The sequence below is a fragment of the Pseudomonas neuropathica genome (assembly GCF_051174785.1).
Taxonomy (GTDB): domain Bacteria; phylum Pseudomonadota; class Gammaproteobacteria; order Pseudomonadales; family Pseudomonadaceae; genus Aquipseudomonas; species Aquipseudomonas neuropathica_A.
The window spans coordinates 4,074,217-4,131,887 of sequence record NZ_CP195111.1 but is presented as its reverse complement, the minus strand read 5'-3'; the positions used below and the strand labels follow the sequence as shown (position 1 = coordinate 4,131,887).

Genomic DNA, 57,671 nt, shown 5'->3' with positions numbered 1-57,671 from the left:
CCGGTGGGTTTGTAGGCTTGAACCTGAACCCCGCTCAACGTGCCTTTGAGGCTGTTGACCACTCCTTGCGTACCGAAGCTCCAGGTCTGCGGCGTTTGTTTGATTTCCGGCGGCTGGTTGTAGGTATGGATGTTCTGAGTGCTGGCCACCGTGGTGTCGACCCTCACGCCGAGACCGCCGCCGTAGAACGGTTTGCGCGAGTTCGGGTCGCAGGTGGCCGAACCCAGGCCCAGCAGGGGAATGGTGCAGGTGATCACGCCGACATCAATCAATGCCAACGGCTCCACGGTGACATCCGCCGCGGATGAAAACGCGTTGATCGCGTCGATCTTGCCGACCTTGAGTTTGACCAGCGAGGAGTTGGTCTGGGTGGTCAGGCTTTTGCTCGCATCGCTGACGCAGTTGAAATCGATGACATGGCTGTCGGCGGCAGCGGCCTCCAGCAAAATGTCGATGGAGGACGTGGGCAGAATTTGCAGGTTGGTGCGCTCACAAGTGCCACCCAACGTGCAGAACAACGAGTTCAGCGTGCCGGCAATGTTCAGGTGCAAAAGGTTGTTGAGGGTGTCCGTCAGCCCGCCCACCAAGGGCGTACTGGTAATCGCGCTGGCCAGCCCGGCCACGCCGGACAGCACGGGCAGATTCAGCGAGATCAACGTGCGCACCTGCGCGGTTTTCACGTAGATCCGATTGGCCCCCATGGGGTCGGCCTTGGCCAGCACCGGGTTGCCCACGGCCGACAACTGCGGTGGCTGGATGACTTTGACTTTGACCGCGCCGTTGACCAGCCCGGGAATACTGATCGGCACCGATGCTGTAAGCGCGTTCTGACTGTTGGCCACTTGCACGACGGCTTCGAGCAGCTGGAACAATTGCAGATTGGCATTGAGCGCAGCCGACGTGGCACCGGCCTGCAGTTGCAGCAATTTGCCGAGTGCCACTTCGGTGCTGCCGGCCACCGCTTTCAGCCCGACCAGGCCGTCGACCGCGATGCTGGTCGTGGTACCGCCCTTGGTCAGCACGGTGATGGCGCTGTCGATAAGTTGGCCAACCCTGATGTTCTTGGCCAGCAACTGGGTGTAGTTGCCGGCGTCGACGTTAACGTCGAGGGCCAATTGATTGAGATAGCTAAGCAGGTTGATCTGGCTTTGCACCAGCCCCTGCCATCCGGCGACGCTGAGGTTGAGGCTGCCACCGAGCATTCCCCCCCATATCGAGTTGAGGAGCGCAGACTTGCTGGCATCCACGGTGGCCAGCGTGGTGCCGATGGTCAATTGCGCCTGGGGCGGCAGAATCGCCGCGGCGCCAACGGCTGTGGCGCCGAGGCGAGTGGTCGGCGTGACGCCGCCAGGCGCAACCAGCGCGTACAGCGCGGCGGCCACACTGGTGGGCACGACGCGGGTAGCGACCACGCTGATGGCTTCTTTCTTGGTGGCGTCGGCGGAGAAGCCACGCAGGTTGTTCGCACCGGTTTGCACGCTGCCGCAGGTCACGACCAGGGTGGTGACACCCTGCGCCACGGTGAAATGGTTGCGTGCCGCACTGGCTGCCGCGTATTGCGCTGCGCTGGCACCAGACAAGCAATCGCCTCCGCGGGAAACGGCCTCCAGCGCGGCGACATCGACCACCCGCTGCAGGCGACGTTGCTCCATGTACAAACGACCGCTGTCGACCACCAGCACCATGCACACCAGCGCCAGCCCGAGAGTCAGCACCGCCATCAGACCGATCGCTCCACGCTGACGGGCCGGGCCATTGAATCGGGAACGAGGCGACATGGCGCACTCCTTTGCCGTTACCTCCATTGATGCAAGTGAGTGTAGACGCGCCTAATGGCAACGCGCCATTTCGAACAGACAGACATCCCTGTGGGAGCGAGCCTGCTCGCGAAGGCGTCGTGTCAGATAAATAACAGTTGAATGACATCCTGCTTTCGCGAGCAGGCTCGCTCCCACATTGGAATTTATGGGTGGAACAAAAAAATGGGAGTTCAACAGCTCCCACTTTTTAACGGATTCAGCGCGGTGGATAGTTGGTAAGGATGCGGGCGACGGTCTCACGAATAGCGTTGCTGCGATCTTCCGGATTCGGCTTGCCGGAGAGCATCTGCTCATCGCTGCCGCGCCACACCAGTTTACCGTCCTTGCCGTCGAGCAGGTCGATCTGGATGGTTGCGACCTTGTAGGTGATGTTGCGCGTTTCGTTGTACATCGGTGCGCCCCAGTAGCCGTTCCACGGACCACCCCAACCGCCGCCGTAATTGGTCGTCACTTGCTGCTGGCGATTCTCGACGATCAGGTACGTCTGCACATTCAAGTCGCCCTTGGCGCCTGCGGTGGCCGGGCGCAAACCGCGCTGGTCGAGCTGATCGGCCACGGCCTGGCGGATGCGTTGTTCGGTCAGGTCGCTCTTGATCCGTGGATCATCGGGACGATATTGCAGGGCGGGGTCTTTCCAGCTCCAGCTGCGATAGGCGGCAAAATCACGGCTGGCATCGAAGTCATGATTGACCTGGTTGGCGGCGCAGGCGCTGAGCAGCGCGGCCATGGCCAGTAGAGCGAGACGGCGGAACATGGTTTTTCTCCGGTTGAAGACATGAACCTGCGGTAGTTTCGAATGGGCACGAAGCTAACTGGGAGGATACGCCGACATGGCCTTTTCCACAGCCTCGCGGATCGAATCGGTGCGATCGATTTCGCTGCCCTTGTTCGCGGTTTCGGCACTGGCACTCCACACCGGTTGACCGCTGCCGGCGTCGAACAGATTGACCTGCACCACCACGACCTGCTCCGAATACGTGCGCACGATCGGCACCGTGTTGTACATACCGTAACCGCGACCATATCGATCATAGCCGCCGTATCCGCCGCCGTAGTAACCGTAGTCGTCCTGGACCTGACGCAAACGGGTTTCCAGACGCAGATCGGCACTGACCAACAGGTCGGCCGGGCGATTGTCATGTAACGGGCGCAAACCGCGCTGATCCAGCGCATTGCTCACCGCTTCCGCCACTTGCGCCGAATCCGCCCACGCCGTGCCCGGCGGCAGTTGCCCGTTGAGCCAGGCCCAACTGCGATAGCGCCCATAATCACGCGGCGGCGCCGGGTACGCGCTGCGGTCGAAGGTGGTGGCGGCTTGCGCTGGCGCCGGCGGCAAGAGCCGCGATTGCGCCACGTAAGGGTTGCTGCTTTGGCAAGCAGCCAACCCCAGACACATCAGCAGTAACCCGGATTGAGCTTTCATGTCGCGCTCCGATCAGATCGGCCGGCAGATCCAGTGCAAGTAACGCCCAAGCCCGGCGAAGCTTGGGTGACGGCGGTGAGCGAGCTCCATCTCAAGCAAATCCACGAGTTCGGCGCGGGCCTGGAACTCCACCGGCATGTAGTCGTGAAAAACCCGGATCCCGCTCTGGGTTTCGACCTGCCACAGGCCGTCGAGTTGCGTTGCCAGTTCCCGTGGGTCGAGAGGCTGCTGCGGGGTCAGGCTCTGCTTTTCGCCGGCCATGACGTTCTTGCGCATTTTCTTGAAATGGCCTTTGAGCAGATTGCGATAAATCAGCGCATCGCGGTTGTAGAACGCCAGCGACAACCAGCCACCGGGCTTGGTCAGTTGATGCAGCACCGGCAGGATAGCGTGAGGTTCGGCCAACCATTCCAGCACGGCGTGGCAGATCACCAGATCGTACGGTTCGGTGAGTTGGCCGAGCAGTTCCTGCCACGATGCCTGAATGAACGTCGCGGTTTGCCCGGCGTCGGCAAAACGCTGGCGCGCACCTTCGAGCATCGGCGCGGCCGGCTCGGTGAAGATCACATCGTGGCCGCGCTCGGCCAGCCACAGCGACATGTGGCCAAGGCCGCCACCGACGTCCAGGACGCGCAACGGACGATCCGGCAGCGCTTCGGCCAGGTCAGCCTGCAACACCGCGAGACGGATCGCACCTTTGGCGCCACCGTAGATTTTTTCAGCGAAGCGCGTCGCCAACTGATCGAAATGCCGGTCGCTCATCAGCTGAACCGCCGTTCGCTGTCGGCGAGCTTGGCACGCACCACTTCATTCATGTCCAACCCCAACTCGCTGCACAGCAGCAACAGATACAGGACGATATCGCCGACTTCCTGCCCGGCGTGGGCGAGCTTGTCCGCCGGCAACTGGCGCGATTGGTCTTCCGTCAGCCACTGGAAGATTTCCACCAGTTCGGACATCTCGACGCTGGCCGCCATGGCGAGGTTTTTCGGGCTATGAAATTGCCGCCAGTCATTGCGGTCGCGAATGGCGTGCAGGCGTTCGGTCAGTTCAACAAGGTTCATCGGGCTCTCCTGAAGGCGTATAGCTTCGGGGGGATACCCACCAAAGGCAAGCGGCGCAGGTGATCTGATGTGGGAGCGAGCCTGCTCGCGAAAGCGCTGTGTCATTCAACCCATCAGTTATCTGATCCCCCCGATTCGCGAGCAGGCTCGCTCCCACACAGAATGGGTGCAAACCTTCTATCATGCAGGGAACTCGGCCACCTGCGTTGTGGCCCAAGGCTCAGCTCTTTGATCAGGATGAACACATGCAGGTAGAAAGCTTTTTCGAATGGCTCGGGCAAGCGCTCGGTTCGGTCATCCGGTTTATCGTCGATGGCCTCAGCGGCTTGTTCAACATTCTGAGCAATGCCGGTGGCAATTTTGTCGACGGGCTGGCCAAGACACTGGGGATGGACACCTCGATCATCAGCATCATCGCGCTGATCGTCGGGCTGATGCTGTTGTGGTCAGCGATTCGCGCATTCATGAATGCCTCGATCATTGCCGGGATCATCTGGTTGTTGCTGGGGTTGTGGCTGCTTAGCTGGATTATTCATTGACTCTGTAAAAGCCCCCTCACATCAGGGGGCTGAATCAAAGGCAGGACCAATCAAATGAATGCTGGCAGCACTTGGCTCGCGGATTCTCGCTTAACGAAATACCCGCTAGTTTTTGGTCGTTGAAAAACACTCAACCGCTAACCGCCGCGCTCTTTTTTTCAATCGCGTACGAAATTTCAATACTCGCGTGTGCATGAATAACAATGGGCTGTCTGCTCGAATAATCGAACGTGTTGCCCGTGAGCACTAATGGCACCGTTTCTTCATGGGTGACCGGGCATCCCTTTCTTGTCGACAGGGTGATCGGCAAATCAAGTCGGAAATATCCCAGCGGCTCTTTGTGAAGTTTGCCGGGCAGCGTAGTCGTGACGTTGCAGTCAATGCTTCTTGTTATCTCGGCCTTGATGACGACCTCAAGGGACGCTTCATCGCTGCGTTTTTTTCAGCCAGATAATATGCTTGCGATAGGGAGCGTTGACCATCGCGTTCTCCGCGCTTTCGAAATAGCCGGTGGAGCGAAGCGCCGTCACAAAGGCGTTGATGACGCCAGAGATGATGCTTTCAGAGTGATCCATATTTGCGCCTTCCAGTAACGTGTTTGAATGCTTGAAAGCAATTGAACCCCGTGTGCAAATCTGGCGTGCGGTACATATTTATGTACCTATGCGCGGCGTTTTTTTGAGCAGCGCGCATAACTGAATCTGTCGCCGGTGAGCGCCATCGCAGCCCGGCCCAGACCCGAGTGCGGTAAATCCTTGGTGAATCGCTACAATGCCCGCGTCCTCAAGGAGCCCGCATGTCCACTCTGATCGCCGACTGGCGCGACCGCCCAACCCACCGCAAGGTCTGGGCACTCGCCGCGCCCATGATTCTTTCCAATATATCCGTACCGCTGGTGGCACTGGTCGACAGCACCGTCATCGGCCATTTGCCCCACGCTCATCAGTTGGGCGCGGTGGCGGTCGGCGCCAGCCTTTACACCTTTCTCGCCTGGGCCATGGGTTTTCTGCGCATGGGCACCACCGGATTTGCCGCACAGGCCGCCGGGCGCAGCGACGGTGCGGCGTTGCGGCAGATTCTGTTGCAGGGCTTGCTGTTGGCGATGGGGCTGGCGCTGGTGCTTGGCACTTTGGGTGTGCCGCTGAGCGGAGTTGCACTGCACTTCATGCAACCGTCAGCGGAGCTGGATCAACTCACCCGGGATTTCTTCCACACGCGGCTGTTCGGCCTGCCGGCGGCGCTGGCCAGTTATGCGCTGGTCGGCTGGTTTCTCGGCACGCAAAATGCCCGGGCGCCGCTGGCGATTCTTCTGACTACCAACCTGATCAACATCTTCCTCAATCTGTGGTTCGTGATCGGTCTGGACTGGGGCGTTGTCGGTTCGGCGCGGGCCTCGGTCATCGCCGAATGGAGCGGTGCCCTGCTCGGCCTGCTACTGACTCGCAAGGCGTTGCGGGCGTATCCGGGGCACATCGTCTGGGCAGCGTTGAAGGTCTGGCAGAGCTGGCGCCCGCTGCTGGCGGTCAACCGCGATATCTTCATTCGCAGCCTGGCGTTGCAATCGGTGTTTTTCCTGATCACCGTGCAAGGCGCGCGGCTGGGCGATTCGACGGTGGCGGCCAACGCGCTGCTGCTCAATGGCTTGCTGCTGACCGCACATGCGCTGGACGGTCTGGCCCATGCCGTCGAAGCCTTGTGCGGACACGCCATCGGCGCCCGTGATCGTCTGGCCCTGCGTCGTTCGCTGGTAGTGGCCGGCGGCTGGTCCCTGATCGCCAGTCTGGGCTTTGCCACGTTGTTTCTGCTGGCCGGGCACCTGTTCATCGAGATGCAGACCGACATCCAGAGCGTGCGCGACACGGCCTTTGTCTACCTGCCCTACCTCGCCGTGCTGCCGCTGATTGCGGTCTGGAGCTACTTGCTCGACGGTTTGTTCATCGGCGCCACCCGCGCGCGGGAAATGCGCAACGGCATGCTGATCACCGTGGTTCTGCTATTGCCGTTCGCCTTGGCGCTGCAAGGTTTCGGCAATCACGGACTGTGGATAACTTTTCTGCTGTTCATGGTGTTGCGCAGCCTGACCCTTGGCGCGCAAGCCTGGTGGCTCAAGCGTAACGATGGCTGGTTCAGTGGCGGCGTTCACTGAGCCGGCGTGTGTGCAATAAACCCGACGACCTGATCGAGCACTGGCGCAAGTTGCCGCAACGGTCGTGACAAGGTTGCCAGCAACGTAATGTGATTGGGCCGCGAATAATACAAGTCCTGCACCGGCACCCCGGCCTCGCGCAGCTTGCTCGCAAGTCCGCCGGTATTACGCTTCGGATTGACCAGATCATCCTCGGTCGCGGCGATCAGCAGCGCTGGCGGTGCGCCGCGACTGACATGGTTGACCGGCTGCGATTGCGGCGGCGAGTCCGGCCAGAAGAACACCGGACGCACCTCGGGATTTTCGATCGGCAGAAAGTCATACGGCCCGGCCAGACCGATCCAGCCCTGCAAATCCCCGGGCGACATGCCCACTGCGGCGAGCCATTCATCATCCAGCGCGAGCATCGCCGCGTTGTAACCGCCGGAGCTGTGGCCCATCAAATACAAGCGCTGCGGGTTGCCGGAAAACTCGCTGATATGCGCTTTGGTCCACGCCACCGCCCGCGCGCCGTCCCGCAGAAACAGTGGATAGCGCACCTGCGGATACAAGCGGTAATCCGCCACCACCGTGACTATCCCCCGCGACGCCAGCGCTTCGCCGACAAAGCGGTAGTCAACGCGCGAACCGCTGTTCCAGCTGCCGCCATAGAAAAACACCACCACCGGCGCGCCGGGCATCGGTCGATGCGGTACATACACGTCGAGCTTCTGCCGCGGGTCGTCGCCATACGCGATGCCCACGGTTTTGTCGTACGTGCTGTCCGGGGTCAGCGCATTGAGCAACTGCACCGGCGAACAACCGCTCAGCACCAGCAGCAACACAATGCCCAACCCCTGCCGGAATAAACCTGCCATACGCGCCGAACCTCACCTCAGGACTGATCGCCGTGCCACTGGCGTCGTACATGGTCAAGCCGCTGTTGCTGGGTCAAACCCACCGGAGGTGGCACCAGCACGGCACGCGGATGCAGCAAGCGTAGCCATAACCAGCCATCGAGCACGGTGCGATCGCTGAATCCCAGCGCCAGGCCTTGTTGAACATGGGAGGACATCGTCGCGTAATCGGTTCCCAGCGATTGGCACCAGCGCCAGATGTGCTGCTCCAGAAGACAGGTTTGCAGGCGTTCGCGCTGGCGACGGGTCAGGCTTTGTTCGATGCTCAGCGGCTCGACGGCGAGCCCCGGATTGCGCAACTGCTGCCAGCCCTGACTGCCAATCGCACGGTCGGCCCAGGTGCCGCCGAACCAGCGCAACTGGCGGATCGGGCCGAGCCAGCGGCTCAACTCCGTGGCGTCACAGGCATCGAAAAAATAGCTCGCGGTCTGCCGGTTGTAATAACTGAGCAAGGCCCGATGACTTAATCCGAACGACACCGTGAGCATGCGTTGCAAGTGGCTCAGCAACCGTTGCGCGCAGACCTCACTGCCCAGCAACAGCCCGCGCCAGGTATTCGGGTCGCTGTGACACAACGCGGCCAATGCCGGGCAATTGCGCAAATCGATCAATACCGGGCCGTGCTCGCTGACCGGTTCGAACTCGGTGCCAGAGAACAGACTGAAGCACTGCACGTCGGCAAACGCCCGGCGCAAGATCAGCCGGGCCTGCGGTGCATCCAGGCCATCGAGCAACAACCACTGCGCCATGGACTCCAGTGCCGCGCCACTCATGTTGCGCCGCTCTGTTCAAGCGCGGTGACCAGTCGACAGCTGCACACCGACTGTGAGCAATGGTTGAAACTGCCACCGCCGGGGATCAGGCACAACAGCAGCAAAGGGTCACCAGACATCAACAGTCGCTGCAGGCCGTCACTGACCAGCCTGTCGGGCAGTGGCAACTGCGGCACCTCGTCGCAATCGCTGTCGGCGGCGATGGGCGGCTGCAGCACACCGCTGATCATCGGCTGATCCGGATCGCCCTCGAAAAAGCTCACCACCACCTCGACGCCATCGCTCAGCGCGGCCATCGGTGCCTGTGCCAGAGACGGCGCGAGCGGCAGCCAACAGTGACTCGGCGCCGCCCCTTCGCCTTGATACAGCCAGTCGAATTGCACCGCCACCGGGCGCAAACGGTCGGGTTGTGGTTCATCGACCGCCACCACCCAGGCGCGTTGCAGGCTGTGCATGCGCAGGCGCGATGGTGCTGTGGCCGAGGCACACGGCACCTGCACCGTGCCGAACAGTCGGTTGGCGTAGGGCGGTTCGTGAGATGGATCGGCGCGATGCTCAATGCGTGTCAGCAACCATGGGCGATTGCATTCGGCGAAGGGATGCCCGGCCAACCGCAGCCAATGACCGCTGCGCAACGCCGCCAGATCACTCTGACCTTCAGCGCGTTGCACGCCTGATGCATTGGCCGCAATTGCACTTTGCAACTGCCATTGGTGCAAGGCCGGAGAACCGTCACCGTCGTCTTCACACCGATAACGCGCGGTACCTGCCAATGGCAACTGCGCCGGATCATCGGCAAAAACCAGGCAATGCCGGTCGCGGTCATGCTCAAAGTAATAGTGAATCCGCGCCTGCGCGCACAAGCGCTGGAGCAGTTGCAGATCGGACTCGCGGTATTGCGTGCAGAACGTCCGGGCCGGGTAGTTGCCATGCAATTCGAAACGGCGCTGAGCACCGACTATCCCGTGCTCCCTGAGCACTTGCTCGATGATCTGCGGCACGGAACGACCACTGAAGATGCGCTGACTGAAACGCAGCGCGAGGCAACCCAGCTTCGGCCCCAGACGAATCCGGCTCAACTGCAAGCCTTGTCCGTGTTCATGCTGGACAAGGCTCTGCAGTTGCCCGTGCACGCCCTCCCCCGACGGCCCGAAACAGAGGAATGCCGAACGGTAAAGCAGGCCGGCGAGGTCCAGGTGCGGATCGTCGATCAATACATCGATCTCGAACGCAAAGGATTCGCTGAGGGCTTCGCTACCGGTAAAGGCCAGGACTTCGAAGGGGTCGGACAGGCCCGCTACATCGAGACGAAACGACGACTCGTTGACTGGATCGAACATGGGCGGATCTCTACAGGAGGGGCGGCCGGGGATTCTCGCCGAGAGCCATGGCCGAGTAGAGAGCTGAAGTACAACTTAGGAAATGACCTACGCGAAAAGCAGACCGGATGACTTTTCTGGCCGCGAAGGCCAAGACTTTCGCGAAGATTTTGGGAGATATCCCACCGGATCATCCGAATTTTCCGCCACCTTCAGGAAAAATTCAGACAACCCGGCGAGATCGCCACCTGACCTCAGGAAGACAGGTAGGAAGAACGGGTCAGGCCCAGACGCAAGGCATCGAGGAATTGCGTGCGCTCGCTGGCACTGATGCGGGCACTGGCGCACTTGTCGCGGTAGTGCGTCATCAGTTCTTCCGGCGACAAGTGCACGTAACGCAGCATGTCTTCGATGGTGTCGTGGGTCTCGATGCCGGCGTGGTACACGCTGCCATCGGCGTTCTGGTAGATGTTCACCGAGTCGGTGTCACCGAACAGGTTGTGCATGTCGCCGAGGATTTCCTGATAGGCGCCAACGAGGAACACGCCCAGCAGGTAGTCTTCGCCTTCATTCAAACCGTGCACAGGCAGGCTGGTTTCGATGCTCTGCTCGTCGACGTACTGGTTGATCTTGCCGTCGGAGTCGCAGGTCAGATCCTGCAGCACCGCGCGGCGCAGCGGCTCTTCGTCGAGACGGTGCAGCGGGATGATCGGCAGCACCTGATCGATCGCCCAGGTGTCCGGCAGGCTCTGGAACACCGAGAAGTTGCAGATGTACTTGTCGGCCAGCTTGTCGTTGAGCTCATCGAGCACCTGGCGGTGCGAACGCTGACGAGCCTTCAGCGAGTTGTGCAGGCGACGGCACACAGCGAAGTAGCACTGCTCGGCCAAGGCTTTTTCGGCCAGGGTCAGTTTGCCGTCGGCATACTGCGCGGCCACGTCGCTCATGTAGTGGGTGGCGCGCCAGTAGGTTTCGGTGACCATTTCAATGTCGGTCGGGCCGAGCAGATCAACCAGCCACTGCACGGTTTCCGGCAGCGACTCCTTGTTTTCGATCTGCGGGATTTCGTCGTTGTGCTTCTCGACGTCGGTCACCTGCACCACCAGCATCGCGTGGTGCGCGGTCAGCGAACGGCCGCTTTCGGAGAAAATGTGCGGATGCGGCAGGCTCTGCGCATCGCAGAATTCCTTGAGCATGCCGACCACGACACCGGCGTAATCGTCCATGTCGTAGTTGATCGAACTGGCGTTGCGCGAGTGCGTGCCGTCGTAGTCGACACCCAGGCCGCCACCGACGTCGATGTGATCGACCGGCAGACCGAGGTTGCGCAGCTCGCCGTAGTAACGGATCGCTTCTTTGAAGCCGTGTTGATAGTCAGCCAGGTTGGCAATCTGCGAACCCATGTGGAAGTGCAGCAAGCGAATGCCTTGATCGAGACCGGCAGCGCGGAAGCGCTCGACCACCGACAGCAGTTGCGCGGCCGACAGACCGAATTTGGATTTCTCGCCACCGGTGTCCGCCCACTTCGACGAAGCCAGCGACGACAGACGCACGCGCAGACCGACCTGTGGCTTGACCTTCAGCGAGGCGGCTTCTTCGATCACCAGACCGACTTCGGATTCTTTCTCGATCACAATGAAAACATTGTGGCCGAGCTTCTGGCCCATCAGCGCCAGACGAATGAACTCGCGGTCCTTGTAACCGTTGCAAACGATGGTGCCACCCTTCGGCGCCAGCGCCAGGACGGCCAGCAGCTCAGGCTTGGAGCCGGCTTCCAGACCGATGGAAACGTCCTGGGTAGCGATGATGTTCTCGATCACCGCTTCTTGCTGGTTAACCTTGATCGGGTACAGCGCGGTGTATTTGCTTTGGTATTCCAGGCGCTCGATGTTCGAATCGAAGGCGCCGGTCAACTGGCGTACACGGTCTTGCAAAATGTCGGGGAAACGAACCAGCAACGGCAAGGACAAACCGCTTTTGCGCAGTTGGTCGACTTGCTCGAACAGGTCGATAGGCGAGCTGCTCGGGCCGTTCGGACGAACTTCGACGCGACCGGCGTCATTGATCGCGAAATACCCGGCCCCCCAATGGCGAATCCCGTAAACACTGCGGCTGTCCGCAACTGTCCATTGGCTGCCATCGTCTTTGCGTGTGCGTCGTACGGACATCGAAGTCCCCTATAAAGAAGTCATAGTGCGTCGCCTAATCTCAGGCCGGCGCAGTCTAAAGAATGAAAATGACGGTTCGTCAGCGCGGCGGTAGACCGCACTGACTGCGTGGAGTTTAGAAACCGGTCATGAACAGGCTCTGTGAAAACCATGGAGACGACGCCGGATCTGAAGTGTTTCAGCGCCGGATCAAGCCGCAGATGGATTTCACAGAGGCTGCTAGCCGCCGGACTTCTTCGCTTTGAAACCGTGCTTGATCAGCTCAGCCAAGAGTAGCTCGACATGATCGCCCTGGATTTCGATGATGCCGTCTTTCAACGCCCCGCCAGTGCCGCAACGTTTCTTCAACGTTGTCGCCAACTCTTTGAGCGCGTCTTCGGCCAGGGGCACGCCGGTGATGGTGGTCACCGTCTTGCCGCCACGGCCCTTGCTCTCGCGTCGCACGCGGGCAATGCCGTCGCCGGCCGGGATCACGGTTTGTTTGCAGATACAGGCGTCTACCGGCTTGCTGCATTCCGGGCAATGACGACCTGCGTCGGTGGAAAATACCAGGCCACCAAGGGCGGCGAAGGATGCGGCTTTTTTGGCCACCGGCAATCCTCTTGGGAGGACAAAGACTGATCGCGACCTTGGGCAAGGTCATCGACCGCGAAGCCCCACTCAGGCAGGGGCAGCGCTACTGCGCCGGAATTTGGCGACGAGACTGCTGACCTGTAGGAGCTGCCTAAGACTGCGATCTTTTGATCCTGCTCTTGAAAAACAAGATCAAAAGATCGCAGCCTTCGGCAGCTCCTACAGTGGGTCAGCAGGCCAACCTCAAACTATTCGGTGCAGCTTGAAAAGGTCGCGCAGTGTAACGGCAAAAATGCGACTTGCTAAGTGCCAATCGGCGCCAATTTATGTGTTCTTTGCGACGTCGCTTTGCTGCGCCTTCAGATAGCGCTTCAAGGCGGCCAGAGAGTCCGGGCAATAAGGCTTTTGCTGGATTTCCTGCATGACCTGCCCGATCGGAATAAAGCGTGCTTCGAGCACCTCCTCCGGTTGAAGTTTCAACGGCCCGTCCCACACGGCGGAAAACGCCGAACACCACAGGCGATTGCCAGTGTCTTCGAAGTAGAAATGGTCATGGGCAGTCAGCTCGACACCGCTGACGCCCAACTCCTCTTCCAGCTCGCGGGCTGCCGACTCGGCGTAGGTTTCGTCGGCCTGCACCATGCCGCCCGCCGCGACGTCCCAGTAACCGGGGTAAATCGCCTTGCTCAATGTCCGCCGGTGCACGCAAAGGTCGCCGGCGGAATTGAACAACATGATATAGGTGCCGCGACCGATCAGCCCACGCTCGCGCAGATCGGCACGCACCAGAGCGCCGAGCAGGTTGTCCTGCTCGTCGACCCAGGCGATCTGTTCGGCATCCGAGGCGGCGCGATGGGCCGCCTCTCTGGCGTTCTGACTCATGAATCAGCCCTGATTGAGCAGTTGACGCAAATCGATCACTGCAGCATTGGCCCGGGAAATATAGTTGGCCATGACCAGCGAGTGGTTGGCCAGCACGCCGAAGCCGCTTCCGTTAAGAATCATAGGACTCCAGACCGGTTCCTGCGAGGCTTCCAGCTCACGAATGATCTGACGCACGCTGACGGTGGCGTTCTTCTTCGCCAATACATCGGCGAAGTCGACTTCGATGGCGCGCAACAGATGCGACAGCGCCCAGGCCTGACCGCGTGCTTCGTAGAACACGTTGTCGATCTGCATCCACGGAGTCTCGACGACTTCTTCGTCAACCTGCGGCACTTCGCCGATCGCCGGCACTTCGGTTTTCAGCGCGGTATTGAGCTTGACCCGGCCGACGCTGGCCGACAGGCGTTGCGACAGCGAACCGAGACGGGTGCCGACATCGCCGAGCCAGTTGTTCAGGTTGTCGGCGCGGGCATAGAACAGCGCGTTTTTCTGAGTAGGATCGGACAGACGCGCCTGATAACGGCTCAGAGAATTGATGCCCTCCTGATACTCCGACTCACTGGACGGCAGGATCCAGCTCTTGTTGTCGAAGTTGAAGCGCGGCTCGGCCTTGGCCAGATCGGCATCTTCCGCCGACTGCGATTGCGAGCGGGCGAAGTCTTTGCGCAGGGCGCGGGTCAGGTCACGCACCTGAACCAGCACGCCGTATTCCCAGCTTGGCGTGTTGTCCATCCACAGGCCTGGCGGAAAACGGTCATTGGAAATATAGCCGCCGGGCTTGTTGAGCAAGGTGCCGGCAACGGTCTTCAGGGTTTCGACGGTGGTGTAGCCGATCACCATCTGCTTGCCTTCTTTCTCGGCCGCCACTTGCGCATTTTGTGCGACCGGAAACAGCGCCGGCTCCTGGCTCCAGTACCAGCCCAGGCCAATGGTCACCAGCAGATAGAGGCCGATCAGCGTGGCCAAAGCTCGGCTGAACAGCACCCCACCGACATAGCTGCGGGTGGCCGACTTGGGTTCAGCGGCACGTTCAGGCGCGCTGCCCGCGCGGTTTTTCCAGTCCAGCATGGCGATATCCTTTCAATCACTTGGGTTCAACGGTTCGACCACAACCATACAACAACGTGCCAAGGCCGGGCACCCGCGCGTAACGATAAGCCGCAAATCATGTGGACGAATGACGCTTCGACGCTTACTAAGGGAATCCCTGATGCCCGCCCCTCAGCCAATCGAATTGCAGGGTATTGAAAACCATCGCAAAGCTTGTTCACGCTGCGGGTAAGATCGTGACCGATAACTCATCCCGATCACCCCACCGACTCAGGGAGTGCCCGGTTCGCGGGGGTTCTGCCGACGTCAGGGTCAAAAACAAAACCACCCGGTCAGAAACTGAATGGTGACGCATTGCAGATTATTGACGTACGACACTCGTGTAAGGGAAAAGAGGTGCTAGCATAGAGCCACCAGTCGATCTCAGCATGCAGCCTAACTAGTAGTCAGGATATGACCGAGCCAGAAGACCCCAGCCGTGAGCGTCTCAAGCACCACTTTGCCCAGCGGGTAATTCATCAGGCACGTCAGATTCTTGAGATATGGCAGCGCCTGCAACGCAGTGAGTGGTCCACTGTCGACCTCGCCGAACTGAGCGAGGCCAACTTGCGCCTGCTGCGTTTCGCCGAGCGTTTCGAGCAGCCGGAACACACTCAACTCGCGCGCCACATCAGCCAGTCGCTGGAGGCGGTGGACGCCAATCGCGGCCGCCTCAGCAGTGGCCTGATCACTGACCTCAATCGTTTGATGCAGCGCTTGTCGCGCACCGGCCTGCGCCATGGTGATCAACTCGACCAGACCTTTCTGCCGCCACTGCGCAAACCGATCTACGTGATGCTGCAGGACCACGACCGCGCCGAACGACTGGCCAAACAACTGGAATTTTTTGGTCTCAGCGCGCAGGCGCTGGACAGTGTCTCGGCGTTTCGCTCATCGATGGTCGAACGCCTGCCGGCGGCGATCGTCATGGACGTCGATTTCAGCGGCGCCGGCATCGGCCTGAAACTCGCCGCCGAGGCCCAGGTTGGCCTTGAAGAACCGCTGCCGCTGCTGTTCTTCAGTCTGCACGAAACCGACACGCCGACACGCCTCGCCGCCGTGCGCGCCGGTGGCCAGGAATTCCTCACCGGCACCCTCGAAGCGTCGAGCCTGCTGGAGAAGATCGAAGTCCTCACCTGCGTCGCCCAGTACGAACCTTATAAAGTGTTGATCATCGACGATTCACGCGCGCAGGCCTTGCACACCGAGCGCCTGCTCAACAGCGCGGGGATCGTCACCCGCACCCTGATCGAACCGATTCAGGCGATGGCCGAACTGGCGGATTTCCAGCCGGATCTGATCATCCTCGACATGTACATGCCGGCCTGCACCGGCACCGAACTGGCCAAGGTGATTCGCCACAACGACCGTTATGTCAGCGTGCCGATCATCTATCTGTCGGCCGAGGACGATCTGGACAAGCAGCTCGACGCCATGAGCGAGGGCGGCGATGACTTCCTGACCAAACCGATCAAGCCGCGCCATCTGATCACCACCGTGCGCAACCGCGCCGCCCGCGCGCGCAATCTGAAAGCGCGAATGGTCCGCGACAGCCTCACCGGCCTGTACAACCACACGCACATTTTGCAATTGCTCGAAGACTGCTCGTTCCGCGCCCGTCGCGAAAACAAACCGCTGAGTTTTGCCATGCTCGACATCGACCACTTCAAACGGGTCAACGACAGCCACGGCCACCCGATGGGCGACCGGGTGATCAAGAGTCTGGCGCTGTTTCTCAAGCAGCGTTTGCGCAAGACTGACTTCATCGGCCGTTACGGCGGCGAAGAGTTCGCCATCGTCATGCCCGACACTGATATAGAAGCCGCGCACAAAGTCCTCGACGAGATCCGCCAGCGCTTCGCCGAAATCCACTACCCGGCGCAACCGCAGGATTTGTGGTGCACCTTCAGCGCCGGCGTGGTGGAAATGCACGACGACTGCGACAGCTTGATGATGGCCAGTCAGGCCGACGAAGCGCTGTACCGGGCCAAGGGTGCCGGACGCAATCGCGTGCAGACCGCGCGAGAATCAAAGCAAAGTGCCACTTTTTCATCGGATTCCACTGATTCGGTCATAACCCTGTAACAGAACCGCAATAAATTCAGGCGCTTACCATTTCTGCCGTTGGTAGCCGTCATGCGCCTGAAGTTGCTCACCAATCTCAATACGCTGCTGCTGGTCGCCGTGTGCCTCGCACTCGGCGTCACGCTGTGGTGGTCGCAAAAAGCCCTCGAACGTCCGTATCTGTTGATGGAGCGGTATCTGGGACTGTCGCAGCAGTTTCAGAACGAGGTGGCGCGCAACGTCGAGGACTACCTCGGCAGCGGTGATGCCCTGCGCTTGAGCAGCGCAAGCCAGGCCATCACCGGCCTGCAGACGGAACTGAATGAGTTACCGCCAGCGCTGGCCGACACCCTGCGTCCGAGCCTGACTGGCCTGGAAGAGTTCAGCAAAACCGACCTGCTCGCTGCCGGCAAACTGGCCGGTGACCCGCAAGCCTTGTTGTTGCAGGCCGAGCGCGAATTGAGCGCCAGCCTTGATCAGCTCAGCACTTACGCCAACGGAAACTCGGCTTATCTGGCGCCGTTGCTCATCGCCTCTCAGCACTTGGGCAAACTGTCGCTGGCGCGGGACAAACTGGTCAGCAGCGGGCGCAGTGAACTGGCCGTCGATGTTGAGCGCGAGGTCACCAACATCCGCTCGCAGGCTCAGGTGATTGATGCCCTGCCCTTGCTCGGCGTTGTGGCCAAAAGCGAATCAGGCAGCGACGATTTCGCGGCGATAATGGGCATCGAGAACACCGAAAAAGCCGTCGCTGAAGATGCCGGCGTCGGTCTCAAGCGAGAGCTCGGCAGCTTGCTCGGCCGTTATCCGGCAGAGCTTGAGCGCACCCGCGATCAGATTCAGAAACGCGCGGATCTGAGCACTGCGACACATGAGAAAATCGCCGCTGTGCAACAAGCCATCGCCGGCCTGGAACCCGCAGTACGCGCCCAACACGGGCAAATTCAGGGCGAGGTGCGCCTGATGCAAGGCGTGATGATCGGCCTGATTCTGCTGATCGCTTTACTGATCGACACTCTGCAACGACGCCTGGCACGCACGTTGACCAGTCTCGCGCCGGCGCTTTCAACCTGGGCTGAGGGCGACTTCAGTCGTGACATTCATCTGGGTAAAACCAACCGTGAACTGCGTGACATCGAAGCCTCGCTCAATCGCTTGCGTGCGTATCTGGTGGATCTGGTCGGGACCATTCGCGGCAATGCCGAACAAGTCGCGGGCAGCAGTCGCACACTCGCTGAACTGAGTAACGACTTGCACAGTGGTGCCGAACATCAGGCCGGCGATACCGCGCTGATCCGCGATTCTCTCGGAGAACTGGAAGCAACCATTCAACAGGTGGCCGGCGATGCGCAGCAGGCAGCGGATGCCAGCCGTCATGCCGGGCTGGCCGTCGAGCATGGTCAAACCGTTATCGGCCAGAGCCTGACCGGGCTGCACGCGCTGGTTGGTGAGGTTCAGGGCAACGCGCAAATGATCGAGCATCTGGCCGAAGAGTCGGCGACCATCGGCGGCGTGTTGACGGTGATCCGCTCGATTGCCGACCAGACCAACCTGCTGGCGCTGAACGCGGCGATTGAAGCGGCGCGCGCCGGGGAAATGGGGCGTGGTTTTGCCGTGGTGGCCGAAGAAGTTCGCTCGCTGGCACAACGCACCGCAGGCGCGACAGCCGAGATTCAGACGCTGATCGCTGGCCTGCAAACGGCGGCGCGGCAATCGGTCGAAGGCATGCGCGCGCAAGTCGAACATGCCGAAGCCACCGCCAATCAGGCGCAAGCAGCGGATGGTGCGCTGGATAAAATCGTTGGCGCGATTCAGACCATTTCCGCCACGGCAATCCGCATTGCCGATGTCACCGCGCAGCAAAGCGGTGCGGTCAGCGAGATCCGCGATCACAGCGAGCGGATTCATCAGTTGGGTGGGGATAATCTGGTGCGCATCGGCCGGGGTCGTGAGCAGGGTGAAAATTTGTTGGTGCTGGGTGGGCAATTGCATACGGCCGTACAGGCCTTTCGCGTCTGAGAGATCGCCTTCGCGAGCAGGCTCGCTCCCACAGGGGCATGCATTCCAATGTGGGAGCGAGCCTGCTCGCGAAGAGGCCCGCATCATCACCGCAAGTGACCGGATCAAATCACTTGGTCACATATTTCGCGCAAACATCGGCCATCGTGCTGGCTATTGCATAGAACTGGACAGTCACAAAGTCTTTGCGGCATAGTCGCCGGGTTCTGACGATTGCTCACCCATAACAAGGACTACGCAGATGGCAACCCTCCTGGTGCTGCACGGCCCCAACCTGAACCTGCTCGGCACCCGCGAACCCGGCACCTACGGTTCAACGACCCTGGCGCAGATCAATCAGGATCTGGAGCGTCGCGCCCGTGAAGCCGGTCATCATCTGCTGTATTTGCAAAGCAATGCCGAGTACGAATTGATCGACCGCATCCACGCCGCACGCGGCGAAGGCGTCGATTTCATTCTGATCAATCCAGCAGCTTTTACGCACACAAGTGTCGCATTACGTGACGCGTTGCTGGGAGTGAGCATCCCATTCATCGAAGTGCATTTGTCCAACGTGCACAAACGCGAACCTTTCCGCCATCACTCTTACTTCTCCGACGTAGCGGTGGGAGTGATCTGCGGCCTTGGCGCCAGCGGTTACCGACTGGCCCTGGAGGCTGCACTAGAACAGCTTGAAACACAGGCAACGACTTGAACTACAAGCGTTAAGCGCCCCTGACCGACCCTTGGGAGTTGATGATTCATGGATATCCGTAAAGTTAAGAAACTGATCGAATTGCTGGAAGAGTCCGGCATCGACGAGCTCGAGATCAAGGAAGGCGAAGAGTCCGTACGCATCAGCCGTCACAGCAAGACCCCGGCTCAGCAGTACTACGCACCGGCGCCAATGCAAGCGCCGGCCGCCGCACCTGTTGCAGCTGCTCCAGTTGCTGCAGCCCCGGCTGCCGCTGCTGCTCCAGCGCTGAACGGCACTGTTGCCCGTTCGCCGATGGTCGGCACCTTCTACCGTAAATCTTCGCCAACCTCGCCGTCCTTCGTTGAAGTCGGCCAGACCGTGAAGAAAGGCGACACTCTGTGCATCGTCGAAGCCATGAAGATGATGAACCACATCGAAGCTGAAACCAGCGGTGTGATCGAGTCCATCCTCGTCGAAGACGGCCAGCCGGTTGAGTACGACCAACCGCTGTTCACCATCGTTTGAACTGCGGAGAGCCTTTGATGACTGCGAAGTTGGAAAAAGTTCTGATCGCGAACCGCGGTGAGATCGCCCTGCGGATTCTGCGTGCCTGCAAAGAGATGGGCATCAAGACCGTCGCCGTTTACTCCAAGGCCGACAAAGAGCTGATGCATCTGGGTCTGGCAGACGAGTCCGTCTGCATCGGCCCGGCTTCTGCCGCTCAGTCCTACCTGCACATCCCGGCCATCATCGCTGCCGCTGAAGTGACCGGCGCTACCGCCATTCACCCAGGCTACGGTTTCCTCGCGGAAAACGCCGATTTTGCCGAGCAGGTCGAGAACTCCGGCTTCGCTTTCATCGGCCCGAAAGCCGAAACCATCCGCCTGATGGGCGACAAGGTTTCGGCCAAGCACGCGATGATCGAAGCAGGCGTGCCAACCGTTCCAGGTTCCGACGGCCCACTGCCGGAAGACGAAGAAACGGCGCTGCGCATTGGTCGTGAAGTCGGCTACCCGGTGATCATCAAAGCCGCTGGCGGCGGCGGTGGTCGCGGCATGCGCGTAGTGCACAAGGAAGAAGACCTGATCGCCTTCGCCAAACTGACCCGCACCGAAGCAGGTGCGGCGTTCGGCAACCCGATGGTGTATCTGGAAAAATTCCTGACCAACCCGCGTCACGTCGAAGTCCAGGTGCTGTCCGACGGCCAGGGTCACGCCATCCACTTGGGCGACCGCGATTGCTCGCTGCAACGTCGTCACCAGAAAGTTCTCGAAGAAGCGCCGGCACCGGGCATCGACGAGAAGGCGCGCGAAGAAGTACTGGCTCGCTGCGTCAAGGCGTGCATCGACATCGGTTACCGCGGTGCGGGTACTTTCGAGTTCCTGTACGAGAACGGTCGTTTCTACTTCATCGAAATGAACACCCGTGTTCAGGTGGAGCACCCGGTTTCGGAAATGGTCACCGGTATCGACATCGTCAAGGAGATGCTCAGCATCGCCGCTGGCAACAAGCTGTCGTTCACTCAGGATGACGTGGTTATCCGCGGTCACTCGCTGGAATGCCGGATCAACGCTGAAGACCCGAAAACCTTCATGCCGAGCCCGGGCACGGTCAAGCATTTCCACGCCCCAGGCGGCAACGGCGTTCGCGTCGATTCGCACCTGTACAGCGGTTATGCGGTTCCGCCGAACTACGACTCGCTGATCGGCAAGCTGATCACTTACGGCGCTACCCGCGACGAAGCCATGGCCCGCATGCGCAATGCCCTGGACGAAATCGTGGTTGACGGGATCAAGACCAACATCCCGCTGCACCGTGATCTGGTTCGTGACGAAGGCTTCTGCAAGGGCGGTGTGAACATTCACTACCTCGAGCACAAGCTGGCTAAACAGCCGTAACGCTTCAAGCGGCGCAATCAAAAACCCCGGTCCATCTGAACCGGGGTTTTTTTATGAGTCCTGTATAACGACAAGCAGCGGCTCAGCTCAACAACACCACTGTAAAAGCCTGCTCTTCGACCATTCGCGGGGTTGCCACAAGGTTTTGCTCATCCACGACAGTACCCGCGGCGTTCTCTTTCAGCGGCTTTGCGCGGAATCGCTCCCTGAAGACATTGAAACGTCTTGATACGCTGTCGGTTCCATCACGAGCACGCTTCCAGATGGGCAAATACATCCGCTCAAACTGAGCCCTGGATATTTTGTATACCGTGGTGACGCCATTGCTCAGGTTCAACGTCACGCCATAGTTATTGCCCAGACAAGAAGAGTAAGACCAATAGTCCCAGTCAGGTCGCAACCCTTGCTCTTTCATCACTTGCCTGACCGAGCCGCCGATGTCTGCCCCTGTCAGCCAGTCGCCTCCCACGAGGGTGCTGCGAATGTCCTGCGCAGTCCCTCCCAGACGCCCAATCACATCCTTCACAGTGCGATCGATCAGCGAACGAATATTATGATCAAAATGAATGACGGCCCCGGCCTTTGTAGCCGGATTGTAAAGGGAGGCGATCACACAGGTCTGCGCATTCAGTGAAAAGAGATAATTGTCCCTCGAGCTGTTGCTGAACCTCGCCACCACGACCTCGCCCTGCATGGCTCCTCTGTTTACTATCGGCTCGGCCCGCCCCGGAAACGAACTGCGCAGATTGTCGACGCGGCCAAGATAGCGGACGCCTTCACCCCCTCTCGCTCCGACCCTCGTATGCACCCACTTTCCACCCGCCGAAAGGAATATGGGCCGGGCAGATCTCGTCGAGGAAAGACGGGGGTCGATCAGAATCAATCCATAGAACGTCGGGTGCTCCTTTACCTGGTAATACTTGCCCTTGCGGCGAATGTAGTAACTGGATTCAGACCCGACGCTGGAGGGGCTGTGATAAGTACCGAAAAAGGTGCCCTCTGTGGAAACCAGCTGCAAATTCTCTGGCGTTTTTCTGACGGCCTGCCCGGGTTTGAAATGTACAGCTTCATCCATCGACAACGTTTGCTTCACCCTGACCGCTGGAGGATTTCTCAGGCGATCAGCCACCAATGATATCGACCTTGTCGCCTGCTTCAGGCTCCTGGCCGCTTGCCCAAGCAGCTTGATCGCACTGGCGGCGCCCACCATGGCGAACAGCGCTCCCCAGGACGCTTCCAGCCAATGAATGAGCGCACCATCCGTATCGCCTTCCAGGTGCGCTTCGATAGCCTGTTTGGCGCTGACTGCGACGAACACGATATCCAGTAGCAGGGCAAACGGTGGAAACAACAGACAAAAGGGAGCAGAGGCGAACATCAGCCCTTTGACTACCTGTTTTTCGATCATCTCTGCGCGACTTGTGGTGACGTCTTCCACGTCAGTGACCGAGCGCTCGATATAAGCATTGAACTCGCTTCTGGCATCGCTCACCCGCTGCGATTCGTACAACATATCCACATTCATGTTTTTCGCCGCCATGGCACGCAGTAAGCGCGAGACGGTTTTACGTGCGGAGACGGCCACACGTGCCATGACATAGTCACTCAGCTTGCCAGCGGTTTCCCCGAAGAGACTCTGATAGGGGCGAAAGGTCATGCCGTCGGGTGCATCCGGCATGTAGAGCCAATAGGACGCGTCGGGGTCGAAACAGGCAAAAACATAGACCCCGAGCACCACGTTGCCACGGACGGTAAACCTGAACATCCCTTCGCGCTCTGCAATGCTTGTCACAGAAACACGGGGCCCTGCAGATCGTGCCTGGCTCAAGAGCGAAACTTGCCGGACGAGCGTCAGATACACTTTATCGTCCAGCTGACCGGTACTTCTGGCGACGCGCAAGTCACGATCCATTTTGGACAACAGCACGTTCCGATAGGCGCTTCGGCGCATTGCGAATACGGGATCGCTCGCATCAAGAAACTTTCCCCGAATCTCGCGGGCATACTTGTCGCCCAGATAGGCCGTGCGCAGGTACAGCGCCAGATCAGCACTGCGAAGCTGACTCAAATCCTGGCCGACCGACGAACGCACGCCTTGTCGGGGATGATCGATGCCCGAATTGTCATCGTACCCATAGATGGCCAGCTCCAGCAGACTGGCCACGTGCAGCCTGTCATTGGTGAGGTTGGGTCGGTAGTCAATCAGAACCGTCGAGGGGTCGACCGGCTCCAGCACATTCTTGCTGCGCATGTAAGGCGCAAGCTCTTGGGCGACCGTGCGCTTGGCGAAATCGACAAAGACTTCATATCGGCCAAGTAAATCTTTGAAAACCTTTTGATGAACCACAAGCTCCTGATTCAGGCTGCTGATACGTCGACGGGCTTCTAGCGCAAGGGCCGTGTACCAGCGCGGTGAGTTCTCCTGCTCGACCTGATCCAGGGTCCTCGCGAGCCCCAGCCTGGAGGCGTCCTCTACACAATCCATGAACCCCATTGCTGTTCGCCTGATGTCACTGCGCATTCCCCATAAGCTCGGCCTGGCCGATACGTCGAACAAGTATTCCCGCGCCGTGCGCGCCGCGACAGTCGATACCTGTTGCAACAGGTACTCTCGGCCCGTTTCGGTCTGGGTCCATTCCCAAACCTCTTCGCTCAAAGCTGCAAGTGAAGTCAGCCGGATCCATTCCTGTCCGTCGGGCTTGTTGGGCGCATACAACAACAGGTCACGAACATCCCCTGCGGTCTCTTCGCGGTAAAACACCAGCAACTCGGTACATTTCATGCCATTGGGAAGTGTCAGACCGGCAACACGCAGGCTTGTCGCTGAGACATTGCTGCTGTCCCACGCCTGCTCAAGACGCTCATGGTCATCCACCGTGATATGACCCGCACAACGTGCAACAAATGCGCTTTGCTGCAATCGCAGCGTGAACCAGTCGATCAAGGCCTTTTTCACGTCGGCACGTTCGTATTGCTGACTGAGGGCTTGCAGGTATTGAGCCGGAAAATCCTGCTGTGACAGCATGTGGCCGATGAATGCAGGTTCCAGAGGCTGGTTACGCAGTGAAGAACCACTGCTCACCTCAAGCACCGAGGCGAAATCCTCGCTGATCGGCCCGGCCGCCAGCAGTTCGCTAAGACTTCGGTCTTGTACCGGCTGACCGACGGCCGAACGCCACATCAACCGCACCTGAATAATGTCCGGCTCGACCTCCATGTCCAGCTTGAGCTGGATATGGTCGATGGCCTGCTGCCGGGCGTAGGCGCGCAACGTGCCGTATCCCTCAAGCAAACCATCGAGCAATGTCTGGGCTTGTGAGGTCTGGTCTTGATACTCATGCAACAACACTCGGTCCGATTCATTCAAGACCCGCAACCAATGCGGCAACTGTGCGAATGAAAGCGCCTCGAGGATCTGGCGTTCCCGGGCATTCGCCAGCCTGGTCAATTGATATCTTGCGAAACTGCGCTTCTGGATCCTTTCAATTTTTTGTCGCAGCCGATCAGGTACCAGCCCTGCGAGGCTATCGCGATGGAATGCTTTATCGATGTCATCGATAAAGCGCTGCAGCTTGCGCTTGACCATAAGATCAAACGAAGCCTCTTGTTCTGTTGGAGCCCAGTGTTCTCGCAGGTATGTCTTGTACTGATCGAGAAAATACGAAGCGACTGCTTCCACTGTCTGGATGACAACCTCGCGACGCCCCGAAGGCAATCCCGGATCCTTGCCGCCCGGCCAGCGATACGGTGAATCCTGTACCGCTCGAAAAACCACAGGCTGGCTGTCAATGAGCCTTTGAAGTACCGCGTCGAGCAGAGAAATGACAAAGCCAGGCACGATATTGCCTTGCGGGTAATGAACGCGCAGTTCGATCAATGCGAAATGTTCCATCGCTTCGAGTAATGTCATTTGACTGCCCAAGCGCTCGTCGACCATTACCTTCCAGCGTCTTAATCGCAAAAGAAGCGCCTGAGCCGTACTCGCGGGAGCAGCTATACGCCGTTGACCCTCTACACTCCCTTGTTTATCTGTCATGTCGCCCAATCCATTCTTGTTGTGGAATGAGCTTCACTGTATTTGCCGGAAAACAGGTTCAGACCATACATATGTATATCTAGTGTCTGGTTTTGTAACAGTGAACCGGTTTATCCACTTTGCTGACGACCTAGCGTAAACTGCGCCCCTTTGCAGCTTCGGGCTGTCCCACAGATATATTTAAAGGTGCCCGCCATGCCTTGGCTGCAAGTACGTCTCGCCATCAGCCCGGAACAAGCCGAAACCTACGAAGACGCCTTCCTTGAAGTGGGCGCCGTTTCGGTGACCTTCATGGACGCCGAGGATCAGCCGATCTTCGAGCCGGAACTCAACACCACCCCGCTGTGGGCGCACACCCACCTGCTCGCGCTGTTCGAGGGTGGCACCGAACCGGGGCCGGTACTGGCTCATCTGGAACTGCTGACCGGTAGCCCGCTGCCCGAACATCACAGCGAAGTCATTGAAGATCAGGACTGGGAACGCAGCTGGATGGATGGCTTCCAGCCGATGCGCTTCGGCCAGCGCCTGTGGATCGTGCCGAGCTGGCACGCCGCGCCTGAGCCTGACGCCGTCAATCTGCTGCTGGACCCGGGCCTGGCGTTCGGCACCGGCACTCACCCGACCACCGCGCTGTGCCTGGAATGGCTCGACGGTCAGGACCTGAAAGACTGCAACGTGCTCGACTTCGGTTGTGGCTCGGGGATCCTGGCGATTGCGGCCCTGCTGCTCGGCGCCAAGGAAGCCGTTGGCACCGACATTGACGTGCAGGCGCTGGAAGCCTCGCGCGACAACGCCGGGCGTAACAACATTGCCGACGAACTGTTCCCGCTGTACCTGCCGGAAGATCTGCCGCAGGTCAAAGCCGACGTACTGGTCGCCAATATTCTCGCCGGCCCGCTGGTTTCGCTGGCGCCGCAGCTGTCCGGGCTGGTCAAGTCCGGTGGGCGTCTGGCGCTGTCGGGCATCCTCGCCGAACAAGGTGATGAAGTCGCTGCCGCTTATGCGCAGGACTTTGATCTGGACCCGATCGCCAATCGCGATGGCTGGGTGCGCATCACCGGCCGTCGGCGCTAATATGACCGCCTGCATAATCCGGATCGCCGCATGACCGACAGTTTCGTCACCCAGTGCCCGCATTGCCAAACCAGTTTCCGTGTCAGCCATGCTCAATTGAGCGTGGCCCGCGGGGTGGTTCGCTGCGGCTCCTGCCTGCAAGTGTTCAACGCTGCCAAACAGCTGCTGGAACAACACGCTGGCAAGGACGCGGTGACGCCGGTGGCGCCGTCAATTGTCGAGCAGACGCCGATTGTCGAGATCGCGCCTGTTATCGAACCACCGCCCATCGTCGAGCAGCCAGCACCGCGCGCCATCAGCCAAAAGCAGTGGAGCGCCTCGGAGCTTGATCTCGACAGCCTAGATCTGGACGAAGAACTCGCCCGTCTCGAACAACGGGAAATCCAGCCGACCACCGAATTCGGTCGTCAGCGCGAAGATTCACTGAGCGCTCGCCGCGACGCACCTGAGCCGGATGAAGCGCTCTGGCGCGACAGCCTGTTCAGCGAACGCGCCGACGAGCACACTGCTGAACCCGAAGAAGACGAGCCAGAACCCATCGACATCGAGCCGGTAAAAGCCGCGCGCACCGAGCCTTCGCTGTCACTGGAACCGGTAGATCTGGATGACGAACCGGCGATCCCGCAGTTGCGCCTGCACGATCCGATCGATCCGAACGCTCGTCGTGAACGTTTCTCGGCCAGCGACGATGACGGCGACGACGATTTGCCATCGATCGAACCTTTGCGCAAAAAACGTGAACGCGCAGAACCGGGCGTGCGCGCAGAAGTCTTGCAGGACCTGACCGACGATCCATTGCAACTGGACTGGCAAAAGCGCCGCTCCCCTTGGGGCCGCCGCTTGCTTTGGCTGGTACTGGTCCTGCTGGCGGCAGGCGGACTGGCTGCGCAGTACATCTCCTATCATTTCGATGAACTGGCCCGCCAGGATCAATACCGCCCCTGGTTCCAGCAAATCTGCCCGCAGATCGGCTGCACGGTGCCATCCAAGGTCGACATCGCGCGGATCAAGAGCAGCAATCTGGTGGTGCGCAGCCACCCGGAGTTCAACGGTGCACTGGTGGTCGACGCGATCATTTATAACCGCGCGACGTTTTCTCAGCCCTTTCCATTACTGGAACTGCGCTTCGCCGACCTCAACGGTCACCTGATCGCCAGTCGTCGCTTCAAACCCGGCGAATATCTTAAAGGCGATCTCGAAGGTCTGGCGGAAATGCCGCCGCAGACGCCGATCCACATTGCGCTGGATATTCTCGATCCAGGCCCCAAAGCGGTGAATTACAGCCTGAGTTTCCACTCGCCCGAGTGAAGTGCTTCATCGCTTTCGAATTGACGGCGGATTTCTGACTTTGTCACGCACAACCAAACCTGTGGCGATAACAGAATAACTGTTCAGATTTTGTTCAATTCAGCCTTTATCCAGTCATCGAGAGCGGGTATCATGCCAACCCTTTTTCGAACTCTCATGATCCGGCCCCACTTCAGGGAAGTCCTATGTCGGCGGTACGCATCGGCCCATACACATTGCAGAACGGCTTGATTCTCGCCCCGATGGCGGGGGTCACCGATCAGCCCTTTCGTCAGCTGTGCAAGCGTTTGGGCGCAGGGCTTGTTGTCTCGGAAATGGTCACCAGCGACATGAGCTTGTGGAACACCCGCAAGTCGCGCATGCGCATGATCCACGAAGGCGATCCCGAGCCACGCTCGGTACAGATTGCCGGTGGCGATGCGCAGATGCTGGCGGACGCGGCCCGGGCCAATGTCGAGTTGGGCGCACAGATTATTGATATCAACATGGGTTGCCCGGCAAAAAAGGTCTGCAACAAGGCGGCCGGTTCCGCGTTATTGAAGGACGAAGCACTGGTGACCGAGATCCTGCAGGCTGTAGTGGCTGCGGTTGATGTGCCGGTCACCCTGAAGATCCGCACCGGTTGGGATCGCGACAACAAGAACGGCCTGACGGTGGCGAAAATCGCCGAGCAGGCCGGGATCACCGCGCTGGCAGTGCATGGCCGCACTCGCGCCGATCTGTACAAAGGCGAAGCCGAGTACGACACGATTGCCGCGATCAAGCAGGCCGTGTCGATCCCGGTGTTCGCCAATGGCGATATCGATTCGCCGGAAAAGGCCCGTTACGTGCTCGACGCGACCGGTGCCGATGGCCTGTTGGTAGGCCGCGCCGCCCAAGGGCGGCCATGGATTTTTCGCGAGATCGAACACTTCCTGCGTACCGGCGAGAAATTGCCGGCACCGGAGCTGATCGAGGTGGAACACATACTGCTAGAGCATCTGGCCGCACTTCACGCTTTCTATGGGGATGTGATGGGCGTGCGCATTGCGCGCAAGCATGTGGGCTGGTATCTCGCAACCTTGCCGGGCGCCAGGGAGTTTCGCGCCCACTTCAATCGTTTGGATGGTACGGAAACACAATGCGCCAACGTTCGGGAGTTCTTCGCCGAGCGTTACAAGAGCCTGACAGGGGACGAAGAAGGGGTGGCCGCATGACGATGATGACCGAGACTTTAGTGAGTGGAACAGCACCCGTGAGCGACAACGTGAATTTGAAACAGCACCTCAATACCCCGAGCGAAGAAGGTCAGACCCTTCGCGGGAGTGTCGAGAAGGCGCTGCACAATTATTTCGCCCACCTTGAGGGCGCGTCCGTCACGGATGTGTACAACCTGGTGCTCTCCGAAGTCGAGGCTCCCCTGCTCGAAAGCGTGATGAACTACGTCAAGGGCAACCAGACCAAGGCCAGTGAGCTGCTGGGACTTAACCGCGGCACGCTGCGCAAGAAACTCAAGCAGTACGATCTGCTGTAAGCATTCAATCAAACCAGAAAGGCGCCCGCGTAAAAAACGGTCGCCTTTTTTGCTGACTTCCTTTGCTTTTGATGGAAATTGAGATGACCGACCAGACTACCCGCCTGCCGATCCGCCGCGCCTTGATCAGCGTTTCCGACAAGACCGGGATCCTCGAATTCGCCAAGGAGCTCGAAGCTCTGGGCGTCGAGATCCTCTCCACCGGCGGGACGTTCAAGCTGCTGCGCGACAACGGTGTTGCCGCAGTGGAAGTCGCGGATTACACCGGTTTCGCCGAGATGATGGACGGTCGGGTGAAAACCCTGCACCCGAAAATCCACGGCGGCATCCTCGGTCGTCGCGGTATCGACGACGCGATCATGAGCGAGCACGGCATCAAGCCGATCGATCTGGTTGCCGTTAACCTCTATCCGTTCGAAGCCACCATCAACAAGCCAGGCTGCGACCTGCCGACCGCCATCGAGAACATCGACATCGGCGGCCCGACCATGGTCCGTTCGGCAGCGAAAAACCATAAAGACGTAGCAATCGTGGTGAATGCCAGCGATTACGCCAGTGTGCTCGAAGGCCTGAAAGCCGGCGGCCTGACCTACGCTCAGCGTTTCGACCTGATGCTCAAGGCGTTCGAACACACCGCAGCCTACGACGGCATGATCGCCAACTACATGGGCACCGTGAATCAGACCGCTGAAACCCTCAGCACTGAAGGCCGCAGCGAATTCCCGCGCACCTTCAACAGCCAGTTCATCAAGGCCCAGGAAATGCGCTACGGCGAGAACCCGCACCAGAGCGCGGCGTTCTACGTGGAAGCCAAACCTGCCGAAGTCGGCATCGCCACCGCGACCCAACTGCAAGGCAAGGAACTGTCGTACAACAACGTGGCCGACACCGACGCCGCGCTGGAATGCGTGAAGAGCTTCGTCAAGCCAGCCTGCGTCATCGTCAAACATGCCAATCCATGCGGCGTTGCAGTCAGCCCGGACGCTGAAGGCGGCATCCGTCAGGCCTACGAACTGGCTTACGCCACCGACACCGAGTCAGCGTTCGGCGGCATCATTGCCTTCAACCGTGAACTGGACGCCGAGACCGCCAAAGCGATCGTCGAGCGTCAGTTCGTTGAAGTGATCATCGCCCCGAGCGTCAGCGAAGAAGCCCGCGCGATTGTTGCGGCGAAAGCCAACGTGCGCCTGCTGGCCTGCGGCGAGTGGTCGGCTGACCGCGCTGCTGCGTGGGATTACAAGCGCGTCAACGGCGGCCTGCTGGTACAGAGCCGTGACATCGGCATGATCAGCGCCGATGACCTGAAAGTCGTGACCAAGCGCGCCCCGACCGAACAGGAAATCCACGACCTGATCTTCGCCTGGAAAGTCGCCAAGTACGTTAAGTCCAACGCCATTGTCTACGCCAAGAACCGTCAGACCATCGGTGTCGGCGCTGGCCAGATGAGCCGCGTAAACTCGGCGCGTATCGCTGCGATCAAGGCTGAGCACGCCGGCCTGCAAGTCGCCGGTTCGGTGATGGCATCGGACGCGTTCTTCCCGTTCCGCGACGGTCTGGATAACGCAGCCAAGGTGGGTATCACTGCGGTGATCCAGCCAGGCGGCTCGATGCGCGACGCTGAAGTGATTGCGGCCGCTGACGAGGCCGGTATCGCGATGGTCTTCACCGGCATGCGCCACTTCCGTCACTAACCAGTCGACGGCCGCACTGAAGCCGGCATCTGCTGCGTTGGAGCCGACCTCGATGATGCTCATTGCCAAAAGGCAACTCCGCTCATCGAGGTCGACTCCGCCTTGCATCTACCGACTTCATTGCGACCTCCTACAGCGTGAAGCGCTTTAGGTTCTAAAAACAGAATTAGCGTCATCCGAGGTTTTTGAAATGAATGTTTTGATCATTGGCAGCGGTGGCCGCGAACACGCTCTGGCCTGGAAAGTGGCTCAGGATCCGCGCGTGCAGAAGGTTTTTGTCGCGCCGGGCAACGCTGGCACCGCCATTGAAGCCAAGTGCGAAAACGTCGCCATCGACGTGCTGGCCCTTGAGCAACTGGCCGACTTCGCCGAGAAAAACGTTTCCCTGACCATCGTCGGCCCGGAAGTACCACTGGTGGCTGGCGTTGTTGACCTGTTCCGCTCGCGTGGTCTGGACTGCTTCGGTCCGACCGCCGGCGCTGCGCAACTGGAAGGCTCGAAAGCCTTCACCAAGGATTTCCTCGCGCGCCACAAGATTCCGACCGCCGACTACCAGAACTTCACCGAGATCGAGCCGGCTCTGGCTTATCTGCGTGAGAAAGGCGCTCCAATCGTGATCAAGGCCGATGGCCTGGCCGCCGGCAAAGGCGTGATCGTCGCCATGACTTTGGCTGAAGCCGAAGACGCCGTACGCGACATGCTCGCTGGCAACGCTTTCGGTGACGCTGGCTCGCGCGTAGTGATCGAGGAATTCCTCGACGGCGAAGAAGCCTCCTTCATCGTCATGGTCGACGGCAAGAATGTGCTGCCGATGGCCACCAGCCAGGACCACAAACGTGTTGGCGACGGCGACAGCGGCCCGAACACTGGCGGCATGGGTGCTTACTCCCCTGCCCCGGTGGTCACCGCCGACGTGCACAAGCGCGTGATGGATCTGGTGATCTGGCCGACCGTGCGCGGCATGGCTGAAGAAGGCAACGTCTACACCGGTTTCCTCTATGCCGGTCTGATGATCGACAAGGCCGGCAACCCGAAAGTCATCGAGTTCAACTGCCGCTTCGGCGATCCGGAAACCCAACCGGTGATGCTGCGTCTGCAGTCGAGCCTGGTGCTGCTGGTCGAAGCCGCTCTGGCGCAAGCGCTGGACAAGGTTGAAGCGCAGTGGGATCCACGTCCGAGCGTCGGCATCGTGCTGGCCGCTGGCGGTTACCCGGGCGACTACGCCAAAGGCGCCGCGATCAACGGTCTGGATGCCGCTGCCAGCCTGGAAGGCAAAGTCTTCCACGCCGGTACTGCGTTGAAGGACGGTCAGGTCGTTACCGCTGGTGGTCGCGTACTCTGTGCCACTGCAATGGGCGCCAGCGTCGGTGAAGCTCAGCAGCAAGCCTACAAGCTGGCAGCAGCCATCGCCTGGGAAGGCTGCTTCTACCGCAAGGACATTGGCTACCGCGCCATTGCCCGTGAACGTGGCGAAACCCAGGAATAAGCTGTCGATCAAGCCCGGCGAAGGATACCGTTCCTCGCCGGGCTGTTCCGCCGCCGCGCATCGTTATATTCTGGCATCAACCTACGAAGGGATTTCGCCGTGCGCTGGCTCAGGATTGCCATAAGCTTCACCGTCACGATGCTGACCTTGCTCTGCATGCTCCCGGCCCAGGCCGCGCAAGGCAGTGGCTGGTCGGTATTGCTCGACGATCAGGGCAATCTGCAACTGAGCGATATCCGCTCCGCTCGCTACACCAATCAATTCAGCCCCATCGAGCTTGACCGCCTCACCGCGTCCGAGCCCGATGGCGCGTTGTGGCTGCGCTTCAAACTGGCACCGGGCAAACACGAGCAACTGCTGCGCATCTTTGCCCCTGACCTGTCACAGCTCAGTCTTTACGTGCTCGACGGTGACAAGCTGATCGAGCAACGCAATACCGGCACCGATCAGCCACAGGCCGAACGACCGTTGCCGAGCAGCGACTTCATGCTGCCACTGCCACAGAGCGACAAACCCCTCGAGGTCTACCTGCGACTGGTCTCCGACCATCAGTTGCGCCCGCACGTCACCCTGCAATCGGCAGTGATGAGCGCGGCCAACCACAATCAGACGCTGGTCTTCGGTTTGCTGTTCGGCTGTCTCGCCATGCTGCTGTTGCACAATCTTGTGCGCTACGCCTACTCGCGCTCGCGCAGTAGCCTGTGGCTGGCGGTCTGCGAAGGGCTGTTGGGCCTAAGTCTGTTGCTGCTGCTCAACCTCGCCGGCCCCTGGCTGCCGAACTGGCACGCGGTGCAGACGCCGGGCGCCTATCTGGCACTGTTGCTGACCGCCCCAGCCGGGTTGATGTTCGCCTATCGCTTTTTCGCCCCGCTCGGCCCGCACCCGCTGAACAAACTGTTGCTGGGTGACATTCTGTTTATCGTGACCTGCAGCCTGTTGTTGCTGTTCGTCAACACCCTGCCGCTGAACATCATCACTTATGCACTGGTGGCACTGGCCGGCCTGAGCATGCTGTTTGTCGCGTTCTTTCACTGGCAGAAGGGTTATCGTCCGGCGCGTCTGTTCGTCGCGGCGATGGTGGTGTTCAACATCGGCACGTTGATCATTCTTCCTGCCTTGCTGGGGCTGACACTGGTCTCGCCGCAAGGCTTGATCATGACCCTGATGGCGTTTATCTGCATCAGCGGCCTGCTGATGAGCATCGCCCTCGGCGAGCGTCAGCGCAGCATCACCGAAAGCCGTTTCAGCGTCAGCCGCGATCTCGCCGCAAGCAATGCCGAGATCAACGCCAAAGCCGAGTTCCTCGCCAAGATCAGCCACGAAATCCGCACGCCGATGAACGGCGTACTGGGCATGACCGAATTGCTGCTGGGCACGCCGTTGTCGGTCAAGCAACGCGACTATGTGCAAACCATCCACAGCGCCGGCAACGAACTGCTGACGCTGATCAACGAGATCCTCGACATCTCCAAGCTCGAATCCGGGCAGATCGAACTGGACGACGTGCAGTTCGACCTCAATGCCTTGATCGATGACTGCCTGAGCATCTACCGCGCCAAGGCCGAACAACAGAACGTCGAGCTGATCAGCTTTATCCAGCCGCAAGTGCCGCGAGTAATCAGTGGCGACCCGACCCGCCTGCGCCAGACCCTGCTGAGCCTGCTGGAAAATGCCCTGAAGAAAACCGCTGAAGGTGAAGTGCTGATCGTCGTCGCGCTCGACGAACGCAGCAGCAAACCACGCCTGCGCATCGCCGTGCAGGACAGTGGTGCGCCAATGGAGCAGGAGGAACGCGACGCGCTGATGCATGCCGAACTGCACAGCAAACACTTTCTCTCGGCGAATCGCCTGGGCGGCAATCTCGGGCTGGTCATCGCGCGACAACTGATTCGTTTGATGCAGGGCGAATTCGGCATCAAGAGCGGCGCCAATCAGGGCAGCACGCTGTGGCTGACCCTGCCGCTGGACCCGGATCGCCTCGAACATCCGACCTCCGATCTCGACAGCCCGCTACAAGGCGCACGGGTGCTGGTGGTCGACGACAACGACACCTGCCGCAAAGTCCTGGTGCAGCAATGCAGCGCCTGGGGCCTGAATGTCAGCGCCGTGCCTTCAGGCAAGGAAGCCTTGGCCCTGCTGCGGACCAAGGCGCACCTGCGCGATTACTTTGATGTGGTGTTGCTCGATCAGAACATGCCGGGCATGACCGGCATGCAACTCGCGGCCAAGATCAAGGAAGACCCGAGCCTGAACCACGACATCCTGCTGATCATGCTCACTGGCATCAGCAATGCGCCGAGCAAGATCATCGCGCGCAACTCGGGGATCAAACGCATTCTCGCCAAACCGGTGGCCGGCTACACCCTCAAGACCACCCTCGCCGACGAACTCAATCAGCGCAACAAAGGCCAAGTGGTGTTCCAGCCGCAAGTGGTCACCCCGGCCACGGCTGCCAAAGTGCCGAGTGACTTCCGCATCCTCGTCGCCGAAGACAACACGATTTCGACCAAAGTGATTCGCGGCATGCTCGGCAAGCTCAACCTGCAACCGGACACCGCGGCCAATGGCGAAGAAGCCCTGCAAGCGATGAAAGCGCAGCGTTACGACCTGGTGTTGATGGACTGCGAAATGCCGATCCTCGATGGCTTCTCAGCGACCCAGCAATTGCGTGCCTGGGAAGTCAGCAATCAACGCATTCGCACGCCAATCGTGGCGTTGACGGCGCACATTCTCGCCGAGCACAAGGAGCGCGCGCGTCAGGCCGGGATGGATGGGCACATGTCCAAGCCCGTCGAGTTGTCGCAATTGCGCGAGCTGATCGAGCACTGGGTTGCCCAGCGTGATCAGCAGAATCGCACGGCTTCGACCTTCTAAGCGGGTTCGCCGCAGACTGCTCAGATGTCCAGGTCTTCCAGGTATTTCAAGGACTGCGACAGCACGGACTGTTTCACCTTTTCTCGAAAATCAGCGTAATGCAGTGTGTTGAACGTAATGCACGCCATTTGCTCGATGCTTTCATACTCAAGCGATTCATTTTCGATAAACAGGAACCGCGACACATTTCGCTGGATTTTGAACTGCCGGTGATAGATCCCCATGTCGACCTTGTGCGCGCCGTTCATCACACAGGGAATCATCTGAAAGTAACCGACATTGGCGCTAAGGCTTGCGGACTCGAATAACTCGAGCGCCCGTACGTTACGCTCCAGTTCTGCCAAAGCACGATTCATGGGCAAGGTGAATGCATCGCCAAGCGACGCCGAGATACGCTGCACAGCCTTTTGACCCATGGGAGCAGTGCCTGCGGGCGAGAACGTTTGCGGCTTTGGCACATCCCATCCGAGATACTTCAATTGCTTGCAGTAATAGTCAAACCAGTCTGCCGACAACCCGTCTGCGAGGGCCAAGCGGGTAGCTCTTTGCGCAAAAGCGCTACTCATGTAGATGTCTTCTCGGTGTGACGCCGGCAGACCCGAGGCGAAAGAAACAACACTGCCGCCCACCACGGCTGCCGGAGGTGCAAATAGATCTTTCATGGCTGAATCTCCCGGGAAGGATCAACAGCGCAAAGCTCATCGCCCACCGTCAACAGAGCGACATTCGCCGCGATCCGGTCTTTGACCTTCAGGGCGACGCCTTCACGCGCGAGGCGATAAAGATCTTCCGAGAGGTTCGCCTGGGCACAACGCAGAGTAATGACACCCCGCAGATCCGCCCCCCGACCGAGTGTCGCCAATGAATGGCGATCCAGTGCCTGTCGGGTTTGAATGCGGATATACACGCTGCTGAGCAAATCAGGCGTTCGCGCGACGATTACGAGCACGTGCGCACCTTCCGCCGCTTCGGTCGTGCGTTCTACGGATGCATCGCCTGCCTTATACATATGCCGGCGCAACACATCGATTGCGGGATGCGATTCGGGGGCTTTAGCCAATCGAGATATGGCCTCGGCAGTCAGGCGTCCGAGGTCGTCTTCCATTTTGGCCATCGCGGCAACAATCAATGTCGCTGCCGACACCGCACTCTCTGGCCCCAGGTGATTGTCTTCGCGTGTTTTTACAAACCTTAACCAGAAGTTATCGAGAACTTGTGAATAAGCATCATACCAATCGACGCTTGAGTCTTTTGCCACCTGTTTATCTGCCACCAACTGCGCAAATAAAATGCTGTTTATTACATCATCATAATCACCAGGCTTTACTGAACCAGGCACTAACAGGATCGCCCCACCGACGATCAGAACTGAACAATCAGACTCCATATCAATCCCTCCAGAAAAGAGCAGTCGAAACACGACTGCCCTCCCCGACATCGATTAGATGTCGTAGTCGATTTTCTTGGCAATGTGATTCACCAACTTCTGCGAAATAAAATCGCGAGTAGCAGCCGCGAGAGTTTCATTTTTCTCAAATACAGTTTCGCCGCGATACAGATCGACATTACGAATATCGACATCGACGAACAGAACCTTGGTAGATGTATTCCTGCGGGTAAACCGTACTGCACCAATGGCAAATACTGTCGCACCGTTTACTTCAGTACATGCACCAGCCGTTACACCGCCAACACCATTTTGCAGCACGTTGCGTTCGTATACAGTCAGCGCGGTATCGCGTTTTTGCAGGGCGGCAATGGCGTCACCGGCCACTTTCAGCATCAGCGCGGTGGCAGGCCCCGGCACAGCGATGCCGGCAATCACCGAACCGAGAATTTCCAGCACCAGCTTGTCCATGCGAACACTGGTGCCGCTGACTTGCAGGTCGCTGTAGAACTTGCTGATTGGCGCCCAGCCAGAATTGGTCATGACTTCACGAAAGAGCATGTACCATTCTTTGCCCTGGTGCTCCAGTGGATAACTTTTGTTTGCTACCAGCGAAGCGTAAAGAAACGCGTTCTGTGCATCTGTTCGATTAACACCGGAAAGACCGCCACTGAAAGAAATAATGCCTTCACCGACCACGGAACCTTTGGTAGGCGCCTCGATTTCATCGCCAGGCATCACCAGATTACGCGGACGAATAACCAGTTCATCGCCCAGATCATACTCTTGAATACTTTTAACACAGGCGTCAATGTAACGCTGACTAACAACTTGATTATTCATTATTGATTCCTTGATAAGCATAAAACAAGTTCCTCATGAACTTGCTGAAAGAACAATACTCAAGCCACTCAACACTGACAAACTTAAACATGTAACACCATATCCAATACACAAAAAAGAATACCAAGCAAAACAACTCAACCAACCATAAACTTCACAAACACCAAACATTGCATCACGACGCACACAGGCAATAGAGCAACTGATAGACTCCGCCCCATCTACTCTGGATGCGAGCCGAAACCATGCTCCACGTGTTGTTCAGCGTTTACCTGAAGATGCTGGTGCTCTACAGCCCGTTCTTCGTGCTGTCCTGTTTTATCAGTCTGACCCGCGGTTACTCGCGCAAAGAGCAACGGCGTCTGGCCTGGAAAGTAGCGGTGGCCACGCTGGTCTCCAGCGTCTTGCTGTATCTGTTCGGGCGAGTGATTTTCGATGTGTTCGGCATCACCGTAGATGCATTTCGCATCGGCGCCGGCAGTGTGCTGTTCATTTCGGCGCTGGGCATGGCACAGGGCAAACCGGCGGTGCAGGCCGACAACGTGCAGCAGGACGTCACCATTGTGCCGCTGACCATTCCGCTGACCGTTGGCCCGGGCACTATCGGCGCCTTGCTGGTGATGGGCGTCAGCCAGCCGCACTGGGACGACAAGCTCACCGCAATCATGAGTATTGCACTGGCCAGTTTTACCGTGGGTGTGGTGCTGTATCTGTCGAATCGTATCGAGCGGATTCTGGGGGATCAGGGGTTGCAGATCGTCAGTCGTTTGATGGGATTGTTTGTCTGCGCACTGGCCGCGCAGATCATTTTTACCGGGGTTAAAGGCTATCTGGTGCCCTGACGCCAGCCCGGACGCGCCCACCGAAATAAAACGCCGCGAACGACAATGTTCGCGGCGTTTTATTTTTCAGACCAATTTACCGGTCAGGGCAAATGTTCAGCCACCACCGCCAGACTGGCAATTACCTCATTGCCCTGCACGCTCGCGAAGGCCTTCAACCATTGTTCGAGTGCGCACACGTACTCACGGCCAGCGATTTTGACAGCCAGTTCGCATGCCCCCTGCTCCTCGATCCCGCGAACGATCAGACTGTGACCATTGTCCGGATCGGCGAGTACCAGATGGCTATCGACCCGTGACATCAGCCAGTGCCCACACTCGGGCATATCCAGCACCAACAAGCCCGGTTCCGTCACCTGGTCCCCGGACGGGCGCCGCCCATCGACTACGATGCAATCCAGTCGCTGCCAGGTTGCGGTCGATATTCGATAACCCTCTGTGCGCGAACCGAAGCTCAGAATCAGCCTTTCGACATTGTCAGGAAGCAATGGCTGCACCTCGGCGAGGTCATCACTCACCTCCAGCACCATGACCTCCTCGTCACGGAAGGCGTAGCTGTCCGGCAACCAGACGCCATCGGTCGGTCCGGCGCTGAAGATCAATGGGTCGATAGGGTCGAACAGCAGCGGATTGGCCCCGTCGCGCGTACCGAGGAACGTCGCCCATTTTCCGTCGTCCCGTGCGGACACATCGAATAGTCGATCAAGCTTCGGAACATAGTATTGGTAACGATTGCCGGTGTTTTCGACGGGGATAAACGCGGCATGGGCTTGCCCCTTCAGCCGCTGCTTCAAACGCTCCCGCAACTGCGCAGGTGTCTGGCCAGGGACGTATGACCAACGGTTTTCCATGCCGACAATTCGCGCCGGTTGGTGATCTTGCAGGTGCAGCGTCACACCTTCGCGGGTACGCGCCAGCAGCCCGTCACCATGCGGCAGCACTTCACAAAACGCCCACGATGACCAGACTCGCTCGGCCTGCGGCAACGCTTGGCGATGCAGTAAGACGCTGCCGTTGCCGAACGCCGTGCGCATCTGCTCGAGGGAGACCAGTGTCTGCCGCCACAGCTGCCCGGAAGAACCATCAAGCAGCCAAACCGCCTGCCGGTCGGGCGTCAGCCCCAGCAACACAAGCTCGTGATTACCCATTGCGTCCATCAGCACAAGTTTTTCGTCAATACACCATACGGGCAGAAGCGTCTGACCCACTTGCGCACGCAGGCCGATGATCGCAAACGCGGCGCGGCTGTACTCCTTGGCAAGCGCCGGTAATGCCGTCAGCCAATCGGGGTTTTGTTGCAGCCAACGCTGACCGAGGCCGACAAACTTCAGAACATCTCTATCAAGCTCGGACAGCCAGTTGTCATCCTTGGCGCCGAGGTCGAGTTCGAACAGTCGCCCGTCACTCTGAGTGGCCAGGAAGCTTTCGCCAACCCGCGTAACGTCAATCACATTTTTCGCAAGCGCCTTGTGCCATGGCACGTCGTCACGCAGCTCGATGCCATGGCTGAGCATTTGACTTTGCCGGCTGTAAAACAGCAGCGCAGCGGCGGGATCAGAGGATCGAGGCATCAGCATCACCGTGTCCGCATCACTGTCGGCGCCAGCCCGGAAATACCTGTCGTGATGCGCGGCAATCCATGCCCGCTCAAGCAATTGATCGAAGGACCAGGCACGGGCGTGAATGTACGGCGCGTAGGTCCAGGTGCTGATGGACGAAGCCATGCCGGGTGTCTCGTCTGCGTAGGGACGAGGCTGTTTCTGGCGATGGCGGAAAAACGCGACTCTCGTGCCCTCCTCGGGCTTGAGGAAAGAGTTTTCCAGACCGGGCGACCACATATGGATGTCTGTCAGCGTCACTTCGCGGTCGGTCAGATGAAACTCCAACGTCGTGCGCACATTCATGGACTTTTGTTCTACCAACTGCTGCGAAACTCGCAGAGTGCCATCCGCCAGTTGCGCGAAAGCGCTGATTTTCGTACCGGGTTCCACACTCAGTAACCGATAACGATGCACGACCAGGCCGGTGATCACATCGACGCGCCAGACCGTGGCATGGTTGGGATGATAAAACCACGCATGGGCAGCGTTGGCGGCACCCAGCATCAGGCCGTCGTTGACCTCGCGCGGCAGATTGCGCGCGTACAACAAGCGTTTTTGAGCGACATCGTAAAAGGCTGTTGTGCGCACAGCGTCACTGGCCGGGGTGAACGGAACCTTGAACCGGTGAACCGTGACGTAACCAGTGCCCAGGCGCCCCTCATGGTCTCGCTGGCGCAGGTGGGCGAGGACATCACGCGGACTGCTTTTAACTTCGTCGAGGGTGATGGACACCAGGTGCAGCGCATTGCGTTGCCAGTCCAGTTGAAACAACTCTCCCCCGACCAGTTCGACCAACCCCTCGAACGCCGACAGCACGATACCGTCGACCGTTAGTTGACGCCCCGCCAGATGCACCCGTTCGGCATCGTCATCCCTCGTTGCTACGTCGTCGAAGCTGACCTGCTCGATGCCGGCCCAAGGGGCATGCACCAGCCATTGGGTCGCGCCATTGAATTGCACGATTTTCAGTCCCGGCGTCAGACGAAGCTGGCAGCGTTCTGACGTGGCGCTGATTTCGTAGGACAGCTTTTGCTGGCACTCCACCGGCAAGGTTGGTACCACTAATTGGCGTACATGTTCGTCCAGTTGCACGCTGATCGTTGTGGGTTGGTAGACCGGATGCAGCTTGTAGAGGATGTGTTTCAAAGACGGTGTGCTGTGCAGATAAAAACGCCGGTTACCCTGCTGATCGTATTCCAGCTTGTCCGCTGCACTGTTGCGCAATTGCGGATAGCGCGTGTGGATGCGCTTATCCAGATGGGTCGTCAGCGTATCGCCCAATGCCGAGAGCGGATTGAAAAACGAGTACCAGTGTGGCTCAGGCATTTCACTGGCGTTGCGCGGCTCGACCTGCTCTTCCGGCAGTGGCTCGTACACATAACCCGCGCCTCCCAGTTGATATTCGTAGCCGTAATAGCAGAGCGGTGTGCAGGGCAACACCACGGTATGCAGTGCCGCAACCCCTTGGTTGTTCAGCGTTGTGCTCTCGGGGAGACCAAAGGCCTGCCGGATATTGAGGGAATGGTGGATCTGCTTCGGGTCATCATTGTATTGCGGCAACTCAAGTGCGCCGCCGCCCCATGGATAAAAGCGCTGGCTGTCAAAGCGAACCCGTCTGTCCTGCAGATCCAGGTGGGTGATCACCGCTTCTGGCGGGAACTGCAATACACCCTCTGCGACAGAGAACGCACCCGGTTTGTAAGCGTTGTGGATGGCACGCAAATGATTGCCCACCGCGGTTGCCTTGTCGGCAATCTGCCCAAGGTTGCTGGCGATGGCAGTGGCTCCGATGCCGATACCGAGCAACGGCACAGACAGAAAAGCCGCCGCTGCTCCCACCGTTCCGCCTGCCGCCAATGCCACGACATCCAGCCCCAACGCCACTGTGTTGAACGCCAGAGACGTGGAGAACCGCGAGCGCTGCTCGTGATTTTGCGCCAGGGAAAGGTTGTGAATATCGAAGCCGATGTTGACCAGCGAAAACGCAAACCCAACGCCGCTTGCCCCGCGACCGAGCACACGGCCGGACAACGACGACTGGCGCAAGACCAGCGCCTGTTCACTGGCCACCACTTGCCGTACCAGGTTGATCATCTGTGCGGTATCGCTGAGCACACCAAAACCCAACTGCGCATAGCTGACGTAAACCTGAATCTGCAACGCAATCGACAAGGCTGGCAACTGATCACCGGCCTGGTATTCACGATGGCGCATCTCGCTGACCAGCGTCTGAATCGCAAAGGCGAAACTCAAGCGACTGCCTCCATCCGCCTCGGCCGGACCACTCGGTTTGCCTGCCTTCACGCTCTGATGCAGATGTTGCTTGAGCTGAGTGAAACGTGGGTCGGCCGTGCTCACTGTTCGTACTTGATGCGGATGCTGCGCATCGACCAACGTCAGCGAAAAGCCGCCGTCCGCCTGAGGTTTGACTGTTTCCAGCAAGGGCAGATATTCACGCCCCAACGAGTACTCACTGCGCAATTGCTGCATGGCCTGAGCAAACGCCTGCGCCCAGTAGCGCGCATCCACTTGCGCCAGGCTGGCACCCATCCGCGCGTTTGCGCTGAACGAACGCTGGCGCGCCACGGCCTGTTTTGCCCAGACAGGAACACTGCGTGAATCACTGGAAGGAATGCGTAAAAAACTGTCCAGGGGCAAACCCGTCGATAGCTTGCGGGTCGCCATCGCTTCGGTCTTCAACTCGATCACGTTGAATCGCGCCCCGGCCATCTCGCCCAGGCCGTAGAGCCTGGCCAGTGCACTGTCTCCGGCGCTCAGATAACGCTCAACGCCAAGTTTCACCTGCGCGCCTTCGGCGAACGCATAAATGGCAAAGTTCGGGTCGTAGAATCGATAGACGAATTGGCCTCCTGTCTGCACTTTGGCCATCAGCAAGGCGTGATCACCGGTGTCGAGCAACAGGACGGTGGCCGTAGTTTTCGCCTCCAGCGTCTGAATGACCGAGTCCAGACTCTGCAAGCCGCGGGGCTCACCAATAGCACTGGTGGGCAAGGCCCGCAGTTCACTCAACGCACTGAGCAATGCCTGTGAACTCGGTTCCTGATGGTTGACGTTGGCCGTGGCAACATGCCCCACGAGTGTCCGTTCGGCCGACTCGCCGGCAGCCACCGCTGCGCCCATCAGCAACGCCAGCGGATAACACCGACGCCCCGGATCACTGGGCGTGTGCATCAGCAAATCCTGCGACAGCTGCCGCGCCGAGGTCGCGCCGGCCTCGAAGAATATCTCGCGCACCTGCGCGCTGCGCTGGAGATTCCGCGAGCGGAACTCGCCTTGCGCCGTGCGAGTGATCTGCCCGATACGTTCGCCCCATTGGCGCAAGGTCAGGGGTTCAAACAGTGCCTGAACCTTGAGTTCGCGGGCTGTCAGGACGTCATGCACTTGTCCACGCGCCAGCCCGGCCTCGAAGTCGCGCGACTGCCGCTGGCGCAGGGCTCTTTCAAGCGCATCATAACGAGCGAAAGTACCGTCGCCGTCAGTGTCGACAGCGAGGTCGCGCACGGTATGCCAGACACTGGCAAAACTGGCGTCGTCCAGACTTGTCGCGCCGAAAATCCCCCCGAGCATGACGCGCACTAACGGGCTGAGTTGTTCCAGCGGCAGGGAATCATGGGCAATGCGGCTGAGCAGTTCATTGAGGTTGCTTGAGGATTCGGCACCATGGGAAACGGGCAGTTCGCGCACCGGTTGCGCAAGGATCAACTGACGACTATCGAAGCCGATGGAAAAGGCTTTGGTGAAGCTGATGTCACCGCTGAGCTTGTCCCTCATGGCTCGCACAAAGGGTTCGCCCAGATCATCCATCCATTGTTGCAGGACCGACGTCAGCAGCACCGGTTTACCGCCCACCACAGGCCAGCCTTGTTTGAACGTCAGCGTCTGTTGCGGCTGAAGCAGATCCGCCAGTTGCCCGGTGTAACGTGATTTGAGTTTGCCGGCTCTCCACTTTTCCTGCTCTTTGGCCAGCCATTGCTCGGCGTCGTCATTGACCGTCCAACCGGAGATCGCCTCTTCCTCGGTCTGTACGTTGTAACCCTCGGCCAGGCGCAAGCGCTCCTGAACCGTAACCTCGTTGTGCGGCAGGAGGTGAGTCTCGATATAATTTTTCATCCCGGTCACCGCTGCACCGGGTCCGGTAAGCGCAATGGTGCCGCGCGCTCCGACGCGAATACCATCACGGTAGTAACTTAAAATCGCCTCGCTCAACTTACCCAGAAAATCCTGCAGCGTGCGCGTCAGTTGCCCCTGCTCGATTTTCTCGTTCATGACGTTTTCTATTACGTCGAGCAATCGTTCAGTCTGTGACCAGTCTACCGACGAAGCGATGGCCACCTGTTCAACCGCCTGGAGGCAGTCATAGTTGAATCGGATCAACTGCATGACCGCGAGCGTCATTTCGCTTTGCGGCTGTGCCAACAGATAAGCGTTCATCTCTCTGCTGAATTGCGCGCCCATACGCAGACCATGTCGCGGGCTGTGGACTTCACGCGGTGCGACAAATATATGCTCGATACCGGGTTTGCTGCGGGCGAAGACCAGCAGAGCCTCCCGTTGTGCGGCAGGCAAAGTCTCCGTGTGATCGGCGTAGCGCAGACGATCGCGACCGGGCATCAACGTTTGATCATGATTGAGCAGAAGCTGCAACACCCCCAGCCGTTGCTCGTCACTGAACCCGCTGATGTCGACACCGCCCAGTCTGTCAGCCAGCGGCGGCAAGTAATCCATGTCACTGTAACGCCCGCCTTCGGCATATTCGGCCTGCAAGCGAACAACATCGCTTGCCGCCGCAAAATTACCGCGCATTGACACTTCGCGCTGATAGACATCTTGTAAAAAGTGCCCGGCGAACTCCCGGCGAACATCACGCAACTGCAAGTCACTGCCAGCCATTTGCTGATGGGTTTGCAAACAGTTCTGACGAAAGGCTTCCAAGGTCGCGCGGTCCTTGCCATAGGCGCGCACCATCAGGTCGATCCGGGCCTGATCAGCCTTCCCTTGCCATTGCGGTTGTTGCAGATATTCAAACATCTCGCGCTTCAATACACGCGCGCGATCTTCGATCATCTTTGAAAGTTCACCGGCGTTGGTCACTGTGTCCCCGCCAGACTCCATCGCGTCAATTCTGGCACTGTCGGATATGACCCGATTCATCTCGAAAGCCAGCAACGCATCGCTGTCGTACCAGAGATTGAACTGGTAATTCTCGGCAGCCAGCACCTGACGCCAGATATTCATGTAATCGCGCTGGATACTGCCGACTTCACTGCCACCCACCCAGACAAAATGCATGATTGCGGGTACCGGGTTGGACATGTCGCTGAGCATGTTCAGCGTGCCCGTCAAGCGGGCGGCGTGATCGCGCAATTTGTCTGCGACGTTATCGATCAACGTCATCGCGGGCGCTGAGTTACGCTTTGACAAGCGCTCAAAGTTTTCAAGAAAGAGTGTTACAACTTGCAGCTTTTCAGAGAGGTTGGTGGCCTGCCCAGCCTTCTCGTAAAGCGCCACCAACATTGCATATTCGGCAGAATCGGAGAACGCCTTGAATGCTCGCTTTAGTGCGGAGTATTCATCGACCGAAATAAAATCAAACTCGTCAACATATTGCTCCATGACACCCATCAGACTTCATCCTGTATTCATTGAGAGAATCCTGGACGAAGCTAGTCTGCCAGCGAGGCAACTTCAAAAAGCACCAAACTCAAATAATTTCCCGAGAAACATCGAACAACAGACAAGTTGATTACGCGCATGATCCGGTAACAAACAGATGCATGACCAGTCGTTCAATAAACAAACGAAGCGGTGCTCCCAACGGATATACCGCCCAGCTTTAAACTTTATCGTCTGATAATGAATTTCGACTGGATGTCACACCGAGGCAACTTATTTACAACTTGCCTCGGCACGGCGCTCAGGAAAGCGGTTTTTCGCCATACCAGCGCGGCGTATAAACCCAATCACCACCGCTGGCACGGGGAAAGGTGCATGTGGTGGACGAACCAATCAGCACCATGGTGCGCATATCCACCTGCTCAGGGGTCAACGCGCCCAGTGTCGTGGTGCGCAGAGTCTGGCCGGGACGGCCGATGTCGCGGCCCAACACCACGGGTGTTTGCGGCGTGCGATGCTGCGCGACAATCTCCAGCGCCCGACCCAGTTGCCACGGACGTGCACGGGAGATCGGGTTGTAAAACGCCAACGCGAGATCCGCTTCGGCGGCCAGATCCAGACGCTTTTCGATGATCGACCACGGTTTGAGGTTGTCCGACAGCGACATCACGCAGAAGTCATGGCCCAGCGGTGCTCCGGCCTGCGCGGCGGTGGCCAGCGAAGCGGAAACGCCCGGAAGGATTTCCAGGTCGACACTGTGCCACGCCGGGTCAGCCGACTCGTGCAACGCTTCGAGTACTGCTGCGGCCATGGCGAACACGCCCGGATCGCCCGAGGACACGACAATCACCGAGCGCCCCTCGGCCGCCAGCCTGAAGGCGTGACGCGCGCGCTGCATCTCCTCGCGGTTGTCGGTGCAGTGCTGCACTTGATCGTCGCGAAACGGCCCGGCCATGCGTACGTAGGTTTCGTAGCCGAGCACATCGGTGGCGCGAGCCAGTTCGGCTTTGACTGCCGGCACCATCAGTTCGGCGGCGCCGGGGCCGAGGCCGATCACGGCGAGACGGCCGCGTGGCCGGCCAATGCTGGAAACATCCAACGGCTGCTCGGCAACCGCTATTGCCATGCCGTGGCTGACCACGACTGTAGCCTCAGGCACTGCGGCACGTGCCAGAGTTTCGATATCGCTTTGCGCCGTAACGAAGCGCAGCGGCACTCCCAGCTCAAGCGCAGCTTCACGCAAAAGTGGCGAAGCCATTTGCGTTTCGCTGGCCAACAGACAGGCCAACGATTGCACGGCGATTTTTGCTTGCTGCAACGCGCTGCGAACGGCATTCGCCAGATCTGCTGCTTCAGCACTCACTGCCACCGCCACGCTGCGTGGATAGATCATTAACTCACTGGCACTCGCTTCACGCCTGGCACTGCCGACATGAATAGAACGCTGCGCCTGCGGATCTTCCGGCAATTGCGCTTGATCCAGCCACGGCGCAGCGCCTTCGATGCGCACGCTGTGGCCGGCCAACAAATCGGAGACAAAACGCTTGCCCAGTTCCAGATCGCCCAGTGCGTAACCACTCGGCGGATTGAGCAGGCAGGTGCCAAAACGCAACTCGCCGCTGGTGGTGATCGCGGCGGCGACTTGCAGCCCGGCAGCGATGTCCCGCGCCATGACATTCACCCCGCCGAGGCCACCCAACAGCGGCACCACGGCGCTGCCGTCTTCGGCTACGGCGAGCACTGCCGGTTCGGCGCCCTTTTCCAGCAACAGCGGCGCCAGCGTGCGGATGACGATGCCGGCCGCGCACAGAGCAATGATCGGCGTGTCCTGCTGATACAGCGCGCGCAGGGTCGCGCCGAACTCCTGATAGGTGCAATCGGCACCTTCGACGCGCCCGGCGAGGCCGTGGATCTGCGCCGCCGGGTACACCTGCTGAATGCGCCGTGCGGTGGCCAGGCTGCCCTGACCGAGAATAACGATGGCTGGCGTGGATTGAGTCATCAGCCTTGCCACCGTTCGCCCGGCACGATGATCAGCGAGAAGTACGGCGACGACATCGGCTCGACCTGATCCATTGGCACGATCTTCTGATTGGCCATGGTTGCGCGCTCGACGTACAGCGCACGTTCGGCCAGACCGAGTTCTTCCAGCACCTGCCGCACTTTCGGGAAATTGCGCCCCAGCTTCATGATCACCGCCGCGTCGGCGTCGGCCAGTCGGCGTTTCAATTCTTCATGAGGCAACACGCCGGAGAGCACCGACAGGCTCTGATTGCGATACACCAGCGGCGCGCCGAGCACCGAAGCGCCGCCCAGCATCGAACAAACGCCGGGCACCACTTGGGCTTCATAACGGGTGGCGAGGCGATCGTGCAGATACATGTAGGAACCGTAGAAGAACGGATCACCTTCACAGATCACCGCGACATCGCGACCGGCATCCAGATGGGCCGCGACGGTTTCGGCAGCCTCATCGTAGAAATCGCTGATCACTTGTTCGTAAGACAATGGCGCCGGCAGCACTTCGGTGGTCACCGGGTACACCAGCGGCAGCAGATTCTGTGCGTCTTGCAGGTGCGCTTCGATGATGCCGAACGCGTTGCCCTTTTTGCCCTTGGCGACGAAGTACGCCACCACCGGCGACTCGCGCAGCAGGCGCAGGGCTTTGACAGTAATCAGTTCCGGATCACCCGGACCGACGCCCAGGCCAATCAAACGTCCTTTGGCCTGCATCATTCGATCTCCGTGGCGAGGGCGTTAACGGCGGCGGCGGCCATGGCGCTGCCACCGAGGCGACCTTGCATGATCACGAACGGCACGCCACGGCTGTCGGCAGCCAGCGCGGCTTTCGATTCGGCGGCGCCGACGAAACCGACCGGGAAGCCCAGAATCAACGCCGGTTTCGGTGCACCGGCATCCAGCATTTCCAGCAGATAGAACAGTGCGGTCGGCGCGTTGCCGATCACCACGACACTGCCTTCCAGGTGCGGACGCCACAGTTCCAGCGCGGCGGCGGAACGGGTGTTGCCCAGTTCACGGGCCAGATCCGGCACGCTCTCGTCACGCAAGGTGCAGATCACTTCATTGTTGGCCGGCAGGCGTGCACGGGTCACACCTTCGGAGACCATCCGCGCATCGCAGAGGATCGGCGCACCGGCGGCCAGCGCATCGCGCCCGGCCCTGCCCGCGCCTTCGGAGAATTGCAGACCGTCGACGGCCTCGACCATGCCGCAGGCGTGGATCACCCGCACCGCGAGTTTTTCCAGATCGGCCGGGATGCGCGCCAGATTGGCCTCGCTGCGAATGATCGCGAAGGAGTTGCGATAAATCTCCTGACCATCGCGGATGTAATCAAGCATCAAGGGGGCTCCGAGCGCGGGCGGCGAGCAGTGTCGCGACCGCTTCAATAGTAAGGTTGCGTGCGTGCAGCGCGCCGAAACCCGGCAGCGTCGCATCGCGAAAATAGAGGTCGTAATGACCGGGATTGACGGCCAGCAACGTCACCGGGGCACAGTGCGCGGCAGCGCAGGAGCGCGGGCAGCCGCTGAGGTGGACGTTGAGGGCCGAGGGCAGCAAGGTCGCCAGATGGCGGGCGTCCTGCTTGGTGTCGGCCAGGCCTTTGCCACAGCCATTGGAGCCGGTGCAGGCGATCAGATGAGCCAGCGGTTCGCTGGCCCGGGTCAATAGCTTCGCCTGTTCGAGTGCCTCAAGCACCACCGCGGCATCGGCCGCTTTGACATTCGGCAGCAACAGGCTTTGCCATGGCGTGAAACGCAGGCTGCCGTCACCGTACTGGCGAGCCAGTTGCGTAGCCGCGCGCAACATCGCCGGATCAAGACGCCCGAGTGGCGGCACGGCGCCGATGAACACCCGTCCCGAGATATGTTGCGAATGAACGCCGATGTGCAAATCCTGCGCAACGGCGGTGCGCTGCCACTGGCTGACCGACTTGATCGGCACGCGCATTCGCAGGGCGTCGAGAAAGGCCAGCATCGGCAGTTCATCGAGCAAATGGCGCATCCGCGTTTGTTCAGGGCGGGCCAGTTGCAGGAACAACTCCAGCACCGCAACCACCAGCGCATGGCCGTTTTCCGTCGTCACGGCACCGACGGCACGACCCGTCGGGCATCCGGCCAGACCGAACGCCCACAATTTTTCCCCGTCGCACTCAAACGCCGACAACCACAGATCATGTGGATGTTCGAGCATCGCCAGCGCTTCGCCGCCATCGAGCTGCACGGCGAACTTGGCGCTCAACTCATGAAAGCGTGGATGGCTTTGCAAGGTGTCGAGGATCTGCTCGGCCAGTGCGCGGGTGTCGACGCACATCTGCCGGTCGATGCCGGCGGTGGGGCTGAGCATCAGGTTGCGCACATCGTCACCGGCGGCGGTGCGCGGGCCGAGACCGGCGGCGAGCAAGCGCTCGATCAGTGCCGCAGATTGCTGGCCGATCCCACGGATTTGCAGATTGGCGCGGTTGGTCGCCTCGATAGCCCCGCCGAACTGTTCGGCAACTTCGGCCACCGTGTCGGCCTGATCGGCGCTGATCGAACCGCCATTGAGCTTGATCCGGCAGATGCCGCCGTCCAGTGCCTGGACGATACGCAGCAACCCCGGACAGGCCGAGGGGCGTAAGGCGGTGAACATCGGGCGTTCGTTCAAGGGTCTGACCGGCTGCGTGGCAAAGGCGCTTCGCGAGCGAAGGCGCGGTATTATGCCTGCTTTGTCCGTCGGCATGAAAAGTCTGCCCGTCGGAACGGCGTGTTTAGAGGAATATAGATGTCACCCTGGCTGACGGTAGTGGGAATCGGTGAAGACGGCTTCAAGGGCCTGGGCAAAAACGCCCGGCGTGCCCTGCTGGGCGCCTCGCGGATCGTCGGTGGCCAGCGCCAACTGGATTTGCTGCCGGTGTGTATTCGCGGTGAACGGCAATTGTGGCCGAGCCCGTTTTCCCTCGCGCCCGTGCTCGAACAGCGGGGCGAAGCGGTCTGCGTATTGGCCAGTGGTGATCCGATGTTTTACGGCGTCGGTGCCAGCCTCGCCCGCCAGGTGCCGAGCGAAGAGATGCTGATTCTGCCGGCGCCGTCGTCCTGTTCGCTGGCCGCTGCCCGCCTTGGCTGGCCGCTGCAGGAGGTGGTGACGCTGTCGCTGGTGGCCCGACCGCTGACGGCGCTCAATGCGCAACTATTCAGTGGCGTGCGTCTGTTGTTGCTGGGCAACGACGGGCAGAGCCCTGCGGCTGTTGCGCAATTGCTCCGCGAGCGCGGATTTGGTTCGAGTCGCCTGAGCGTTCTCGAGCATCTTGGCGGTGACGCCGAGCGGCGCATCGACAGTATCGCCGACGCCTGGGACGACGCGCCGATAGCCGACCTCAATGTGATCGCTATCGAATGCCTGGCCGATTCACAGGCCCCGCGCCTTTCACGTTTAGCCGGGTTGCCGGATTCAGCATTCCAGCACGACGGCCAACTGACCAAACGCGACGTGCGCGCCATCACCCTCGCCCGCCTCGCCCCGATACCCGGCGAACTGCTCTGGGACGTCGGCGCCGGCAGCGGTTCGATCGGCATCGAGTGGATGCGCGCGCACCCGAGCTGCCGCGCCTTGGCCATCGAAGCCGACGAAGGTCGCCAGCAATTGATCGAGCACAACCGCGATGCACTGGGTGTACCCGGCCTGCAATTGATTCGCGGCAAGGCACCGCAGGCTCTCGCCGGACTGGAGCGCCCGGATGCGATTTTCATCGGCGGCGGCGTCACCCGTGAGGGCGTGTTCGAAACCTGCTGGGAACACCTCAAGCCCGGTGGTCGTCTGGTCGCCAACGCGGTGACCCTGCAAAGCGAAGTGGCCCTGATGAACTGGCGCGAACGTTACGGCGGCGAGCTGACGCGCATCCATGTCGCCCAGGCGCAGCCACTTGGCGAGTTCGATACCTGGCGCCAAGCGTTGCCAATCACTCTGCTCGATCTGGTCAAACCCCTCGATGCGTGACGAAACCGCTGAACAACCTGCGCCCCTGCGCAGCGGCCTGACCACCGGCAGCTGCGCCACCGCCACCAGCCTTGCCGCCGCGCGCCTGTTGCTCGGCGGGATTTCAGCCGATGCGGTGCAGATCGTGTTACCCAAAGGCAAGCAGGTGCAGATGCGCCTGGAATTCTGTCGTTTAACCGATGACGGCGCCGAGGCCGGGACGATCAAGGATGCCGGTGACGATCCGGACGTGACCCACGGCGCCTTGCTCTATTCGCGGGTGCGACTGCTGAGTGAGCCGGGGATTCGTTTCAATGCCGGTGCCGGAGTTGGCACCGTGACCCGGCCAGGACTGGTGCTCGGCGTCGGTGAGCCGGCGATTAACCCGGTGCCGCGCAAAATGATCAGCGATCACCTGACGCTACTCGCCGCCGAGACCGGTTACGGCGGCGGCTTCGACGTCACGGTCAACGTCGAGGGCGGCGAAGCACTGGCGCTGAAAACCATGAACCCACGGCTGGGCATTCTCGGTGGATTATCTATCCTCGGCACCAGCGGCATCGTCCGGCCGTTTTCCTGTGCGGCTTACATCGCTTCGATTCATCAAGGCATCGACGTGGCGAAAACCAACGGTTATCTGCACATCGCCGCGTGCACCGGCAACGCCAGCGAGGACACCATGCGCCGGGTCTACGATCTGCCGGAAATCGCTCTGATCGAAATGGGCGATTTTGTCGGTGCAGTGCTCAAGCATCTGCGCAAAGTGCCTGTGGATAAACTCAGCCTGTGCGGCGGCTTCGGCAAGATCAGCAAACTGGCGGCCGGACACATGGATCTGCACTCGCGGCATTCGAGTATCGACTTGCTGCAACTGGCGGAGTGGGCGGCGGCGATTGGCGCCGATGAGGCGGTGCAGCAAGGCATTCGCGAGGCCAATACCAGTCAGCAGGCGTTGGCGATGGCCAGTGCGGCGGGGATTGCCCTCGGTGATGAAGTCTGCCGCCACGCCTTGAATTTTGCGCGCAGCGTGGTGCCGGCGCAGGTCCAGGTCGAGGTGTTTGCGATTGATCGTCAGGGCGGCATTGTCGGGCATGCCGGAGGTTTTGCATGAAGCGGGTTTTGTTGCTCGGCGGCGTCACGGAAGCGCTGGCGATTGCTCGCACGCTCGGGCCGCAACATATCTACAGCCTCGCCGGTGTTGGCCGGGTGCCGACGGATCTGACTTGTCAGGTACGCGTCGGTGGTTACGGTGGCGCCGAAGGACTGGCGCAATTCATTCGCGACGAAGGCATCGATCTGTTGCTCGACGCCACGCATCCCTATGCCGCACAGATCAGCCAGAACGCCGCAACCGCCGCGCGACTGACCGGCATCCCCTGCTGGGCATTACGTCGCCCGGCGTGGCAGCCGCAGCCCAGTGATGACTGGCGCGAAGTCAGCGATTGGGCCGAGTTGATCACAGCACTCAAACCGTTTCGTCGGCCACTGTTCACCCTCGGCCGCGAACCGCTGCAACATCTCGATGAAATCCCTCAGAACCAGTTCTGGACCTTGCGCGCCCTCGACGTCTACCCCGGCAACGAACGCTGCGAAGTGATCGGCGCCCGTGGGCCGTTTCTGCTTGAGGATGAGCGCGCACTGTTCGAGCGGCGGCAGATCGATGTGTTGATCAGCAAGAACAGCGGCAGCACCGCGACCGAGCCGAAGCTGGAAGTCGCGCGCGAGCGTGGGGTGCCGGTGCTGGTGTTGAAGCGACCGGGGTTGCCGGGGGTTGATCGGGAGTTTGCCTCGGTCGACAAAATCCTCGCTGCCCTCGCGACCTTTAACCGTATCTGAAAATAAGCACAGATCTCACGGCCGCCTGCGCCGGCAAGTCGAATCGTCGCACCGCCGCTCCCTCTGGGTTCGCGGGGTGAACAGGCTATGTGGTCGCCACTGACCAGTGTGGGAGCGAGCCTGCTCGCGAAGACGTCGGCAAAGTCTGCACATCATTGCCTGACCCACCGCTTTCGCGAGCAGGCTCGCTCCCACAATGTCACGGGCTCGACTGGATATCTGACTTGAATCCTACAAACGCGCCGGACACTGCCCACAACAACTTAACGAATCACTGACTATCGGCAGTCAGCGTCCACCTCTACGCTCAACGTCTTTGATTCCAAGGGCGTACACATCCAATGTCAGAAGAATTCGCCCGTTTTGACGCCGCCGAGTACCTCAAGACTCCCGAGGACATGGCGGCATATCTGGATGCCTGTTTTGACGATGATGAAGGCGACGGCGTCCTTATCCGTGCAGCGCTCAATGACATTGCCCGTGCTCAAGGCATGACACAAGTGGCGCGGGATGCAGGTTTGGGCCGCGAAAGTCTTTATAAAGCGCTGAGTAGCACTGGCAATCCCGAATTCGCAACTATCATGAAAGTCATGAAGGCTCTGGGTTTGCGATTGCATGCCGTAACACTGTGAAAGCGCTGCGACACCAAACCGCACGACGCTTTTTTACTTATCGGCCCTGATCAGGCTAAATAGCCGCGCCTGATCGACCACCCAATGGATCTGTCCCATGAACCGACACCGGCTAGCAATTGCCTGGATCGCCTGCTTTGCAGTGCTGTTCAACATGCTCGCCATGCCGATGACCGGGGCGATGGCGCAGGCGGCCAATTCACCGGCCGAGCAATTGCTCTGGAGCAGTTTCTGCACCGGCAGCGGGACGAAAATGGTGGCGATCAACATCGGCACCACCGATCAGAAAGCCCCGGCCAACGACACGCATTCGAACATGCAGCATTGCTGGTGCTGCTCAGGCTCGGCGCCACTGGTGGCGTTGCCGGGGCATTCGCCGCAGCTGTATTTCGCCCGCTACGAAAGCACTCGCAGCGTGGCGCCCGCCTCACTGCAAACACCGACTCCGCGCCAGCAATGGCCGAGTCTCAGTCCCCGCGCTTCCCCTCTGGTTTGATTTGTTCGCGCAATTGACCTGCGTTTCAAATCGTTCTGGAGAACTGCCATGTTGAACAAACTCATCGTCGTCGCTGCGCTACTGTTGCCGGCGTGCTTTGCCCATGCTCACGAATACAAGGCTGGCGAACTTGAGATCGCCCACCCGTGGTCGCAAGAATTGCCGCCGAATGCGCCAACCGTCGCCGCCTATTTCGTCATTCACAACGCCGGCAAAACTGCCGACCGACTGCTCAGTGTCGACTCGCCGATTGCTCCAGAGGCGCAACTGCACGAACATGTCATGCGGGGCGATCTGATGAAGATGCAGCAAGTGCCGAGCGTGGAAATCCCGGCCGGCGGCAACGTGACGTTTGCGCCGATGGCCTGGCACGTGATGCTGCTCAACCCAAAAGACCGCAGCCTGCTCAGCGACGGCAAACGCTTCCCCCTGACGATGCATTTCGAGAAGGCCGGTGACATCACCGTCGAAGTCTCGGTGCAGAAGAAACCACCGGAAACCACGCAGGCTCACGCGCACGCTCAGTAAGGCTTCCGGCAGACTCCGCCCATGCGCCCGCTGAACGCCAGGCCCTCCCGGCAACGCCGTCAGACTGAACACCTGACTCGCGCCAGCTGGATCGCCCTGTTCGCCATGTTGATGATCTTCATCGGCCCACTGATTTCTCAGTCGATGCCGATGGATCAACACGCCTCGACATCAAAGCCGATGAGCATGGACATGTCGATGGACATGCCGGGCATGGATCACAGCGGCCATGATGCACAACCGGCGGCAGAACACTGCCCGCCACAATCCTCGCACCACGTGCTGTGGGAAAAGTGCGGTTATTGCAGCCTGCTGTTCAATTGCCCGGCACTGACCGGCGGCGGCGATTTCGTCGCCTTCAATATTGCGCCGCTGAACACCTTCACCCCACCCTCCCCGCGCCTGGGCCACGCCCGTCAGACCTTCTTCCCCGGCGCCCGCAGCCGCGCCCCTCCCGTCACAGCGTAAACACCGCACCTCTGATTGCACACGGTTGAGAAGACAGCTTCAGGCTGCCGGCCGTGTCGTTTACGACTGTTTGATGGAAATTGTCATGTCCAGGTTTTCTGCTGTTCCACGCTCGGGCGTTGCCCCGGCGTCCTTCGCTCTGAACGAATCGCGGGTTCGTTTCAGGCACGCTACCGCCGTCCTTTGCGGCGTCCTGCTGTCACCGCTGGTACTGGCCGATGATCACGCCGGTCACCAGGAAGAACTGAGCCCGACGGTGATTACCGCAATTGCGCCGAGCTCGCCGCTGACCATCGTCACCAATCCAAAAGACCCGCGCCAACCGGTGCCGGCCAGTGACGGCGGCGATTATCTGAAGACCATTCCGGGCTTCTCGCTGGTACGCAATGGCGGCACCAACGGTGATCCGGTGCTGCGCGGCATGTTCGGCTCACGCCTGAACATCCTCACCAACGGCAGCATGATGCTCGGTGCCTGCCCCGGCCGGATGGACGCGCCGACTTCGTACATCTCGCCGGAAACCTACGACAAACTCACGGTGATCAAAGGCCCGCAAACCGTGCTTTACGGCCCGGGCGCATCGGCGGGTACGGTGCTGTTTGATCGTGAGCCGGAAAGCTTCAGCGAACTCGGCACCCGCGTGAATGCGAGCATTCTGGCCGGTTCTCACGGCCGCTTCGACAAGGTCGTCGATGCCGCTGCCGGTGGCCCGTTGGGTTATGTGCGCGTGATCGGCAACACCGCGCATTCCGACGATTACCGCGACGGCAACAACGACATCGTCGCCTCGCGCTACGACAAGTGGAACGGTGACATCGCGGTGGGCTGGACCCCGGACGCCGACACCCTGATCGAACTCACCGCCGGTAAGGGCGACGGTGAAGCACGCTACGCCGGGCGCGGCATGGATGGCTCGCAGTTTCTGCGTGAAAGCCTCGGCCTGCGTTTCGAAAAATCCAACATCACTGATGTGTTGGAGAAGCTCGAAGCGCAGGTCTACTACAACTACGCCGACCACGTGATGGACAACTACACCCTGCGCACGCCGTCCGCCACCGGGATGATGGCCGGGCCCATGGCGTCCAATGTCGACCGCCGCACCCTCGGCGCACGGATCAAGGCCACCTGGCGCTGGGCTGATATTCAGTTGATCACCGGCCTCGACGCGCAGACCAACGAACACCGTCAGCGCAGCGGCATGGGCATCGATACCTACAAGGATCAGCCGTTCACCAAGGACGCCGATTTCCATAACTACGGCATGTTCAGCGAAATGACCTGGTACGCCGCCGACCGTGATCGCCTGATCACTGGCGCCCGCGTCGACCGCGCCTCGGCCAAGGATTATCGGCAGACCACCGGTTCGGGAATGATGAGCCGCCCCAACCCGACCGCCGATGACACCCGTGCCGACACCCTGCCGAGCGGTTTCCTCCGTTACGAGCACGACCTCGCCGACAGCCCGACCACGCTCTATGCAGGCCTCGGCCACGCACAACGCTTCCCGGATTACTGGGAGCTGTTTTCGCCCAAGTCCGGCCCGGCGGGATCGGTCAATGCATTCGATTCGATCAAACCGGAAAAGACTACGCAGTTCGACTTTGGCGTGAACTACAAATCTGCCGAACTTGAAGCTTGGGCCTCGGGTTATATCGGCGTGGTCCGCGATTACATCCTCTTCGACTACACGCCTGGAATGATGGGCATGAGCACCTCGCGCGCCGAGAACATCGATGCGCGGATCATGGGCGGTGAAGTCGGTGCCGCGTACAGACTCACCGACCACTGGAAAGCCGATGCGACCGTGGCCTACGCCTGGGGCAAGAACAGCAGCGACGGCACGGCCCTGCCGCAAATGCCGCCACTGGATGCACGTTTCGGTCTGACCTATACCGAAGTCAACTGGAGCGCTGGCGCACTGTGGCGGGTGGTTGCCGCGCAAAACCGTATCGACCAGAACAAGGGCAACGTGGTCGGCAAGGATTACGACAAGAGTTCGGGCTTCGGCGTGTTCTCACTCAACGGTGCCTACCGGATCAACAAGAACTGGAAAGTCAGCAGCGGCGTCGACAACCTGTTCGGCAAGGCTTACGCCGAACA

General features: G+C 59.8%; 45 protein-coding genes (2 of these 45 only partly in view). 23 read left to right on the top strand and 22 right to left on the bottom strand.

The window, feature by feature from the left end; translation table 11 throughout:
* The 5 genes from ACRRSD_RS18625 to ACRRSD_RS18605 form a co-directional block, all read right to left on the bottom strand.
* Nucleotides 1-1,778, bottom strand: partial view of a pilus assembly protein TadG-related protein gene (locus ACRRSD_RS18625; RefSeq protein WP_435034611.1) — the 5' portion only. Its footprint begins 214 nt before the window's first position; only the first 1,778 of its 1,992 coding nucleotides appear in the window; its start codon is at nucleotides 1,776-1,778; its stop codon lies off the left edge, out of view.
* 238 nt (nucleotides 1,779-2,016) lie between these two features.
* Nucleotides 2,017-2,574 (bottom strand): DUF4136 domain-containing protein, encoded by a 558-nt coding sequence (locus ACRRSD_RS18620; protein ID WP_435034610.1) that lies wholly within the window; start codon nucleotides 2,572-2,574, stop codon nucleotides 2,017-2,019.
* Between the two features lie 54 nt (nucleotides 2,575-2,628).
* Complete coding sequence (locus ACRRSD_RS18615; protein WP_435034608.1) at nucleotides 2,629-3,243, bottom strand: DUF4136 domain-containing protein; 615 nt, start codon at nucleotides 3,241-3,243, stop codon at nucleotides 2,629-2,631.
* A 12-nt stretch (nucleotides 3,244-3,255) separates the two neighbouring features.
* Nucleotides 3,256-4,005, bottom strand: a complete 750-nt coding sequence (locus tag ACRRSD_RS18610; RefSeq protein ID WP_435034607.1) for a methyltransferase domain-containing protein — start codon at nucleotides 4,003-4,005, stop codon at nucleotides 3,256-3,258.
* Nucleotides 4,005-4,307: a MazG-like family protein gene (locus ACRRSD_RS18605; RefSeq protein WP_007914625.1), complete on the bottom strand. Its 303-nt coding sequence runs from the start codon at nucleotides 4,305-4,307 to the stop codon at nucleotides 4,005-4,007. The genes ACRRSD_RS18610 and ACRRSD_RS18605 overlap by 1 nt, the downstream gene beginning before the upstream one ends.
* Nucleotides 4,308-4,552: 245 nt before the next feature.
* Between ACRRSD_RS18605 and ACRRSD_RS18600 the strand changes: the two genes are divergently transcribed.
* Entirely contained in the window at nucleotides 4,553-4,846 is a 294-nt protein-coding gene (locus tag ACRRSD_RS18600; protein WP_007914623.1) for a hypothetical protein, read from the top strand.
* Between the two features lie 425 nt (nucleotides 4,847-5,271).
* On the opposite strand, the gene ACRRSD_RS18595 is transcribed toward ACRRSD_RS18600, so the two are convergent.
* Nucleotides 5,272-5,421 (bottom strand): hypothetical protein, encoded by a 150-nt coding sequence (locus tag ACRRSD_RS18595; RefSeq protein WP_435034606.1) that lies wholly within the window; start codon nucleotides 5,419-5,421, stop codon nucleotides 5,272-5,274.
* A gap of 221 nt (nucleotides 5,422-5,642) precedes the next feature.
* Between ACRRSD_RS18595 and ACRRSD_RS18590 the strand changes: the two genes are divergently transcribed.
* On the top strand, nucleotides 5,643-6,992 hold the full coding sequence (locus ACRRSD_RS18590) for an MATE family efflux transporter (RefSeq protein WP_435034605.1): 1,350 nt from the start codon (nucleotides 5,643-5,645) through the stop codon (nucleotides 6,990-6,992).
* Here ACRRSD_RS18590 and ACRRSD_RS18585 read toward each other — a convergent pair.
* The 7 genes from ACRRSD_RS18585 to ACRRSD_RS18555 form a co-directional block, all read right to left on the bottom strand.
* The gene (locus tag ACRRSD_RS18585; protein ID WP_435034604.1) at nucleotides 6,986-7,849 is read right to left on the bottom strand and encodes an alpha/beta hydrolase; all 864 of its coding nucleotides are present in this window, start codon (nucleotides 7,847-7,849) and stop codon (nucleotides 6,986-6,988) included. The genes ACRRSD_RS18590 and ACRRSD_RS18585 overlap by 7 nt on opposite strands.
* A gap of 17 nt (nucleotides 7,850-7,866) precedes the next feature.
* Nucleotides 7,867-8,661, bottom strand: a complete 795-nt coding sequence (locus tag ACRRSD_RS18580; RefSeq protein WP_435034603.1) for a DUF4123 domain-containing protein — start codon at nucleotides 8,659-8,661, stop codon at nucleotides 7,867-7,869.
* Nucleotides 8,658-10,001, bottom strand: a complete 1,344-nt coding sequence (locus tag ACRRSD_RS18575; protein ID WP_435034602.1) for a type VI secretion system Vgr family protein — start codon at nucleotides 9,999-10,001, stop codon at nucleotides 8,658-8,660. Before ACRRSD_RS18575 ends, ACRRSD_RS18580 begins: the two co-directional genes overlap by 4 nt.
* A 233-nt stretch (nucleotides 10,002-10,234) precedes the next feature.
* A complete protein-coding gene (gene speA, locus ACRRSD_RS18570; RefSeq protein WP_038360569.1) occupies nucleotides 10,235-12,148 on the bottom strand; it encodes an arginine decarboxylase in 1,914 nt (637 codons plus the stop codon).
* 219 nt (nucleotides 12,149-12,367) lie between these two features.
* Nucleotides 12,368-12,739 carry a translation initiation factor Sui1 gene (locus ACRRSD_RS18565; protein ID WP_007914613.1) on the bottom strand — a complete coding sequence of 124 codons (372 nt, stop codon included), beginning with the start codon at nucleotides 12,737-12,739 and terminating at the stop codon, nucleotides 12,368-12,370.
* 306 nt (nucleotides 12,740-13,045) lie between these two features.
* Nucleotides 13,046-13,603 carry an NUDIX hydrolase gene (locus ACRRSD_RS18560; protein WP_435034600.1) on the bottom strand — a complete coding sequence of 186 codons (558 nt, stop codon included), beginning with the start codon at nucleotides 13,601-13,603 and terminating at the stop codon, nucleotides 13,046-13,048.
* Between the two features lie 3 nt (nucleotides 13,604-13,606).
* Nucleotides 13,607-14,674, bottom strand: coding sequence for a DUF2333 family protein (locus ACRRSD_RS18555; protein WP_064388778.1), 1,068 nt, complete (start codon nucleotides 14,672-14,674; stop codon nucleotides 13,607-13,609).
* Nucleotides 14,675-15,109: 435 nt separating this feature from the next.
* Between ACRRSD_RS18555 and gcbA the strand changes: the two genes are divergently transcribed.
* From gcbA to accC, 5 genes are all read left to right on the top strand, one after another.
* Entirely contained in the window at nucleotides 15,110-16,780 is a 1,671-nt protein-coding gene (gene gcbA, locus ACRRSD_RS18550) for a diguanylate cyclase GcbA (protein ID WP_127925682.1), read from the top strand.
* Between the two features lie 51 nt (nucleotides 16,781-16,831).
* The gene (locus ACRRSD_RS18545) at nucleotides 16,832-18,778 is read left to right on the top strand and encodes a methyl-accepting chemotaxis protein (RefSeq protein WP_435034598.1); all 1,947 of its coding nucleotides are present in this window, start codon (nucleotides 16,832-16,834) and stop codon (nucleotides 18,776-18,778) included.
* A gap of 241 nt (nucleotides 18,779-19,019) precedes the next feature.
* A complete protein-coding gene (aroQ, locus tag ACRRSD_RS18540) occupies nucleotides 19,020-19,472 on the top strand; it encodes a type II 3-dehydroquinate dehydratase (RefSeq protein WP_007914604.1) in 453 nt (150 codons plus the stop codon).
* A 48-nt stretch (nucleotides 19,473-19,520) separates the two neighbouring features.
* Entirely contained in the window at nucleotides 19,521-19,979 is a 459-nt protein-coding gene (gene accB, locus ACRRSD_RS18535) for an acetyl-CoA carboxylase biotin carboxyl carrier protein (protein WP_201232178.1), read from the top strand.
* Between the two features lie 17 nt (nucleotides 19,980-19,996).
* Nucleotides 19,997-21,352 carry an acetyl-CoA carboxylase biotin carboxylase subunit gene (accC, locus tag ACRRSD_RS18530; RefSeq protein ID WP_134175748.1) on the top strand — a complete coding sequence of 452 codons (1,356 nt, stop codon included), beginning with the start codon at nucleotides 19,997-19,999 and terminating at the stop codon, nucleotides 21,350-21,352.
* A gap of 82 nt (nucleotides 21,353-21,434) precedes the next feature.
* Here the strand turns inward: accC and ACRRSD_RS18525 are convergent, their stop codons facing one another.
* Entirely contained in the window at nucleotides 21,435-25,289 is a 3,855-nt protein-coding gene (locus tag ACRRSD_RS18525; RefSeq protein ID WP_435034596.1) for a dermonecrotic toxin domain-containing protein, read from the bottom strand.
* 294 nt (nucleotides 25,290-25,583) lie between these two features.
* On the opposite strand from ACRRSD_RS18525, the gene prmA reads away from it, so the two are divergent.
* The 7 genes from prmA to ACRRSD_RS18490 all read left to right on the top strand — a co-directional run bounded on the left by prmA (nucleotide 25,584) and on the right by ACRRSD_RS18490 (nucleotide 35,334).
* On the top strand, nucleotides 25,584-26,462 hold the full coding sequence (prmA, locus tag ACRRSD_RS18520) for a 50S ribosomal protein L11 methyltransferase (protein ID WP_435034595.1): 879 nt from the start codon (nucleotides 25,584-25,586) through the stop codon (nucleotides 26,460-26,462).
* A gap of 30 nt (nucleotides 26,463-26,492) precedes the next feature.
* Nucleotides 26,493-27,770 carry a DUF3426 domain-containing protein gene (locus ACRRSD_RS18515; protein WP_435034594.1) on the top strand — a complete coding sequence of 426 codons (1,278 nt, stop codon included), beginning with the start codon at nucleotides 26,493-26,495 and terminating at the stop codon, nucleotides 27,768-27,770.
* Between the two features lie 185 nt (nucleotides 27,771-27,955).
* Complete coding sequence (gene dusB, locus ACRRSD_RS18510; protein ID WP_116031736.1) at nucleotides 27,956-28,966, top strand: tRNA dihydrouridine synthase DusB; 1,011 nt, start codon at nucleotides 27,956-27,958, stop codon at nucleotides 28,964-28,966.
* A complete protein-coding gene (fis, locus tag ACRRSD_RS18505) occupies nucleotides 28,963-29,283 on the top strand; it encodes a DNA-binding transcriptional regulator Fis (RefSeq protein WP_003221275.1) in 321 nt (106 codons plus the stop codon). Before dusB ends, fis begins: the two co-directional genes overlap by 4 nt.
* A gap of 83 nt (nucleotides 29,284-29,366) precedes the next feature.
* On the top strand, nucleotides 29,367-30,974 hold the full coding sequence (purH, locus tag ACRRSD_RS18500; RefSeq protein WP_435034593.1) for a bifunctional phosphoribosylaminoimidazolecarboxamide formyltransferase/IMP cyclohydrolase: 1,608 nt from the start codon (nucleotides 29,367-29,369) through the stop codon (nucleotides 30,972-30,974).
* Between the two features lie 190 nt (nucleotides 30,975-31,164).
* Nucleotides 31,165-32,460 carry a phosphoribosylamine--glycine ligase gene (purD, locus tag ACRRSD_RS18495; RefSeq protein ID WP_435034592.1) on the top strand — a complete coding sequence of 432 codons (1,296 nt, stop codon included), beginning with the start codon at nucleotides 31,165-31,167 and terminating at the stop codon, nucleotides 32,458-32,460.
* Nucleotides 32,461-32,559: 99 nt separating this feature from the next.
* On the top strand, nucleotides 32,560-35,334 hold the full coding sequence (locus ACRRSD_RS18490; RefSeq protein WP_435034591.1) for a response regulator: 2,775 nt from the start codon (nucleotides 32,560-32,562) through the stop codon (nucleotides 35,332-35,334).
* Between the two features lie 20 nt (nucleotides 35,335-35,354).
* Here ACRRSD_RS18490 and ACRRSD_RS18485 read toward each other — a convergent pair whose 3' ends face one another.
* The 3 genes from ACRRSD_RS18485 to ACRRSD_RS18475 are packed head-to-tail and all read right to left on the bottom strand — an operon-like array spanning nucleotide 35,355 to nucleotide 37,564.
* A complete protein-coding gene (locus ACRRSD_RS18485; protein WP_435034590.1) occupies nucleotides 35,355-35,996 on the bottom strand; it encodes a hypothetical protein in 642 nt (213 codons plus the stop codon).
* Nucleotides 35,993-36,754 (bottom strand): hypothetical protein, encoded by a 762-nt coding sequence (locus ACRRSD_RS18480; protein ID WP_435034588.1) that lies wholly within the window; start codon nucleotides 36,752-36,754, stop codon nucleotides 35,993-35,995. Before ACRRSD_RS18480 ends, ACRRSD_RS18485 begins: the two co-directional genes overlap by 4 nt.
* 21 nt (nucleotides 36,755-36,775) lie before the next feature.
* Nucleotides 36,776-37,564, bottom strand: a complete 789-nt coding sequence (locus tag ACRRSD_RS18475) for a hypothetical protein (protein ID WP_435034586.1) — start codon at nucleotides 37,562-37,564, stop codon at nucleotides 36,776-36,778.
* A gap of 245 nt (nucleotides 37,565-37,809) precedes the next feature.
* Between ACRRSD_RS18475 and ACRRSD_RS18470 the strand changes: the two genes are divergently transcribed.
* Nucleotides 37,810-38,406, top strand: coding sequence for a MarC family protein (locus ACRRSD_RS18470; RefSeq protein ID WP_025111770.1), 597 nt, complete (start codon nucleotides 37,810-37,812; stop codon nucleotides 38,404-38,406).
* A gap of 83 nt (nucleotides 38,407-38,489) precedes the next feature.
* Here the strand turns inward: ACRRSD_RS18470 and ACRRSD_RS18465 are convergent, their stop codons facing one another.
* The 5 genes from ACRRSD_RS18465 to cobG all read right to left on the bottom strand — a co-directional run bounded on the left by ACRRSD_RS18465 (nucleotide 38,490) and on the right by cobG (nucleotide 50,288).
* A complete protein-coding gene (locus ACRRSD_RS18465; protein WP_435034585.1) occupies nucleotides 38,490-45,422 on the bottom strand; it encodes a TcdA/TcdB pore-forming domain-containing protein in 6,933 nt (2,310 codons plus the stop codon).
* A 520-nt stretch (nucleotides 45,423-45,942) separates the two neighbouring features.
* Entirely contained in the window at nucleotides 45,943-47,643 is a 1,701-nt protein-coding gene (gene cobJ, locus ACRRSD_RS18460) for a precorrin-3B C(17)-methyltransferase (RefSeq protein WP_435034583.1), read from the bottom strand.
* A complete protein-coding gene (locus ACRRSD_RS18455; RefSeq protein WP_371925612.1) occupies nucleotides 47,643-48,377 on the bottom strand; it encodes a precorrin-2 C(20)-methyltransferase in 735 nt (244 codons plus the stop codon). Before ACRRSD_RS18455 ends, cobJ begins: the two co-directional genes overlap by 1 nt.
* The gene (locus ACRRSD_RS18450) at nucleotides 48,374-49,000 is read right to left on the bottom strand and encodes a precorrin-8X methylmutase (RefSeq protein ID WP_435034580.1); all 627 of its coding nucleotides are present in this window, start codon (nucleotides 48,998-49,000) and stop codon (nucleotides 48,374-48,376) included. The genes ACRRSD_RS18455 and ACRRSD_RS18450 overlap by 4 nt, the downstream gene beginning before the upstream one ends.
* Nucleotides 48,993-50,288 carry a precorrin-3B synthase gene (gene cobG, locus ACRRSD_RS18445; protein ID WP_435034578.1) on the bottom strand — a complete coding sequence of 432 codons (1,296 nt, stop codon included), beginning with the start codon at nucleotides 50,286-50,288 and terminating at the stop codon, nucleotides 48,993-48,995. Before cobG ends, ACRRSD_RS18450 begins: the two co-directional genes overlap by 8 nt.
* A gap of 132 nt (nucleotides 50,289-50,420) precedes the next feature.
* On the opposite strand from cobG, the gene cbiE reads away from it, so the two are divergent.
* The 8 genes from cbiE to ACRRSD_RS18405 all read left to right on the top strand — a co-directional run.
* On the top strand, nucleotides 50,421-51,632 hold the full coding sequence (gene cbiE / locus ACRRSD_RS18440; RefSeq protein ID WP_435034577.1) for a precorrin-6y C5,15-methyltransferase (decarboxylating) subunit CbiE: 1,212 nt from the start codon (nucleotides 50,421-50,423) through the stop codon (nucleotides 51,630-51,632).
* Complete coding sequence (locus ACRRSD_RS18435; protein WP_435034575.1) at nucleotides 51,625-52,722, top strand: cobalt-precorrin-5B (C(1))-methyltransferase; 1,098 nt, start codon at nucleotides 51,625-51,627, stop codon at nucleotides 52,720-52,722. The genes cbiE and ACRRSD_RS18435 overlap by 8 nt, the downstream gene beginning before the upstream one ends.
* Nucleotides 52,719-53,447, top strand: coding sequence for a cobalt-precorrin-6A reductase (locus tag ACRRSD_RS18430; protein ID WP_435034573.1), 729 nt, complete (start codon nucleotides 52,719-52,721; stop codon nucleotides 53,445-53,447). Before ACRRSD_RS18435 ends, ACRRSD_RS18430 begins: the two co-directional genes overlap by 4 nt.
* Before the next feature lie 341 nt (nucleotides 53,448-53,788).
* Nucleotides 53,789-54,079: an addiction module antidote protein gene (locus ACRRSD_RS18425; RefSeq protein ID WP_077570750.1), complete on the top strand. Its 291-nt coding sequence runs from the start codon at nucleotides 53,789-53,791 to the stop codon at nucleotides 54,077-54,079.
* Nucleotides 54,080-54,176: 97 nt separating this feature from the next.
* The gene (locus ACRRSD_RS18420; protein ID WP_435034572.1) at nucleotides 54,177-54,575 is read left to right on the top strand and encodes a DUF2946 domain-containing protein; all 399 of its coding nucleotides are present in this window, start codon (nucleotides 54,177-54,179) and stop codon (nucleotides 54,573-54,575) included.
* A 48-nt stretch (nucleotides 54,576-54,623) separates the two neighbouring features.
* Nucleotides 54,624-55,103: a copper chaperone PCu(A)C gene (locus tag ACRRSD_RS18415; RefSeq protein ID WP_435034571.1), complete on the top strand. Its 480-nt coding sequence runs from the start codon at nucleotides 54,624-54,626 to the stop codon at nucleotides 55,101-55,103.
* Between the two features lie 21 nt (nucleotides 55,104-55,124).
* Complete coding sequence (locus ACRRSD_RS18410) at nucleotides 55,125-55,571, top strand: DUF2946 domain-containing protein (protein ID WP_435034570.1); 447 nt, start codon at nucleotides 55,125-55,127, stop codon at nucleotides 55,569-55,571.
* Nucleotides 55,572-55,656: 85 nt separating this feature from the next.
* Nucleotides 55,657-57,671 carry the 5' portion of a TonB-dependent copper receptor gene (locus tag ACRRSD_RS18405; protein ID WP_435034569.1) on the top strand. It continues 106 nt past the right edge of the window, so only the first 2,015 of its 2,121 coding nucleotides appear in the window; its start codon is at nucleotides 55,657-55,659; its stop codon lies off the right edge, out of view.

Excerpts from the sequence above, each read along its gene's own strand:
- ACRRSD_RS18620 (WP_435034610.1), bottom strand. The coding sequence starts at position 2,574 with ATGTTCCGCCGTCTCGCTCTACTGGCCATGGCCGCGCTGCTCAGCGCC.
- ACRRSD_RS18615 (WP_435034608.1), bottom strand. The coding sequence starts at position 3,243 with ATGAAAGCTCAATCCGGGTTACTGCTGATGTGTCTGGGGTTGGCTGCT.
- ACRRSD_RS18610 (WP_435034607.1), bottom strand. The coding sequence starts at position 4,005 with ATGAGCGACCGGCATTTCGATCAGTTGGCGACGCGCTTCGCTGAAAAA.
- ACRRSD_RS18605 (WP_007914625.1), bottom strand. The coding sequence starts at position 4,307 with ATGAACCTTGTTGAACTGACCGAACGCCTGCACGCCATTCGCGACCGC.
- ACRRSD_RS18600 (WP_007914623.1), top strand. The coding sequence starts at position 4,553 with ATGCAGGTAGAAAGCTTTTTCGAATGGCTCGGGCAAGCGCTCGGTTCG.
- ACRRSD_RS18595 (WP_435034606.1), bottom strand. The coding sequence starts at position 5,421 with ATGGATCACTCTGAAAGCATCATCTCTGGCGTCATCAACGCCTTTGTG.
- ACRRSD_RS18590 (WP_435034605.1), top strand. The coding sequence starts at position 5,643 with ATGTCCACTCTGATCGCCGACTGGCGCGACCGCCCAACCCACCGCAAG.
- ACRRSD_RS18585 (WP_435034604.1), bottom strand. The coding sequence starts at position 7,849 with ATGGCAGGTTTATTCCGGCAGGGGTTGGGCATTGTGTTGCTGCTGGTG.
- ACRRSD_RS18580 (WP_435034603.1), bottom strand. The coding sequence starts at position 8,661 with ATGAGTGGCGCGGCACTGGAGTCCATGGCGCAGTGGTTGTTGCTCGAT.
- ACRRSD_RS18575 (WP_435034602.1), bottom strand. The coding sequence starts at position 10,001 with ATGTTCGATCCAGTCAACGAGTCGTCGTTTCGTCTCGATGTAGCGGGC.
- speA (WP_038360569.1), bottom strand. The coding sequence starts at position 12,148 with ATGTCCGTACGACGCACACGCAAAGACGATGGCAGCCAATGGACAGTT.
- ACRRSD_RS18560 (WP_435034600.1), bottom strand. The coding sequence starts at position 13,603 with ATGAGTCAGAACGCCAGAGAGGCGGCCCATCGCGCCGCCTCGGATGCC.
- ACRRSD_RS18555 (WP_064388778.1), bottom strand. The coding sequence starts at position 14,674 with ATGCTGGACTGGAAAAACCGCGCGGGCAGCGCGCCTGAACGTGCCGCT.
- gcbA (WP_127925682.1), top strand. The coding sequence starts at position 15,110 with ATGACCGAGCCAGAAGACCCCAGCCGTGAGCGTCTCAAGCACCACTTT.
- ACRRSD_RS18545 (WP_435034598.1), top strand. The coding sequence starts at position 16,832 with ATGCGCCTGAAGTTGCTCACCAATCTCAATACGCTGCTGCTGGTCGCC.
- aroQ (WP_007914604.1), top strand. The coding sequence starts at position 19,020 with ATGGCAACCCTCCTGGTGCTGCACGGCCCCAACCTGAACCTGCTCGGC.
- accB (WP_201232178.1), top strand. The coding sequence starts at position 19,521 with ATGGATATCCGTAAAGTTAAGAAACTGATCGAATTGCTGGAAGAGTCC.
- accC (WP_134175748.1), top strand. The coding sequence starts at position 19,997 with ATGACTGCGAAGTTGGAAAAAGTTCTGATCGCGAACCGCGGTGAGATC.
- ACRRSD_RS18525 (WP_435034596.1), bottom strand. The coding sequence starts at position 25,289 with ATGGTCGACGAGCGCTTGGGCAGTCAAATGACATTACTCGAAGCGATG.
- prmA (WP_435034595.1), top strand. The coding sequence starts at position 25,584 with ATGCCTTGGCTGCAAGTACGTCTCGCCATCAGCCCGGAACAAGCCGAA.
- ACRRSD_RS18515 (WP_435034594.1), top strand. The coding sequence starts at position 26,493 with ATGACCGACAGTTTCGTCACCCAGTGCCCGCATTGCCAAACCAGTTTC.
- dusB (WP_116031736.1), top strand. The coding sequence starts at position 27,956 with ATGTCGGCGGTACGCATCGGCCCATACACATTGCAGAACGGCTTGATT.
- fis (WP_003221275.1), top strand. The coding sequence starts at position 28,963 with ATGACGATGATGACCGAGACTTTAGTGAGTGGAACAGCACCCGTGAGC.
- purH (WP_435034593.1), top strand. The coding sequence starts at position 29,367 with ATGACCGACCAGACTACCCGCCTGCCGATCCGCCGCGCCTTGATCAGC.
- purD (WP_435034592.1), top strand. The coding sequence starts at position 31,165 with ATGAATGTTTTGATCATTGGCAGCGGTGGCCGCGAACACGCTCTGGCC.
- ACRRSD_RS18485 (WP_435034590.1), bottom strand. The coding sequence starts at position 35,996 with ATGAAAGATCTATTTGCACCTCCGGCAGCCGTGGTGGGCGGCAGTGTT.
- ACRRSD_RS18475 (WP_435034586.1), bottom strand. The coding sequence starts at position 37,564 with ATGAATAATCAAGTTGTTAGTCAGCGTTACATTGACGCCTGTGTTAAA.
- ACRRSD_RS18470 (WP_025111770.1), top strand. The coding sequence starts at position 37,810 with ATGCTCCACGTGTTGTTCAGCGTTTACCTGAAGATGCTGGTGCTCTAC.
- ACRRSD_RS18465 (WP_435034585.1), bottom strand. The coding sequence starts at position 45,422 with ATGACGTTGATCGATAACGTCGCAGACAAATTGCGCGATCACGCCGCC.
- cobJ (WP_435034583.1), bottom strand. The coding sequence starts at position 47,643 with ATGACTCAATCCACGCCAGCCATCGTTATTCTCGGTCAGGGCAGCCTG.
- ACRRSD_RS18455 (WP_371925612.1), bottom strand. The coding sequence starts at position 48,377 with ATGATGCAGGCCAAAGGACGTTTGATTGGCCTGGGCGTCGGTCCGGGT.
- ACRRSD_RS18450 (WP_435034580.1), bottom strand. The coding sequence starts at position 49,000 with ATGCTTGATTACATCCGCGATGGTCAGGAGATTTATCGCAACTCCTTC.
- cobG (WP_435034578.1), bottom strand. The coding sequence starts at position 50,288 with ATGTTCACCGCCTTACGCCCCTCGGCCTGTCCGGGGTTGCTGCGTATC.
- cbiE (WP_435034577.1), top strand. The coding sequence starts at position 50,421 with ATGTCACCCTGGCTGACGGTAGTGGGAATCGGTGAAGACGGCTTCAAG.
- ACRRSD_RS18435 (WP_435034575.1), top strand. The coding sequence starts at position 51,625 with ATGCGTGACGAAACCGCTGAACAACCTGCGCCCCTGCGCAGCGGCCTG.
- ACRRSD_RS18430 (WP_435034573.1), top strand. The coding sequence starts at position 52,719 with ATGAAGCGGGTTTTGTTGCTCGGCGGCGTCACGGAAGCGCTGGCGATT.
- ACRRSD_RS18425 (WP_077570750.1), top strand. The coding sequence starts at position 53,789 with ATGTCAGAAGAATTCGCCCGTTTTGACGCCGCCGAGTACCTCAAGACT.
- ACRRSD_RS18420 (WP_435034572.1), top strand. The coding sequence starts at position 54,177 with ATGAACCGACACCGGCTAGCAATTGCCTGGATCGCCTGCTTTGCAGTG.
- ACRRSD_RS18415 (WP_435034571.1), top strand. The coding sequence starts at position 54,624 with ATGTTGAACAAACTCATCGTCGTCGCTGCGCTACTGTTGCCGGCGTGC.
- ACRRSD_RS18410 (WP_435034570.1), top strand. The coding sequence starts at position 55,125 with ATGCGCCCGCTGAACGCCAGGCCCTCCCGGCAACGCCGTCAGACTGAA.